Raw genomic sequence first — 43,815 nt, 5'->3', positions numbered from 1 at the left:
AAAAAACTTTAACCTTTTTATATCTATAGGTAATAACTAAAAATGGAAAATATGGTCCAGAATTATTAAGAGCTAAACTATCATTTGAAGGGTTATTCTTTCAAATATAATTGCGCGATGATTCCTTTCCGTTATCTGTTGAACATGTAAATAAGAGGGACTTTATCACCACTCTTTTACTTACAAAATTTAGTTCTTAAGAAATTCACTATCATTATTATGTGTACCAAAAGAATCAAATTTCCAAATTTTACAATTTTTACCTAAACTTCCAATTCATTTTCGATTATTATTTTATTAGAGTCCCTAAACACTTATTATACATATCTGAAAATCAAGGGATTACAAGATTATTAGGGGGAAGTGTGATGAGGAAAATTTCAAGGCTGGTCGTTCCGACGGCAATGGCTCTAACTATGGCAGTGTCTTCTACAGCCCTTGCAGCGCCGCAATCAAACCCAAACGGACCTTATGTAGAAAACGAGCAAAATATCTCGCTCTCAAGCTACATGTCCAATGAAGAGTTAGCCAAAAAGCTTCAAAAACTGGAAGCCTCCTCAAAAGGCAAGATGAAGCTGGAGATTGCCGGATATTCAAATTTGGCTCCTGATGGCTACCAAACTGAAGAAGAAAAGGGCGATCCATTGTATGTTGTAAAGTTTGGAGAGGCTGATCCAAACAAGAAACGGATTCTCATTACCACTCAAATTCACGGAAATGAGCAAATCGGCACTGAAGCAGCCATTGATATTATCCAAAAACTATCAAGCGGCGGCAAGGAAGTAGATGAAATACTAGATAAGGTGTCAATCTGGATTATGCCGCGCATCAATCCAGAAGGCGCCGATAACCAATATGAAGGAACTTGGTATCCGACCAGGTATACACACCAAACATGGCTTCCAGGAAATATCGGATTACCAGGTGATACTACGGCACCTTGGTACTACAACGCCGACGGCAGTGAACGCGCACAAAACAATAACGGCCGAGTCGTATACGGCATTCCTGGATATGACCAAAATCGTGACTACAATCCGAACTTAGACTTCAGAATTGAAAATCAAGACAAATCTCAGGTAGCAGCATTTTTAAATAGCAGGACAACAAATAACAGCAATTACGGAGGATTTTTTGTAACGGCTGAGGCTCGTACTGTTTCCTCTGTCTTCAAAGAATTTAGACCAGACGTATACGTAGATGTTCATCACCGAGGCTTCAATACCGTTTCAGATGAAGATAACCGCTCCGTTCCAGTTCAATTTGCGGCAGTGGTTGCCGACCCTTACACAGATCCTTTCACCGGAAAACAATATGAAGTAGATGCAGATGTTCTGAAGCTGGGCAAACAAGTAAATGCCCTGTCCAATCTGGCATTACAGCGAGGCTTCTCACATTATGGAGCCATTCAAAAATATCGGGATGTGAACCTGCCTGGTACGGCTCTCGGTGCATTTGCGTTAAATGACGCTGCGATTATGCTGATCGAAATAAAAGGACAGAGCCAAACACTTGGCCAAAAACAGGCTGGTATGCTAAAGGAAACTGTTAAAGTTCCATTGTATGAGGTATTTAAAGGTCTGGCTGACGGTTCCATTTACAATGTTGATCCTCAAGTTTACGATGACATTCCGGAATCCTCGAACAGTATCAGTGATCCAACAACACGAGACGCTGACACAGGTTTTTAAACATGGGAAAAAGCAAAGAGCAGTGATTGATAGAATCACTGCTCTTTGCTTATAAAGCTATAATTGTTTAGATTTTTAGAACAGAGGATAATTATATATAAAGGTTATTAGTATTAATTTGATCAAATTTTATTTTAAAGCAACAAATGTATCTGCAATATTAAATAAAATCACAAAATTCAAGCATAAATTCCCTAAAAAATAAAGCAAAAAACCACCAACATATGTATTGGTGGAGACGGTGGGAGTCGAACCCACGTCCAGACATAACGGCACTTAAGCTTCTACGAGTGTAGTCGACATATTCATGTTTCGCTTACTCATTTGCCTGTCGACAGGCGTCTGAGCAGCTAGTCTGATTGTTCTCTTCCTTCATCCTCAGACGGTGGAATCCGGCGTAGCCCACTTAGAGTGAGTCCCTGACCCTACCACATGGGCAATGGAGGGAGGAACAGCTATCGACTGTTATTAAGCAGCGAAAGCTAAGTTGTTGTTTTGTTTGCCAGTTATAGGCTTTGACGTTTTAACGAGGCCGATCCCCTCGACTCGCAACCTAAGCTCGAACTATCCCTGTCGAATCCGTAACGTCCCCAGTATAAGAATGGAGCGTACGAGAATGAATAGCAAGCATTGTTTGCTGTGTTATTCAGTTGTCATCGTTACAAGAATAATTATAGCATGTTTCTTCAAAAAATCAATTGTAAGTTATTGTAAAAATACTACATCTTTTGACGTTCACGGAAAGCTCGTTCAATATCACGTTTTGCTTCTTTTTTCTTCAAGTCATCACGCTTATCGTATTGCTTCTTCCCTTTACCAAGCCCAATTAATACTTTTGCAAAACCGTTTTTTAAATATAATTTTAACGGAACAATCGTATAACCTGTTTCCTTTGTTTCACCTATTAGTTTATTAATTTCCTTGCGATGAAGCAATAGCTTTCTCGTTCTCAATGGATCATGATTATAACGATTTCCTTGCTCATACGGACTGACATGCATGTTGTGCAAATATAGTTCCCCGCGTTCAATTTTCGCAAAGGAATCCTTTAGATTCGCTTTGCCTGCTCGAATCGATTTAATTTCTGTTCCTTGAAGCACTATACCAGCTTCAAACGTATCTTCAATAAAATAATCATGGTACGCTTTTTTATTTTGTGCTAATTGCTTGCCTACTCCTTTTGGCATCTTGCTCTCCCCTTCTTTAGAGAGGATGATGACTCATCCTCTCTCATACATTATCTCTTTTTTGGTTTTTTCTTACGCTTAGCAGACGGCGCATTTTCATAAAACTTTTTCTTTTTTTTCGGTTTTCGTTCAGACGAGGAACGTTCAGAGTTTCGACCTCCACGTCCTTCATCACGACCATTTCGTCCGCCGCGGCCGCGCTTTTTCTCTCCTGCATTTGCTTTAAATACACGTTTCTCACCAGAAGATGGACGTGGACGACTCACTTTCATACCGATAATTTCAAAATCAACTGCACGCTCTTCTTTATTTACATTGCTAACCCGAATCGAAATTTCATCCCCAATTCGGAACACTTTTCCTGTTCGTTCTCCTACCATCGCTAGTTGACGTTCATCAAAGCGATAATAATCATCAGTCATATAGCTTACATGAACAAGCCCTTCAATTGTGTTTGGCAACTCCACAAACATACCAAAATTCGTAACAGAACTAATAATTCCATCATACTCTTCGCCAATTTTATCAAGCATATATTCTGCTTTTTTCAGCTCATCTGTTTCACGCTCAGCATCTACAGCGCGACGCTCCCGCTTAGATGTATGATCTGCAATATCAGGCAGCAAGGAATCCCATTTTTCTTGTGTAGCAGGGTCCAATTTGCCTTCAATTAAATACGTGCGAATAAGGCGGTGTACAATTAAATCTGGATAACGGCGAATCGGCGATGTGAAATGTGTATAGAATTCCGTAGAAAGACCAAAGTGACCTAAGCTTTCCGGGTCATATTTCGCTTGCTGCATCGAACGAAGCATGACCGTAGAAATGACCATTTCTTCCGGCTTGCCTTCTACCGCTTCAATAATTTCTTGTAAAGCCCGTGGATGCACTTCATTCGCTGATCCACGAACAAGATAACCAAAGTTTGTAATGAATTCGAAGAAGCGTTGTAACTTCTCTGGCTTTGGATCTTCATGAATTCGATAAATAAACGGAACATCTAACCAGTGGAAATGTTCTGCTACTGTCTCATTCGCTGCCAACATAAACTCTTCAATTAATCGTTCTGCCACAGAGCGTTCGCGTAGAACAACGTCCGATGGATGCCCTTCTTCATCAACGAGCACTTTTGCTTCTTTAAAATCAAAGTCAATGGCTCCGCGATTCATCCGTTTACGACGCAGAATCTCAGCAAGCTTCTCCATTTCTTGGAACATCGGAATAATCGGCTCATAACGCGCAAGCAATTCTTCATCTTGATCCAATAAAATTTTATTCACATCGCTGTACGTCATTCGTTCTGTCGTTTTAATCACACTTTCAAAAATTTCGTGCTGTACGACTTCCCCTTCAGGCGTAATTTCCATTTCACATGATAAAGTAAAACGATCGACTTGTGGATTCAAAGAACAAATACCATTTGATAAACGATGCGGAATCATCGGAATCACTCGGTCTACTAAGTAAACACTTGTCCCTCTTTCTAACGCTTCTCGATCAATAGGTGAACCTTCTGTTACATAATGACTAACATCGGCAATATGAACGCCCAGCTTGTAATTGCCATTATCGAGCTTCGTAACCGTAACGGCATCATCCAAATCTTTCGCATCAGCACCATCAATCGTTACAATCACATCATTTCGTAAATCACGGCGATTGCCGATTTCACTTTCCGCAATAGTATCTGGCACAGCATTCGCTTGGTCCATCACTTCCTGAGGAAACTCTAATGGCAAACCATGCTTATGAATCACAGATAAAATGTCCACACCTGGGTCATTTTTATGGCCAAGAATTTGAATGACTTCTCCTTCTGCACTTGTACGCCCTTCAGGATAAGAAGTTAGTTTTACAACTACTTTATGTCCCTCAATAGCGCCGCCATTTACTTGTTTTGGAATAAAGATATCGCTTGCAATCTTTTTATCATCTGGGATGACAAATCCAAAATGTTTACTTTCAGAATACGTACCGACAATCTCCGTTACGCCCCGTTCAAGAATTCGAATCACGGTTCCTTCTCGTCTTGAACCGCTTGTTTCCGTAGAAACTCGAACCATAACAGTATCGCCGTGCATCGCGCTCTTTGTTTCATTTGGTGGAATGAAAATATCATCTGCACCTGGTTCATCTTCAGGTGTAACAAAAGCAAATCCCTTCGCGTGCCCAGACAACTTCCCACGAATTAAATTCATTTTTTGCGGCAGGCCATAGCGATTGCTTCTCGTCCGAATGACAAGACCCTTTTCTTCCATTTTGACAAGCGCCTTCACAAAGTTCTTAAAATCTGCTGAATCTTCAATTCCTAGAGCTTCTTCTAACTCTTGAACAGTTAACGGCTTATATGCCTCTTCTTTCATATAAGATAGAAGCCGCTCGATATGTTGATCGATTTGTTCTTCCATATTCAAAACCCTCCTTACATTAGGGTATATTTTTACTCATTCCAATCTAAACTTTCTAAAAATGAAAAGACATCTTCATGCAATTGTGCACGTTCCTTATCTAGCGTAATGACATGGCCTGATTCCTCATACCACTTTAGTTCTTTCATTGAAGATTGTACAGAATCATAGATAATATTGGCACTATCTATATTAATCATCGCATCATGCCGCCCTTGAACAACGAAAGTTGGCGCATAAATATGATCCACATGATTCCGTACATCCGTAATTAATTGCTGCAACGCTTGTAACGTATTCATCGGTGTTTCTACAAACTTCTTCATTTCTAATTCGATTTGCTCAGGTTCTTTTCCCTCATGTTTTTTAAAATTACGAGCGTATTGCAAAACACCCTCATACATGATTTCTTCGCTTTTTATATACATTGGTGCACACATTGTTACAATACCCTTAATAGGGACAGTATATCCTAATTTAAGAGAAAATACGCCTCCAAGAGACAGTCCTGCTACGGCAATTTCCTCATGACCTTTCTGTTTCAAAAAATCATAGCCCGTTATTACATCTTTCCACCAATCCACAGGACCTGTTGTGACTAACTCTTCTGGTGGGACACCGTGACCTTTATAGTGCGGTGCGTGACAAGTATAACCTCGTTGTTCTAAAAAACGGCCAAGCATTCGAACATCAGATGAATTCCCAGTGAATCCATGCAGCAATAATACAGCACGTTTCCCGCCTTCAAATGTAAAGGGCTGCGGCAATCTAATCTTCATTCCAAAAACTCCTTTTACACGAAACGTTTATATCTCTTCATAAATAGGGAAAAATATTCTTACCATACTAATTTTTTCATTTACTACTTCTCAACTATACCTGCTAAAGTCATAAAAGCGCAAGGCGAGTGTTTCTTAGCTCAAACTAGACACCAAAGAGGAACGAAACTTTATACGTTTAGCTATAACAAAGCTTATACTTAAAAAAAGAACATAGAAAAAAGCCTAGCTCATTAGCTAGACCTCTTTAATATCCGTTTATTCAAAATAAGCGATCAGCAACGTTAAAGCAAAGAAAATAACAGATAATACAACTGTCGCTCTATGTAGAACTAAATCTAAGCCACGCGCTTTTTGTTTACCGAATAATTGTTCTGCACCACCGGAAATGGCGCCAGATAGACCTGCGCTTTTTCCTGACTGCAGTAATACACAAGCAATCAATGCGATACAAACGATTACTAAAAGTGTCACTAATAAAGCATGCATGCATGAACACCTCCAAGACATTACTTTTACTTTACCATATTCAAAAGAAAAGCGAAAGCACCTCGGGCAGCTCGCGAAGAAAATAGGAAGAGGCCCGGAAAGGCGTTCTTTGCCTTTCGGTGACTCTTATCTTTTTCACAGCGAGCTAGGTGCTGGCGCTGGACAACACGAAAAGCGAAAGCACCTTGGGCAGCTCACGAAGAAAATAGGAAGAGGCCCAAAAAGGCGCTCTTTGCCTTTTGGTGACTCTTATCTTTTTCACCGTGAGCTAGGTGCCGGCGCTAGACAATCAGAAAAGCGAAAGTACCTTGGAACGTTCATAAATAAACTAGGAAAAATTCTACAATCTGGTGTCCTTAAGTAAAAAAATTGAATCTTCATTTCTTTTCTACCTAAACTTTGAGATAATTTCTATAGGCTCTAGAAAGAGGTGTCGTTGATGCTACAAAATATATTGCGATTTCTCGATTTTCTAGCTATCATTTTATCTGGTATAGCTAGCTATGCTTTATGGACAAGCGGCAGCAATATCGTCAGCATGTTACTAATCGTCCTTTCCCCTATTTTGCTTTTGCTTGCAAAATATCAAGGAAATCGATTATTGCTATTTGCAGCCTATGTTACAACAACTATTTATTTTACAGCTATTATTTACAACGGTTTATCCAATAGCCCTATTGACTTTTTCCAAGCTGATTTTCGTATATTACTTTTTGGACTCATTGCCGTCGCATTAAGTTTAATTGCCGCTGTTATTGGATTTGGAACAAATACGTTAACGATTCTTTGGCTCTCACTTCAAGGCATCGTCCTATATGAAACATTTAGTCAATTTCCTGCTAACCGTTTTTTAGAACATTTTTGGTCGGCACCTATTATCGATGCTGTTGTTCGTGATGATTATCCCATTTTATTAATGGTTATTTGGATTGGATTATTCCTTGATAAATATCAGAAAGAACTACAGCGCGAATATTGGTTTCGATAAGTACAAATGAAGGAGTCTTACTCATGTTAAAACAAGCAATTACAGCAACCGCCCTATCTTCCTTGTTATTCATTTCAGGTTGTTCATTTACGCAGCAAGATAATCAACATATTTCTCAAGAAAAAGAACAAAAAGAGCCAGCTGCACAACAGCAGGAAGAGCTCGAAGAAATACGTGAAGTGGCAGTTGACCAATCCGCCAAACCAGCTCAAGCAGGGCTGTACACGTTAGCCGAACCTGAAAATATTGCTGTTCTTGTGAATAAAGAATATAGCCTTCCGGAAGATTATAAACCTGCTGATCTCATTTATCCGAAAGTAGACTTTATTTTTAAAGAAAAAATTGAAAAAAGAATGATGCGAGCGGAAGCAGCAAAAGCTTTAGAAAAAATGTTCAGAGCCGCTAAAAAACAAAACTTACATTTAGCCGGTGTTTCCGCCTATCGTTCTCACGAAACCCAAGTATCACTTTTTAACAACTATGTAAAACGCGACGGCCTAGAGAATGCTAAAACATACAGTGCCCTTCCAGGAACAAGCGAGCATGAAACAGGATTGGCTATCGATGTCACAACAGCTGATGGGGCCTGTGCTGCGCAAGATTGTTTTGGGGATACGGCAGAGGCAGAATGGCTGGCGAAACATGGACATGAATACGGTTTTATTATCCGTTACCCAGAGGGAAAAGAACATATTACGGGCTATAAATATGAACCTTGGCACTTACGTTATCTGGGGATAGAAGCAGCAACAGAAATTTTTGAAAACGGTATTACATTAGAGGAATATTATAATGCTGTACCTGTTGATACAGAAGCAACAAAAAAATAATATGCAAAAAAAGTGCCTAATCCGTTTATTAGGCACTTTTTATGTTATTATCGAGTAGCTTAACATAGGCTAAAAATATTGGAGGAATTTCATTAGAGAAATAACGGGGAATATCCAGTTATTCTTAACTGTTTTATCTACTTTTTTGAGAGGGGAATACCATGCAAGCACAAACGCAAGAAAAGACTCAACAAGAGGAGAGGCAGTATAGAACCTTTCCGATTTTACTATCGTTTTTAATTGCTGGATTTATCGGTTTATTTAGTGAAACTGCGCTAAATATCGCACTGAACGACTTAATTCAAATTTTCGCCATTCAACCTTCAACCGTTCAATGGTTAACAACAGGCTATTTATTAACACTCGGCATATTAGTTCCTGTATCAGGACTCCTACTTCAATGGTTTACAACGAGACAGCTCTTTATTACATCACTCATTTTCTCCATTATCGGAACGCTTATTGCCGCTCTTGCGCCAAGCTTCGAGATTTTATTAGCAGCTCGTGTTATTCAAGCCATTGGTACAGCACTGCTTTTACCTTTAATGTTTAATACGATTTTACTGATTTTCCCGATTCATAAAAGAGGGTCTATTATGGGGCTTATCGGTCTCGTCATTATGTTTGCACCTGCCATCGGTCCAACGATTTCAGGATTGGTTATTGCAAACCTTAGCTGGCATTGGATTTTCTGGATGGCTCTTCCATTTTTTGCCCTTTCCCTTATATGCGGAATTATGTTTATGGAAAATGTATCAACGATCACAAAACCAAAAATTGATATAGTATCGATTATCTTATCCACATTTGGCTTTGGCGGAGTCGTTTATGGATTTAGTGTCTCAGGAGAAGGAGAAGGCTGGGGCAGTTCAAAAGTAATCATCGCTTTACTTGTCGGAATCATTGCGCTTATTTTGTTTACTATTCGACAATTATCGATGCAGCAACCGATGATGAATTTACGCGCCTTTAAATTTCCAATGTTTACATTAGGTGTCATCCTCCTTTTTATTGGAATGATGACGATTCTGTCCTCCATGATTATGCTGCCGCTCTATTTACAAAGCGGGTTGGCGCTATCCGCCTTTGCTGCCGGACTTGTTTTATTACCAGGCGGTATTCTCAACGGGTTCATGTCACCTGTTATGGGACGTTTGTTTGATAAATATGGTCCGAGATGGTTGGTTATTCCTGGGATGGTCATTGTAACTATTGTTCTTTGGTTGTTCAGCAGCGTTTCCATGGATACAGCCATTACTCTTGTTGTTGCTCTACATATTTTCTTAATGATTGGTGTTTCCATGATCATGATGCCTGCTCAAACAAATGGTTTAAATCAACTGCCGCCACAGTTTTATCCGGATGGTACAGCCATTATGAATACGCTCCAACAAGTAGCAGGAGCAATTGGTACAGCTGTTGCCATAACCATTATGTCAGCTGGTCAGAAAAGCTATATGAGTAACGTGACAAACCCTAATGATCCATTAAATGCTGTTAACTCTTTAAATGCAGGTATTCAAGATGCCTTTGTATTCGCTCTAATCGTCTCCGTGATTGGGCTCATATGTGCCTTGTTTATTAAACGTGTAAACGTTGAACAAAAAAACTAGCTCCCTTCCGAGTTAGTTTTTTTGTTTGGTTATCCAGATAACTATATTGTTTCATTTAACCGCTCGATAAAATCATGTAATTTATCTAATGTAATGAGGTTATAATTACATTTCTGACTATCTTCACAAATATAATTCCCTCTTTTAATAAATGTGCCTTGTTCTCCCCCTCTTCCTTTTGCTTCAGACATAAACATTCCTACTTTCTCATGGGCATTACATAATGTGCAAATGCCTTTTTTATTTAAACTCGTAAAGGTTCCTTGTAGACCTTTCAGCTTATGATTATGTCGAGCTATTATATACTTTCTATTGGATCCTTTATCATACCAACTTACATATGAAGTTTCCTTTAAATTCACATTTTCTAATCCAGGGACCTTTAGCTTCTTTGCTTTCGGAAACAATTTCTTTATCGTTTGCTCCGTTATCGTTTGAAAAGGAATCACATACGGTTCCACTTGTAAAAGAAAGGCCTCGGCTCCTTCATTATCTTTCACATCCATAATTGGAGTGAGCAACTGTTCTTGTTCCTCACTTATCTCTTCGAACAAACTGAATACTTTTTCTTTTGCAAGTGTCTTTAATGTAGTCAAAACATGTATATCATTAGCAGTTGCATGACCATTTATTAAAATCTGCGTTTGCCTGCGGATAAAGTTATATTGGTCACTTCTTATAAACGGCTCCATCTTTATCACTCCTACTTATAAAAAAAATAATCTTATCTAGCTTTTACTTTAAAAGATTCACTTTTTTTATTCAATGTAGAAAATGAGTAAGAAACAAATTCGGCATATTAAAAAACACAACTTATCGCCCATAATGGCGAAAGTCGATGTTTTTTCTTATACTATCATCCGCTTGATATTATAAATTCTGACGATAATACAAAAAGCACTGGTGACCTCTATACAAGATCCTCAGTGCTGACCACTCTTATTTAGAATATACAATCTTCTTAATTGTTTCTACGGAGAGACAATATTCCTCAGCTAATTGATCCATCTTTGACCCGTTTTGAAAGGCCTTTCTAATATGAATGTTTCGATCATCAATCCACTTTCTGCTTCCAGAACGCGTCCCCCATTTCTGATGAGCTGCTTCTGGTTTTGGAATATAAATCGTTGCTCCTTGAACATATTTTTGAATTTCATTAATAAGCGCTTTCGGTAAAACAGCCGTCGCTTTTACATATTTCATTTCTGCCAGCTCCTTATTTTTTAAAAATGAAAATAAGGTGCAAAGCCGTATATCAGAAATGAATCTATGCTTACTTGGGCGATATTCGTTTAATTAAAAGTCCGCCCCATGCAAAGAATCGCCTTCCCAATACTAGGCTTTGCATGAGTCGCTGCAGATTCTGGCAAGCTTATCCTGTTTGCCATTTTCTCCACCTCCCTATAATTGATATTATTATAAAGTAAATGACAGTTTCTTGCATCTTGTTTACTTTTTATCGAAAAAAACCTCCTATTAATGCGGATTACTCACACATAAATAGGAGGTTTCAAGCCATAAACGTTGTATGACACAATTCAGCCAACTTTTACTATGTCAAAATTAGCGTTTGATGTTGTAGAAAGATTTAAGACCATCATATACCGCTAAATCGCCAAGCTCGTCTTCGATGCGAAGAAGTTGGTTGTATTTTGCGATACGGTCTGTACGTGACATAGAACCTGTTTTAATTTGACCGGCATTTGTTGCAACAGCGATATCAGCAATTGTTGTATCTTCTGATTCACCAGAACGGTGAGAAACAACCGCTGTGTAACCAGCGCGTTTCGCCATTTCGATTGCTTCAAATGTTTCTGTTAATGTACCGATTTGATTTACTTTGATTAGGATTGCGTTTCCTACACCTTGCTCAATACCTTGAGCTAGTTTTTTCGTATTTGTTACGAATAAGTCATCGCCTACTAATTGAACGCGGTCACCAATGCGCTCTGTTAATGATTTGTGACCTTCCCAGTCATTTTCATCTAAACCGTCTTCGATAGAGATGATTGGGAATTCATTTACCAATTCTTCGTAGAAAGCAATCATTTCTTCAGATGTTAAACCTGTACGTCCTTCACCAACAAGATCATATTTACCTGTTTCCTTGTTGTAGAACTCAGAAGAAGCAACATCTAGTCCTAAGTAAACATCTTCGCCTGCTTTATAGCCAGCTTTTTCGATTGCTTCAATAATTACTTCAAGCGCTTCACGGTTAGAACCAAGGTTTGGAGCGAATCCACCTTCATCACCAACTGCTGTGTTTAAACCTTTAGAAGCAAGAACTGATTTTAATGCATGGAATACTTCCGCACCTGTACGGATTGCTTCTTTAAATGTAGGAGCTCCTGTTGGAAGAATCATAAATTCTTGGAAGTCTACGTTATTATCTGCATGTGATCCACCGTTGATGATATTCATCATTGGAGTTGGTAATTGCTTCGCATTGAATCCGCCAAGGTAACGGTATAATGGCAGCTCAGCAAATTGAGCAGCTGCATGAGCAGCCGCCATAGATACACCAAGGATTGCATTTGCTCCTAATTTCCCTTTGTTTTCTGTACCGTCTAAAGCAATCATCGCACGGTCAATGCCTACTTGATCTGTTACATCGAAGCCCATAATAGCTTCAGCGATAATTTCATTTACGTTATCAACTGCTTTTTGAACACCTTTTCCAAGGTAACGAGATTTATCTCCGTCACGAAGTTCTACTGCTTCATATTCACCAGTTGAAGCACCTGATGGCACGATTGCACGTCCGAAAAATCCGGATTCTGTTCCTACTTCTACTTCTACTGTTGGGTTTCCACGAGAATCTAATACTTCACGTGCATAGACATGTTGGATATATGGCATAATAAATCTCTCCTTTTTTGTTCGTAATTATATAGTGATTAGGGATTTCCCTGTCATCTCAACAGGTTTTTCAACACCAAGCAAATGTAACATTGTTGGAGCTAAATCACCTAAAATACCATCATTTCTTAATGTTACCTCATTTTTGGTCACAATAATAGGCACTGGATTTGTCGTATGAGCGGTCATTGGATTACCTTCTAATGTTATCACTTCGTCAGCATTTCCATGGTCAGCTGTAATAATCGCTGTCCCGCCTTTAGATACAATTAAATCAACAACGCGACCTAGACATTCATCAACTGTTTCAATAGCTTTTACAGTTGGCTCAAGCATACCAGAATGTCCGACCATATCAGGGTTAGCAAAGTTTAAAATAATCGCATCAAAACGATCATTTTCAATTTGCTCCACTAATGCATCGGTCACTTCATAAGCACTCATTTCTGGTTTCAAATCATATGTAGCAACCTTTGGTGAAGCAATCAAAATTCTTTCTTCACCTGGGAATTCATCTTCACGTCCACCGCTCATAAAGAACGTAACATGTGGATATTTTTCCGTTTCGGCAATACGCAGCTGCGTTAAGCCGTTTTGCGAAAGAACTTCCCCTAATGTATTATCAAGATTTGTTGGCTTAAAAGCAACATATCCATCTACTGTTTCTGAAAAGTGTGTTAAGCAAACGAAATGAAGGTGCTTCGGATGCTTGTCCCCGCGATCAAATGAACGGAAATCTTCATTTGTAAACGTGTTTGAAATTTGGATGGCACGGTCTGGACGGAAATTATAGAAAATAACCGAATCATCATCTTGAATCGTAGCAACCGGCTTGCCTTCTGCATCCGTCACAACGGATGGCAGAACGAACTCATCATAAATTCCATTCGCATAAGAGTCGTTTACACACTCAAGTGCTGATATATAAGCCGGACCTTCACCATACACCATAGAGCGGTAAGATTTCTCTACGCGCTCCCAACGCTTATCGCGGTCCATAGAATAATAACGTCCAGAAATCGTCGCGAATTGACCTACACCAATTTCCTTCATTGTTGCTTCTGCTGCTTCAATATAGCCTTTTGCTGTTTGTGGACCAACATCGCGACCATCTAAAAAACCATGAACGTATACATTCTTCAAGCCTTCTTTAGCAGCAAGCTTTAACAACGCATACATATGATCAATATGGCTATGAACACCACCATCTGAAAGTAATCCCATTAGGTGAAGGCTTGTACCTTTTTCCTTAGCATGATTGATTGCATCAAGGAATGTTTGGTTCTGAGCAAACTCCCCATCCCGAATCGCAATATTCACTCGTGTTAAACTTTGGTACACAATTCGACCTGCACCGATATTTAAATGACCAACTTCCGAATTCCCCATTTGCCCTTCAGGTAGGCCGACCGCTTCCCCGCTTGCTGTTAAATGGGAATGAGGATATTGACCCCAATAACGATCAAAATTCGGTTTTTTTGCATGAAAAACTGCGTTTCCCTTTTGTTCAGAACGGCATCCAAAGCCGTCCAAAATAATTAACGCAACTGGTGCCTTACTCATAACGTCCCGCCTCCAATAATTGTAAGAAAGAAGCCGTTTTCAAACTGGCTCCACCAACTAACGCACCATCAATATCAGGTTGCGCCATATATTCTTTAATATTCTCTGGCTTCACACTTCCGCCGTATTGAATACGGACTTCTTCCGCTGTTGATTGCGTCATTTGCTTCGCTACAACCGCACGAATATGAGCACATACTTCATTCGCATCTTCCGATGATGAAGATTTACCCGTTCCAATCGCCCAAATTGGCTCATACGCAATCACAGTTTGCTTCACTTGCTCTTCTGTTAATCCTTCAAGAGCTTTTTCAATTTGGCCGCCAACAAAATCAAACGTTTGTCCCGCTTCACGCTGCTCAAGTGTTTCACCGCAGCAAACAATCGGGGTTAGTCCATGCTTAAAAGCCGCATGTACCTTTTTATTTACTGCTTCATCTGTTTCATTAAACAGCTCACGACGCTCTGAATGGCCTAAAATAACATAATCCACATCAAGATCAGCTAATGCCGCAGGGCTAATTTCCCCCGTAAAGGCACCGCTTTCTTCAAAGTGCATATTTTGAGCACCGATTTTAACATCTGTTTTTTCGGATGCTTGAACAAGCTGACCAAGAAAAAGAGCTGGAGCACAAACAACCGTGTCTACTTCATTAGATGTTGGTACTTGCTGACCAATTTCTTTTACAAAAGATGTTGCTTCTGAAAGCGTTTTATGCATTTTCCAATTTCCTGCAATAATCGGTTTACGCATTTCATCCATCCCTTCATTCTATTATACGAGCTTTTATTTATCGTTTAACGCAACAACACCCGGCAGTTGTTTCCCTTCCATAAATTCAAGAGATGCGCCGCCGCCTGTTGAAATATGTGACATTTTTTCAGCCAAGCCAAACTTTTCAGCTGCAGCTGCCGAATCACCACCGCCAACTACACTATATGTATCAGTTGAGTCTGCTAAAGCTTGAGCGACTGTTTTTGTCCCATTTGCAAATTTATCAAATTCAAATACACCCATTGGGCCGTTCCAAATAACAAGCTTCGATTCTTTAATAATATTCGCATATAGCTCGCTCGTTTTTGGACCAATATCAAGTGCCATTTGATCTGCTGGGATGCTATCAATGTTCACAGCTGTCGCTTCTGCATCTGCAGCGAATTTTGGTGCTACAACAGCATCAACCGGCGTATGCATCTTTACACCCTTCGCTTCTGCAGCCGCAATAAAAGCTTTGGCCAGTTCTATCTTATCTTCTTCAAGAAGAGATGTACCAATTTCATATCCTTGTGCTTTAACGAAAGTAAAAGCTAATCCACCGCCAATGATTAAGTGATCTACTTTTTCAAGCAGGTTTTCAATTACATCAATTTTATCTTTTACTTTTGCGCCACCAATAATCGCTGTGAATGGACGCTCAGGATTCGCTAAGGCATTACCTAATACATCTAATTCTTTTTGCATTAACAAGCCGGAAACAGCTGGCAGGTAATGGGCAATTCCTTCTGTTGATGCATGGGCACGGTGAGCTGCTCCAAACGCATCGTTAACATAGACATCTGCTAACTCGGCAAATGCTTTTGCTAACTCCGGATCATTCTTTTCTTCACCAGGATAAAAACGAACATTTTCTAATAATAAAAGACCGCCTTCTTCTAGCTTATTGACTTCAGCTAATACGGCCTCCCCATATGCTTCGTCCACTTTATGTACTTCTTTATCTAGTAATTCACTTAATCGCTTGGCAACTGGTGTTAAACGTAGTTCTTCCACTACTTGACCTTTTGGACGACCAAGATGGCTAGCTAGAATCACTTTTGCCCCTTGTTCGACTAAATAAGAAATCGTTGGCAACGCTGCTTTAATTCTTGTATCATCTGAAACTTGTCCATCTTGCATCGGAACGTTAAAATCCACCCGACAAAATACACGTTTTCCTTTCAGCTCTACATCTTTAATCGACTTTTTATTCATAGTGTAAAGAACCTCCTTAAAATTGGTCCGTCTTTTTATTTATCTGTCAAAAAGGGAGATGCCGATGAAGCCTGACTCTCCCTGTTCTCTTTTTCAGTATAATCTGTTTGCTTTGTTTTATCCAAAAACAGGTTATCACGGATATAACTGCACAACCCTATCTATGATATCATTTTCCGTATTATTTTTTTAGTGGAGTTTTAAAAAAATCTCACAAAAGTGAGATTTTTTTAAAAACTCTTTTCTTACAACACAATAAACGGGCAATCCCTCTCCTCAAGATTATGAGGAGGGGGATTGCCCGTAAATGCAACTAATCATTAATTAAGAGAGTGTGAAGCTTCACTTTATAATCCTTTAGACGCTATATAGTCAATTAAATCAAGAATTCGATGAGAATAGCCTGTTTCATTATCATACCAAGATAGTACTTTAACTAAATTACCTTCCAATGCCATTGTTGATAAAGCATCAATTGTAGAAGAAGCAGGACTTCCATTATAGTCACCAGATACTAATGGCAATTCGCTATAATTAAGAATTCCTTTTAACTCCCCTTCAGATGCTGCTTTCAATGCTGCATTTACTTCTTCAGCTGTTACATCTTTTTCAAGTTCCACAACAAGGTCTACAATCGACACATTCGGTGTAGGTACACGTACAGCCATCCCATTTAACTTTCCTTTTAATTCAGGTAAAACTAAAGCAACAGCTTTTGCAGCTCCTGTCGAAGTAGGAATCATATTCTCTGCTGCAGCACGCGCTCTTCGATAATCTTTATGAGGAAGGTCGAGCACTTGTTGATCGTTTGTATATGAATGAATAGTTGTCATCATACCGCGCTTAATTCCGAACTGATTTTGTAACACTTTCGCAAATGGTGCCAAGCAGTTTGTAGTACAAGATGCGTTAGAAAGAACGTGATGACTCGCTGCATCATATTGTTCTTCATTGACTCCCATAACGATTGTAATATCCTCATCTGTTCCAGGTGCTGAAATAATAACCTTTCTCGCTCCAGCTTCTAAATGTTTCGCTGCATCTTCTCGTTTTGTAAAGCGGCCTGTTGATTCGATAACAACATCAACACCCAATTCCCTCCAAGGTAATGACGCTGGATCACGTTCTGCTAATACCTTTGTCTTATGACTACCGACAATTAGATACTCGCCATCGACTGATACTTGTTCGTCAAGTGTTCCATGAACAGAGTCATATTTCAACAGATGAGCCAACATATTGGCATCTGTTAAATCGTTAATCGCTACAATTTCAATATTTTGGTTTGCTAATGCTGCACGAAATGCGACACGCCCAATACGTCCAAATCCATTGATTCCAACTTTTATTGTCATTATAAATTCCTCCTTAAAGTTCATCCTAGCTTTTCTTTTCAACCAGAGATTAATTCTCGGGCTGCAGCTTCATCTGTAATAAGAACAGTTGTAGCATGTGTCCCCCTTATATAACTCCGAATGGCTTTCGCTTTCTTTTTACCCCCTGCAACTGCAATCACTTTCTTTTCAGGAGTAAGATCCTCTAGCTGTAGACCGACCGTTAACACTTTGTGAACAACTTCTCCATCTTCACTAAAGTAATATCCAAATGCCTCACCAACTGCCTTTTGTTCCACTAATCGTGTTAGAACACTTGGCTCAGACTTTCTTCTTTCCGCCATTACCAACGCTTCTCCAATTCCATGAATGACCATCTCTGATGACTTTATCGTCGAAATCACTTCTTTCATGGACGGCTCCTTCATCAAGGAAGCATAAACTTCATCACTTAATTGATCTGGAACATAGAGAACTTTGTATGAAGCGTGAACTTTTTGTGCCATTTTTTCAACAATCGTATTAGCTTGATTTTGAGACATCTCACCGACTCCACCGCGTGCGGGGACAAAGGTAACTCCTTTGCTATATTCATCCGAAACAAGAGAATCTGCCACAGCAGCCATTGTCGAGCCTCCCGTAATAGCAATGGTCCTTCGATTTTTCCATTCATGCTTCATGTGAGCCGCACAGGCTTTTGCTAATTCTTTTTTCACCCACTGTGACTCATCACAATTGCCGGACACAATAATGACTTCATCAATTTGAAGCATCTCCCGTAACCTTTGTTCCAATATATTTATCCCCATTACTTCTCGCATAATCCCCTCTAATTGTTCAAGAAGCTCCTGCCCTTCTTGAGAAAGATTCATTCCTGAACTATGCACTTCAAGAAGATTCTGGTTTTTTAAAAAGTCAACTTCACTTCGAAGCGTTCGCTCTGTCAATTGCAGATGATTAGCCAGACTTCGACGTCCTACAGGCTCCATAGCCTTCACATACCGAAGAATGTTGTATCGTTTTTGCATCGTTTCTAAGAGATCAGGTAATAATTTTCTCTGTATGTCTAATAATATTTGCATTCGTATAAACTCCTATCCAGACCAAAGGGACACTATACGTCCCGCATATGACTTTATTGTCCCACGAACACCAAAAAAATATCCCTGCTATAATGTTATTCTAGCAGGATTATAATCGTTCTTCAAATATTAATTAAAAAATTATCTCTTTATTCTCTGTAGCAATTCCTCTTTCCATACATGACCATACTGAACTATTTCCCCTTGCCATTGCACAACAGGAATCATTATTCCATACCGCTCGGTTAATTCATCACTACAGTCAATATCAATTTCTTCATATAAAATTCCCATCTCCGTCTTTATTTCTTCAAGTACGAGCTTTGCTTGATCACATAAAGAACATTTTTTTCGACTGTATAATTGAAATGCATTCACTGCCAATTACCATCATCCTTTTTAATCAAAGCGTTTCCGTTTCGACGACGACGGGATTCCTAATTGTTCACGATATTTTCCCACCGTTCGGCGCGCTAATACAAGACCGTGTTCTTTTTGTAATAGCTCAACAAGATCTTGATCCGAAAGCGGCTTTTTCTTATTCTCTGTCTTAATTGCAGCGGCTAATAAATTCTTAGCCTGTAGTCCCGAAATATCTTTCCCATAATCGGTCGATGAAAGAGAAGTAGAGAAAAACGTGCGCATGTCAATCGTGCCAAATGGAGTCTGTACGTATTTTCCTTTTACTGCACGACTAACCGTCGATTCGTGAATGTCTAACTCATCGGCTACATCCTTCATCGTCATTGGTTGTACGTATTCTAGTCCATGATAAAAGCATTTTGGTTGTTTTTCCACAATGCAGCGCATGACTCGTAAAATGGTTTCCTTTCGCTGTTGAATTCCGCGTGAAATCCATTGATACTCCTGCCATTTCTCTTGAACAAATTGCTTAACCTGTTTATCTTGATGCTGTTTCATTCTATGAAAATATTGTTTATCAACACTTAACTTTGGTGTATTGCCATCTAGATCGCCGATAAATAATTGGCCGTCACGAACTTCAACAATGACGTCCGGCACAATATATGTCGATTTTTCTTGATGAAAGTATGAAGCTGGTCGTGGATTAAATGTCTGAATATAATCAAACACTCTTTGAATGTCTTGTAAAGATACACCTAATTGCTTACTAAGCTCTTTCCATCGTTTATTAGCAAATTCAAGAAAGTAGTCTTGTAAAATCATTTCGGCTAATGGCTCTCTAGCATCTGCATAGGCTTGAATCCATAAACATTCTTGAAGGTTTCTTGCCCCCACACCATGCGGTTCAAGCTGTTGGAGTAACTCCAGACTGTTTTGTAACGCATCAAAGGTAATAGAAGGGGTACATAAGTCCTCTAGTTGAACACGTAAATAACCATTTTCATCTAAATTTTGAATAAGAAGATTGAAGGCTCTCTGCTCTTCTTTCGCTAATTTTTGAAGATTTACTTGTGATAGAAGATGGGCTTCAAGCGAAGGATGGTCTTCACTTGCTTGCTCAATCCAGTAATCCGAATCATAATCTTTCTTCGTCCGTTTTCGTTTTTTTCGATCCATTCCTAGATGAAAAATTGTAGATGAAGGCTCATCAACGGATAATAAAGGATTCTCCATCATTTTATTTTCTAAAAAGGCAGAAAGCTCCTGCGTCGAATATTGTAAAAGGGCTATCGATTGAGTTAACTCTTGAGTCATTGCCATTTTTAACGTTTGCTGTTGAAACAATCCGGCTTTCATATTCACTTGCAAATCCCTCCCCAACTCTATTTTACAATATTAGAAAAAAATAACATACACCTTTTCTTGAAAACGCTTACCTTTTTATTTGTTTTTATTCACTATATGTTGCAATCATACATTTACGACAAAGATTGACGAATGCATGCTAAAAAATTTATCCCGCACTTAGCAGGCAGTAAGAACCCACCCTAAAACTCATGAGGAAACAAAGAAGATAGGCGAGAAATAACTGCCCGTAAAGGTCCGATTGGTAAACCTTCACCAATCAGGTGCGTACGGTCACTTGATTGAAGCGAAGCGGAAATCTCAGTAACCGCAGGACGTGGCTAACCATCAGTGAAGGGTGAAAGTTTCACTTTATGAATCTTTCAAATTAAGAGGTAGAGTAAAGGAATGGCTACGTGAATAAATAGTAGGTAATCACTCTGCAAAATAAAAAAAAGCCCCCTCCTTCACTTTATGAAGGAGAAAGCTTTTGGACGCCCTCGGCAGGAATCGAACCCACATCTCAAGAACCGGAATCTTACGTGCTATCCGTTGCACCACGAGGGCAAAATCATTTTTTTAATACAGTTCATTATAGGCTAGATAAGATATGTTTGCAAGTGAATTTATGGTTTAAATTTGCCACGTTTGGATATGATGGATAAAGAACTTTCACGGTTAATTAAAAATTGCAACAAAGAAGAGGCGAAATCCAAATCTTTGGAAGGAGTCACTAGAAAAATGTCGAACAAATATATACATAAATAAGGTTGTTTTGTTTGACCTAAATTGACCAAAAAGTGTATCATACATACATAAACAAATTTAACCACTTTCTTAATCAAAGGAGGAACTAAACATGAACTTAATTCCTACAGTTATCGAACAAACAAACCGTGGGGAACGTGCCTACGATATTTATTCTCGCTTATTAAAAGACCGGATTATTATGCTAGGAAGCGCAATTGATGATAATGTATCCAACTCTATTGTTGCTCAACTATTATTCCTAGAAGCAGAAAATCCAGAGAAAGATATTACTCTATACATTAATAGCCCTGGTGGAAGTATTACATCTGGTATGGCAATTTACGATACAATGCAATACATTAAACCAAATGTATCAACTGTATGTATCGGAATGGCTGCTTCCATGGGTGCATTCTTACTTGCAGCGGGTGAAAAAGGAAAACGTTTTGCTCTTCCAAACAGTGAAGTTATGATTCACCAACCACTTGGCGGTGCGCAAGGTCAAGCAACAGAAATCGAAATTGCTGCTCGTCGCATTCTTTTCTTAAAAGAAAAATTAAACCAAATTTTAGCCGATCGCACTGGTCAATCGTTAGAAACTCTTCAACGAGACACAGAGCGCGATAACTTCATGACAGCTGACCGAGCACTTGAATACGGCTTAATTGATAAAGTTATTACTCGTAATGTACTAGATGAGAAAAAAGAATCTTAAGTAAGAAAAATGTAAAGTGTCTGAAGCTAGACACTAAAGCATATCATATTACATTTTCTTTTATCTTATAGAAAAAAGCGTCCTGCTATAGGACGCTTTTTTCCATGTATTACCCTTCTTGTTGAATAAACTGGACGAGCGATTCTAACGCTTCTTGCTCATCTCGCCCATCAGCAATAACCTTTACCGATACACCGGAGCTAATAGCAAGACTCATTAAGCCCATAATGCTTTTTGCATTCACTTTCCTACCGTCTTTCTCCAAATAGACGTCTGAATTAAAACGGTTTGCTTCCTGAACAAAAAGAGCGGCTGGACGAGCTTGCAATCCGGTTTTCAATTGTACTTCTATTTGTTTCTCCACCATCCCATCTTCCTCCTATCCCCTTTATTTCTTCGCCGACAATGCTTCTCCTCCACGAAGTTTATCTGCAATTTCGTCAATCTTTCTTAACCGATGATTAATACCTGACTTACTAATATTCCCGCCTGATACCATCTCACCTAATTCCTTTAATGTCACATCTTGATAAGCGACTCTTAACTCTGCAATTTCTCTAAGTTTATCTGGTAACACACTTAAGCCAACCGTCTCTTCAATATAGCGAATGTTTTCCACTTGTCGTAAAGAAGCTCCAATCGTTTTATTTAAATTGGCGGTTTCACAGTTAACAAGCCGGTTCACCGAATTACGCATGTCTCTTACAATACGAACATCTTCAAATCGTAATAAAGCAGAATGCGCACCGACTACGCTCAAAAATTCTGCAATCTTCTCGGCTTCTTTTAAATACGTAATATAACCTTTTTTACGTTCTAACGTTTTGGCCTTTAATCCAAATATATTCATAAGCTCACATAGTGCATCATTATGCTCTTTATAAAGTGAAAAAATCTCTAGATGATACGACGATGTTTCTGGATTATTAACCGACCCTCCAGCTAAAAAAGCACCTCTTAAATAAGATCTCTTACAACATTTCTTACCTATGATGTTATCGGATAAATGGTGAAGAATTTCAAAACCTTCACCTAAAATCTCTAAATCCGTTAAAACTTCTTGTCCGCCAGCTGATATTCTTACAATATATACATTGTTCTTCTTTAGCTTCATTTTTTTTCGAACTAGCAATTCTACTTGCACTTCATAGCTCTTTTTAAGCAGCGTATAAATTCTTCTAGCAATTGCTGCATTTTCTGTTTGAATATCGATAATTAACTTTCGATTAGAAAATGAAAGAGATCCATTCATGCGTATAAGCGCACAGAGTTCTGCTTTGCTGCAGCAGCCCTTGCTTTCTAAAGTGGTCAATTCTTTTTTTGTTTCTGAAGCAAAAGACACCCTGTTCACCTCCAATCGATTACAAGAAGAAACGCGCAGGCGGCTCGAACAGCTCGTGAAAAAAATAGGAAGAGTCCCCACAAATGCTGTTTGCCTTTTGGCGGCTCTTATGTTTTTCACAGCAAGCTAGCCGCTGGAGCTAGACAATTTACAGCTTACCATTCCTCGCTGCTTCTTACTTTTTTTCAATCATACGATAAAGTAACTCCGCTACTTTTTTCGTATCATGGCGTACCACATGTCCTTCATAACTAAAAATCCGATCTTGAATAATTTCAAGCCCCATATCCTTTAAGCTATCCACATCATAAACAACAGGCTTAGCGAATTCCTCTTCATAACGTTGTTGAATTTCGCGAGGAACCTCCTCATTATTCACTAAAATGCTATCAATACAAGAACAGCCAACATGGTTATACAGCGCTTTCACATGGTCACTTGCTGTATAGTCAAGTGTCTCGCCAGCTTGTGTCATTAAGTTACAAATATATACTTTCTTCGCAGAGGCTTCTACAATCGCCTTCCCAATTCCCGGAACAAGCAAGTTAGGTAAAATACTTGTATACAAGCTGCCCGGTCCAATAACAATCAAGTCTGCCCGCTTAATTTCTGTTAACGTTTCACTTAGTGGTTTAATATGTTCCGGTGTAAGAAATACTCTCTTAATTCGCTTACCTGAGAAAGGGATTTTCGATTCACCGCTTACAATCGAACCATCCTCCATCTCTGCATGTAACACAACACTTTGATTCGCAGCCGGTAAAACTTTTCCATGCACATTCAAAAACTTACTCATTTCTTGAATCGCATGAACAAAGTCACCTGTTAGGGAAGTCATAGCTGCCAAAATGAGATTCCCAAGAGAATGGCCAGACAATTCATTTTTCTCAGTAAAACGATGTTGAAACATTTTTTCAATAAAGGGCTCCACATCTGACATCGCAGCCAATACATTCCGAATATCTCCAGGAGCCGGAATATCCATTTCCTCACGAAGTCGGCCGGAGCTTCCCCCATCATCGGCAACTGTCACAATGGCTGTAATATCGACAGGATGTTTTTTGAGCCCTCGTAATAATACCGGCAGCCCTGTTCCGCCGCCGATAATTACTACTTTAGGTTGCTTCTGTTTTTTTGGCATCCTGTTTCCCCTTACGCTTCTCGATATCACGATGAGCAATCTGCGTTGTGTAATCTTTTTTGAAATAGTTAGCAAGATATTCTGTTAACGCAACAGAACGATGTTGACCACCGGTACAGCCGATTGCAATAATCAGCTGGGACTTCCCTTCACGTTTATAATATGGCAGCATAAACGTAAGCAAATCAGTTACTTTTTCTAAAAACTTCTTTGTCTCACTCCATTTGAGCACATAATTCGATACCTCTTCTTCCAACCCTGTTTGTGGTCGCATATGTTCAATATAATGAGGATTTGGTAAAAAGCGAACGTCAAATACAAGATCAGCATCGATTGGGATACCGTGCTTAAAGCCGAAAGACATCACATTGACTGTAAATACAGGTTGTTTACTAGTGGAAAATTCCATCGTGATTTTTTCTCTTAACTCACGCGGCTTTAATTGTGATGTATTGTAAATCAGCTGCGCTCTTCCCTTTAATTCATCTAAGAGATGACGTTCAAGCTTAATTCCTTCTAAAGGACGATCAAGTGGAGCAAGTGGGTGCGACCTTCTTGACTCCTTATATCTTCGCACTAACGATGCATCGTCAGCATCAAGAAAAAGAATTTGTGGAACGACCCATGGTGTTTGTGACAAATCATCTAAAGCAACGAATAAGGAATCAAAAAACTCACGTCCACGCAAGTCCATCACAATCGCTACTTTATTCATCTTATTCCTAGAGTCCTTCATTAACTCTAAAAATTTTGGCAATAACGCAGGTGGTAAATTATCGATACAAAAAAAGCCTAAATCCTCAAAGCTTTGAATCGCTACAGTTTTTCCCGCTCCAGACATTCCTGTAATAATGACTAATTGTGTTTCATTCTTCAGTTCGTTCAAATTCTTCACCCCCGCCTATAATCATTCTTTATAATCAACCTGGATCCAATCGATAAGAAAGTAATTTAAAGTCTGGTGTATACGTAAATGTCCCATAAATAATGCCCTTACCGTGAATCATATATTCTAAAATATGATGATCTCCTTCTGCCATCGCGAGTTCTTTCGTCTCATCTATCGGATGCCAATGAAGTTCTCCTTCTTCACACACATCATTATTAATTCCATCTGATTCTGTCGCATAGAATGTGAACATCATCCATTCTGTCAGGACTTTGTCTCCATCCTTCATAATAAAAGTAAAGATGCCTTTAATCGATGGGTTTTTCAGATACACACCTGTTTCTTCTCGGTATTCGCGAATACAGGCATCTCTAATGGATTCTCCAGGCTCCATCTTGCCTCCCGGAGCAACCCACCAACCTCGTCTAGGTTTTTTCAAAAGCAAAATCTGATTATCTTTTACTAATACACAATTTGTCACACGTTGCATATTTATCACCTCGATTGCCCTCTACTAACTTAAACAGGCTGAATTTGTATAGTAATAAGAAAAGCGTAAGTGCCTTGATTAGCTCCAACAGCTGCTTGCGAGTCGAAATGTGAAGCGGCTCTTTTTACTTTCTATCGGCTAAATCGAAGTACCTCGAAGGGCTCGGAGCCTCTAAGATGGAGCTAGACAACAAAGCGTTTCGAAAATCTTATACTTTCTGATTCTTAGAAGTCTGTTTTCGCTAAAACTCATGTATGTTATATCTTTTTATTATACTCTTTTTACTATAAGCTCTCAATGAACAACGCCCGTCATTTTAAGATGCGAAGCGCTACAGCCATATAACATAAAGAACCGACAGATACATCCTCTATTCTCCGGGGTGGTGAACTAGACGATGCCTTAAAGGAAATCAAAAAATTCCAGATGTTCTTCTTACACACAAAAAAAGACACAGACCAAAATGATCTGTGCAACAACGTGTTTACTTATAAAAGGGGGTCAATTACTTACCCTTACTATACCTAAACTTTATTTCAGCTGTGTTACAGCTTAGTTAAAACAGAATGACGATATGATTAAATGTTTCCATGGAAACATTTATGCTTTTATTTGTAACTTTTCTTTTAGCTCTTCTACATAATGTTGAACAGATTGGGCAGCAATGCTTCCGTCTCCTGTAGCTGTTACGATTTGACGCAATGTTTTTTCACGAACATCTCCAGCAGCAAAGATTCCAGCTACTTTTGTCTCCATTCGTTCATTCGTTTCGATATAACCTGTTTCATTTGTAATACCTAGGTTTTCAAATGGCTTCGTTAATGGCAGCATACCAATGTAAACGAAGACACCATCTGCTGGATGCTCTGTCTCTGTACCATCAACAGTAGATACAAGCGTTACACTACCTACTTTTCCATCTTTTTCATTAATTTGTTTCAATGTCATATTCCAAATGAAATCGACTTTTTCATTCGCAAAAGCACGATCTTGCAGAATTTTTTGAGCACGAAGCTCATCGCGACGGTGAACAATCGTTACTTTTGAAGCAAAGCGAGTTAAATACACACCTTCTTCAACAGCTGAATCTCCGCCGCCAATTACAAATAATTCTTTTCCCTTAAAGAATGCGCCATCACATACAGCACAATAAGATACGCCTCGTCCGCCTAATTCTTTCTCACCAGGAACACCGATTTTTTTGTACTCAGCACCTGACGAAATAATGATGGAACGCGCTTTGTATTCTTTTGAACCAGCGATAATCGTTTTATATTCTTCGCCATCGATGATTTCTTTTACATCACCATAAGCGTATTCAGCACCAAACTTCTTAGCATGTTCAAACATTTTGGTAGAAAGCTCTGGTCCAAGAATTGTTTCAAATCCCGGATAGTTTTCCACTTCCTCTGTGTTTGCCATTTGTCCGCCCGGCATTCCACGCTCTAGCATTAATGTGGAAAGATTCGCACGAGATGTATAAACAGCAGCGGTCATCCCAGCTGGACCAGCTCCAATAATTACTACATCATAAATTTTTTCTTCTGTCACATTGTTCACTCCTTCTGACTTTCCAACCAATTAATTAACGATAGTATTTCCTATCTATTATCCTATATAACAAATAACCATCAGTCCAAATATTTGCTCAGTTTAAGAAAGATTGAACAAGCTTAATGTACTTCGAAATGGTAGAAACGGAAATAAAGTGCTTCTCGGCAATGGCTGCCTGGCTTTTTTTCTCATCACGAATCTGATACCACACATACTCAAGAGCAGCCGCCCAGCCAGCAGGATTATTAAATTTATGCTGTACTTTCACCGCTTCCACAAATACGGAAAACCATAGTAAGTAAATTCCCGCTTCAGTCAATTTAATCGGCTTAAAATGCTGATACAGTAAATCCGCTGTTCGATCCGCAAAATCAATAACTGTCAGCTCTCGCTCTTTATTGGCATCCTTTACACAATCAGCATAGCTCTTTTCTAACGGTGTAAAAGCTGTATTTTTCACAAATAGCTTATTTTTCACTAAGCTTTGTTTATGCTTTGAATGCTTTACAAGAAAAATCGCAAACAATCTTTCTTCAATATGTTCACTTTCTAAACGTTTTAAAATAGATGGCAAATGATGTTCAAAGCCAGCAATAGCTACATTGGATTCGCTCCAAGGCTCCATTCCTTCTTTATCAGGATTTATTTCCACGACTTTTTTCCAAGCCTTATGAGCAGTCTGTTCATGCCCTAAATGGTACGCAGACGTAGCTAACCAAAAATAAAAAGAGGCGTCGCCTTCAAATCCTTTCTTTTGCAGCTGCTTTAACCATTTGTACGCTAATGAATACTTTCCAATTAACGCAAAAGTTGCACCTAATTTAAAACGATGCTCGATTAAAATTGGACGAACCTTTGCCAATGTATTGACTAACTCTCCCAGCTTCGCTTCATCCTGCTGGTAATGATGGAACACAGCCAAATTACAAAGGGCATGCAAATTTCCTGGACTCTTTTCTAACACTTCTTCTAAAGTGGCATACGCCTCATCGATTTGCCCTAAATAAAAATAGGCCAGCGCTAGATTATTATAAGCAGACCAGTAATCTTCATACTCTTCAATCATGTTCTTTAGTACTTCAATCGCTTTCGGAAAATTTCCCGCTTCTAAATATTCACGTGCTTTTTCTTGCTTCATAATGAGTCCATCTTGACTAAATAAGCTTTCTTCCGTTTCATCTGTTTCGAACGTAATGAGTTCAAGAAGATCCTCAGCCTCTTCACTAAATTCACCGTGTTCTTCTTTATCAAGATACGCATTAGCATGACGATACGCCTCTTCAAACATACCAAGATGCGCATAGTTATTGGCTAAAAAGTAATGACATTCAGTCATATAAGGATCCAGCACGTTTAGAATATTTTCAAGAAGATTATTCGAGTAATTGTATTCGCCAATTTCCGTACATGTAATAGCCAACTGACACGCAATCATTGGCTCTCCTGGTTCAAGCTCAAGCGCTCTCTCCAAATATTTTTTTGCTTTATATAATTCACGTTTGTGATATGCTTTTAATCCCTTGGTGAAGTAATATTCCCCAGTCGGGTAAAAGGACAATACTTTCGCCGGCTGTCCTAGTTTAGCGTCTTTACTCATGTAATCCTCCATCCACAAGTTGTTAACTACAGTAGTATATCATAATGCTGATTATTTGCCGAACCAGTAAATAAATAACAGGAACTAGAAAATTCACAGATACATCTATTGTAGCAGGTTTGTGCATGATTGCATGAATAATCACATGTCTTTTTTATGAAATTTCTATAGGGTGTAAAGCAGTTAAACCCTTGTGCTTATTAGGTTTTTTCATTTAATCAAACGTTTGATTAAATTTAAATATACGGAAGGGCTGCCCGAAAAGCCATTTTTCATGACTTTTTGGACAGCCCCCGGCCTATTACTTTTCTTCTTTCGATGCATGTCGTTCTTTTAATACAGTTAACACTTCTTGCAATGGAAGCTCTTGTTCTTGAAGTAAAACTAGTAAGTGATATAGTAAATCTGCACTTTCCCATTTCAGTTCTTCTGCATCACGGTTCTTCGCTGCGATAATAACTTCCGCTGCTTCTTCACCGACTTTTTTCAAAATTTTATCTACGCCTTCTGTAAATAAATACGTTGTGTACGAACCCTCAGGCATTTGTTCTTTTCGTTTTCCAATTAATTCTTCTAGTTCAAATAAAAATGCGGCATCTTGATTAGCCATGTCTTTCGCCCCTTTGTTTTGGTAGAATGTTTTCGTAAAGCAGCTTGTTGTACCAGTATGGCACGCGGGGCCATTTGGAATAACACGTACAACTAATGCATCTTGATCACAATCAAATGTTATATCCACAATCTTTTGTGTGTTGCCACTTGTCGCCCCTTTATGCCAAAGCTCTTGGCGGGAACGGCTAAAGAACACCGTTTCCCCTTTTTCAATCGATAATACAAGAGACTCTTTGTTCATGTAAGCAAGTGTCAACACTTCTTTTGTATTGGCATCTTGAACAATGGCTGGTACAAGCCCTTTTTCATCGAATTTAATGCTTTCGATTTTCATCGTACAACGACTCCTTGTTCCTTCAAAAACGACTTCACTTCTTTAACGGATGTTTCTTTGTAATGGAAAATAGAAGCGGCTAAAGCAGCATCTGCTTTTCCTTCTTCAAACGCTTCTTGGAAATGCTCCGCGTTCCCTGCTCCACCTGAAGCAATAACAGGAACAGAAACCGCCTCACTCACCGCTTTTGTTAACGCAATATTAAAGCCTTGCTTCTCGCCGTCACAATCCATGCTCGTTAATAAAATTTCGCCAGCCCCGCGGCTTACCGCCTCCTTCGCCCAAGCAACGACTTCCCAATCGGTCGCCGTTCTACCGCCATGAGTATAGACGCGCCATGAACCAAGCTCTTCATCATAGCGAGCATCAATCGCCACAACGATACATTGCGCCCCAAAATAATCAGAGCCTTCGTTAATTATGTCAGGACGAACAATAGCCGCTGTATTCAATGACACTTTATCTGCACCAGCACGTAAAATTTTCTTCATATCAGCCAACGAGTTAATCCCGCCGCCAACGGTAAAAGGAATGGCTAAGCTTCCTGCTACTGAACGAACGACATCGACCATCGTTTCACGTCCTTCATGTGAAGCAGAAATATCAAGAAAAACAAGCTCATCGGCTCCTTCTTGATCATAAAAAGCAGCCAATTCAACCGGATCCCCAGCATCGCGTAACGACACGAATTGAACTCCTTTTACAACGCGTCCATCTTTCACATCCAAACATGGAATAATACGTTTTGTGAGCATGTTAACCACGCACCTTTTCTAGTGCTTCTTTTACTGTAAAGCGATTCGTATAAATTGCTTTTCCGATAATGGCACCGATAATACCGCTCTTTTCATAGTTCTGAAGAGCCACCAAGTCATCCAATGAACTAATCCCGCCAGAAGCAATAACCCCTTTTCCTGTCGCTTCTGCCATCGCCACAACACCTTGTACATTTGGCCCAGACAACATGCCATCTGTTGCAATATCCGTTACAATAAATGTTTCCGCACCGGCATCCGCTAATGCTTTTCCAAGTTCAATCGCTAATGTTTCAGATGTTTGAAGCCAGCCATGCGTTGCCACACGACCATCTTTTGCGTCAATTCCAATAGCAATATGCTTACCGTACTTACGAATCATATCTTTTGTAAAAGCAGGGTCCGAAACCGCTGTACTTCCTAAAATAACACGCTCGACTCCGTTATCAAGATATGTAGCAATATCCGCTTCCGTCCGAATACCGCCGCCAATTTGAATTTTTGCTCCTAATTCTTTCGCTGCTTGAATTACATACGCATCATTAATACGACTGCCTTCTTTTGCACCGTCAAGGTCCACCATATGTATCCATTCTGCTCCTTGGTCTGCAAAATTCTTCGCCATATCAAAAGGAGAATCGCCATAAACCGTTTCCTGATTATAATCTCCTTGAATTAAACGTACACATTTGCCACCGCGCATATCAATGGCTGGATAAATCTTGAACTCGCTCATGCCTGATCCTTCCCTTCCACTAACGCCAAGTAATTTCTTAATAACGACATCCCCATTTGTCCGCTCTTTTCTGGGTGAAACTGCATCCCGAACACATTGCCGCTGCCCACAATCGCAGGAACTGCCACATGATAATCGGCTGAAGCTGTAACAAAGCTTGCATCCGTCTGTGCATAATAAGAATGAACAAAGTACACATAGTCTTCTTCTAACCCTTTTAATAATGGTGAAGATTGATTAAAAGAAAGGCGGTTCCAACCCATGTGAGGCACTTTATACTTCTCACCATTGTCCTCTCCAGTAAAACGAACAACTTTCCCTGGAATCAACGATAGGCCTTCTGCCGGACCATTTTCTTCGCTCTCATCAAACAATAGCTGCATGCCAAGGCAAATCCCTAATAAATAACCGCCATTTGCTACATATTGTTTAACAAACGTATCTAGCCCTGTTTCTTTTAACAAGTTCATTGCGTCACGAAATGAACCTACACCTGGAAGAATCAATCCGCTTGCTTTCGCTAACTCTTCCGGATTATTTGAAATAAAGGACTGTGCTTCAAGACGTTCCAATCCTTTCGTAACGGAAAATAAATTTCCCATTCCATAATCAATAATACCAATCATTTATAACATTCCTTTCGTTGAAGGAATTCCTTTGACACGCGGATCAATCATTGTTGCTTCATCTAAAGCTCTTCCTAACGCTTTAAAAATCGCCTCAATAATGTGGTGTGTATTGTGGCCATAGTGCACGATGACATGTAAATTCATTCTTGCTTCAAGGGCGAATTTCCATAAAAATTCATGAATTAATTCCGTATCAAATGTCCCTACTTTTTGTGAAGGAAAATCCGCACGAATTTCGAAAGCAGGACGATTACTTAAATCAATGACAACTTGTGCAAGAGCCTCATCCATTGGAACAAACGCATTTCCATAACGCTTAATCCCGCGTTTATCACCAAGAGCTTGTGAAAGAGCTTGCCCTAGACAAATTCCAATATCTTCTGTTGTGTGATGATCATCGATTTCTGTATCCCCTTTTGCATCGATTGTCATATCAAATTTTCCGTGTTTCGTAAACAGATCTAACATATGTGTCATAAATGGAACCGCTGTTTCAATCGAAGCTTTTCCTTCTCCATCAACTGAAAAGTCCAACTTAATATTCGTCTCATTCGTTTTTCGTTCAATACTTGCAGAACGCTCCATTATAAACCCTCCTTCTGTCCAATCGTATCTATATTTATAAGGTAAGAAAGTATATTTTTAATATTTAGTATCTAGTTCAAGGCCAGCGCTGACCTTGCACTTCTCTTATTTTTTACGAGCTTCAATGGCACGAGCGTGTGCTTCAAGACCTTCCATTCGTGCAAAAGCAGCGATTTTTTCAGCATTTTGTCGAAAAGCTGTTTCACTGTACATAATGATGCTTGATTTTTTTTGAAAATCATCAACATTCAATGGACTAGAAAAACGTGCTGTTCCGTTTGTCGGTAATACATGGTTCGGACCAGCAAAATAATCTCCGACAGGTTCCGAGCTAAAACGACCGATAAAAATCGCTCCAGCATGTCGAATTTGCGCCATGACTTCCATCGCATCACGCGTTATAATTTCTAAATGTTCCGGTGCTAATTCATTTACAGCATCAATGGCTTCAGCTAAGCTGTCACATACAACAATTCGACCGTAATCAGCAATAGAAGCTGCGGCAATATCACGACGAGGCAGCAAAGCAAGCTGCTTTTCCACTTCACTTGCTACTTCTTCGGCTAATTCAGGCGAAGTCGTAATAAGTACACTGCACGCACGAGCATCATGCTCTGCTTGTGATAAAAGGTCAGCTGCAACTTCTGCAGCAACCGCTGTTTCATCTGCTAAAACCGCAATTTCACTAGGTCCTGCAATCATATCAATCGCTACATCACCAAACACTTCTCGTTTAGCAAGCGCTACATAAATATTCCCTGGTCCGACAATTTTATCGACTTTAGCAATCGTTTCGGTTCCATAAGCAAGTGCCGCAATCGCTTGAGCGCCACCAACTTTATAAATTTCTGTTACACCAGCAATTTTGGCTGCCGCTAATACAGGCGCGGATAATGAACCATCTTTCCCTGGAGGAGAAACCATGACAATTCGTTTTACACCCGCTACTTTAGCCGGCATAATATTCATTAATACAGACGATGGATAAGCAGCTGTACCACCAGGAACGTAGACACCAACCGCATCAAGGGGCGTCATTTTTTGTCCAAGCATGGTTCCTGTTTCATCTGTCGTCATCCACGAATTACGCGTTTGTTTCTCGTGGAACTTTCGAATATTATCTGCCGCTTCTTGTATAATCGCCAGCTGTTGATCTGGTAAAGTTGCGACAGCAGCCTCTAATTCTGCTTCGGAAACAAGCAATTCCTTAACTTGTACACCGTCAAATTTTTCTGTGTATTGAAATACAGCCGCATCTCCATTTTTTCTTACATCATTAATAATATCTTGAACGGCTTTTCTTTGATCCTCGGTCCCCGAGTCAACCGAGCGCTTCAAGGAAAGGTCTTTTGTTAATTGTTCAATTTGCATACGCTCACCTCATTTAAAAAATCCGATCACTTATTCGATAATTTCTGCTAACCGGTCGACAATTTCCGTAATCCGCTCTTCTTTAATTCGATAGCTTACAGGGTTCGCTACTAATCGTGATGTAACATCCGCAATTCGTGCGTATTCAACAAGCCCATTTTCCTTTAAAGTTTGCCCCGTTGACACAATATCAACAATTCGCTCTGCCAAGCCGATTAATGGTGCCAATTCAATTGAACCATTTAACTTAATAATTTCGACTTGCTCACCTTGTTCACGGAAATAGCTTGAAGCAACATTCGGATATTTACTCGCAATCTTTGGCGCAATATCGCTAATTTTTGTATTTGGAAGCCCTGCCACCGCTAAGTAACAGGCACTAATTTTTAAATCAAGAAGCTCATACACATCGCGTTCTTCTTCAAGCATTACATCTTTCCCGGCAATCCCAAGATCCGCTACTCCATGCTCAACATATGTCACAACATCCATTGGCTTGGCTAATATAAAACGTAAATTTTCCTCTTCGACTTCAATAATTAATTTACGTGAATCATCGAATTCAGGAGGAAGACGAAAGCCTGCTTTACGCAACATCTCTGCAGCCTCTTCAAAAATTCTTCCTTTTGGCATCGCAATCGTTAAAAAGCTACTCATTGCTTACTCTCCCCCCATTCCCTACAAATAAATGTACATCCGAAAACGTTCTTGTATAAGCATCTACATTTTCTACTGCATTAATATCTTGAATTGTTACCATAATGCCTTCCGCACGCTTATGTTTAGCAAAGTCTAACGCTTCTTTACGACGCTCTGGGCTAAATAAAATACATTCTGGTACATCCGCTTCCTGTATTTCACCAATCGCTTCCACCAAACGATCCATGCGAATGCCGAATCCTGTTGCTGATGCATCCCATCCGAATTTATCAAGAAGGTTATCGTAGCGGCCCCCGTTTCCAATTGGTGAACCAACCCCGCCTGCATATACTTCAAATAACGTTCCTGTATAGTAGCTCATATGACTGACAAGTGTTAAATCCAAGCTTACATATTGATCAACACCAAATTCTTTTAATTGAACTGCCAATTCTTGCAACTCAGAAAGCTGTTCGCGACCATGCTCTCCTTCTAATAGATCAAGTGCTTTTGTTAACGTGTTTTCCCCGCCTCGAAGGGAAATAAATTCAATTAATCGTTGCTTATCAATAGAAGAAAGCGTTAAAGATTTCACATGCTCACGATAGCCTACATAATTTTTTTCATATAAAAATTTACGTAGTACGGCTGCTCTTTCTTCATTTCCTAAAATGCTTAAGAACAATTCTTGAACAAATCCGATATGCCCAATCGTAATCTTAAATTTTTCTAATCCTGCCGCTTTTAACACATCAGCCATTAAAGCAATCATTTCTGCATCGGCACTAGTCGACTTGTTACCAATGCATTCAATGCCCATTTGTTCAAACTCAGCGGGACGTCCACCTTCGCGCTGCTGTGCTCGATACACATTTGCAGAATACGCTAAGCGCAATGGAATTCTTTGATTTAATAACTTAGAGGCCGCAACACGCGCAATCGGTGTCGTCATATCTGGGCGAAGAACAAGTGTATGCCCTTGCTGATCCAGTAACTTAAACAATTGTTGATCTAAAATCGCTGATGCCTCACCAATCGTTTCATAATATTCTAAAGCGGGAGTTTCAATAAATTGATAGCCCCATTTCTTAATTTCATCACTCATTTTATTTCGGACCGCTGCTTTTGTTTCATAAAGCTCCGGCAGCGTATCTCTCATGCCTAACGGTTTTTCAAACATAAATGGCTTTGTCACGACTGCACATCCTTTTAATATAATGAATATTTTCTTACCATATCTTTCTTTAATTTATAAATAGTATCAAAAAAGTGGACAGAATCCTATAAATTATCACAATTATTATAATAAAAAAGCAAAATCCTTTAGTTCGCTAATATGGTAACAAAGTGAAGTTATATGTAGTGTACTCCTGCCCCTATGAACAGTCAAGTGCAAACTCCTTTTTCCTTTTCTTAATTAAGGACTTTTTATATCTGAACTAACAGACTCACCCTCATCAGGACTATTCTCCCATTTCATATTTGAAACATTTACCACTTACAACTAAAACTGCTAGGAACTATAATTGGAATTTGATAGCTAATTAGGTAATATAACTTAGGAGGAAGAACATGCAGAAATTTTTATCCATTATTCTAGCAGCAGTACTGTTTTTTACATTAACAAGCAGTCCTGGATACGCTGCTGCCTCTTTTAGTCCAGAAGACTTAGAGGAATATTTAACTGAAGTAGATATGACACAAACAGAATTGGAAGAGTACTTAGATTATTACGGTGTCGAATTAGAGGAATTTTCTTCTATTGAGGAGCTTCGTGATATGTTAGGGCCTGCTTTAACTCCAGCTGGCCTAGAAGATTTACTACATGAATATGATATGACAGAAGAAGAGTTAACGGCTTTACTCATTGAATACGGAGAAATGGAAGAAGGAGAAACGATTCTTGATTCGTTTTATTTCGTCTCTGATATCGAAATGCTCATTCTTTTCGACCAAGACATGGGTGATATCGACTGGACGGAGTTAATGGACGGCCTTTCTACTGAATTTGATATGAACGAAGAAGAATTAGAACGCTTATTTACGCATTTAGAACCCATTTTTGAACAACCTGAATTTGAAGATCAATTAATGACCTTAGCTGATCGTATGCTACAGTTTGAAGAATTTGAAACACTAGATGAGCTGACGGCAGAACAGGTAGCAGAATTATTCTCTATCTATGATGATTTACAAAACCTACTTCAGGTTCAATTCAAATTTGCCTTAATCAAAGACGGTGTGACAACCCCAATTTCCATAAAGGAACTGTATAGCATTGAAGAATTAGAAAATGCTAGTTTAGTAATTGCTATACATGATTTAAGCGGAAACTTGCTGCTAGATTTCATTTTAACAGGAGAGATGTTTAGCAGTGATTTAGTTAAAGAGGCCGGACAAGACTTGAAAGAGGCACCTAAAGTTATTGAAGAAGTAAAGTCAGAAGCAAGTAAAACTGTCCCAAAAACGGTTAAAGGCGGCTTACTGCCTCAAACAGCAGGTAATTATTTACTACATTCAATCGCAGGGCTTTTAATGATTGGCTTGGCATTTGTTTTATTTAAAAGAGCGAGAATGAACTAAATCTATGAACAGCAATCGACACTCTAGGCGAAATAAAGGCATGATTCTGACCTTAGCAATCATCCTTTTATTCATAGGGATATATTTCACCACTACCAATGCGTACACCTTGCTAAAGGGTTATGCACTTTATAAATGGGATAAGAAGGAGACTGATGTGACTACTTCTCAAGAAAAGCGAGAAGTAGCAGCGCAACAAGAATTATATCCTACTCGGCCTGAAAAAGGAGACATGATAGGAGATCTTTACATTCCTAAATTAGACAGCACTTTGCCCATTTACCATGGAACCAATGAAGATGAATTGGAGAAAGGTGTTGGGCATTATGCAGGTTCGGTGCTGCCTGGTGAAACAGACAATTCCGTACTATCAGGACACCGCGATACTGTATTTCGAAAGCTAGGCGAAGTAGGAAAAGGCGATTTACTTATTACAAACACAGAAGCAGGTACATTCACATTTAAAGTACGAAAAGTGCGAATTGTGGATGCAGATGATCGTACCGTCATTGTTCCTAAACCGAAGGCAACCTTAACGGTCACCACCTGCTATCCTTTTTCATATATTGGTAATGCGCCTGAACGATACGTGTTAATTGCAGATTTAATAAAAACTGAAGTATCGAAATAGAGAAATAGGCTGCGAGAAATCGCAGCCTATTTTCACAATATAAAGGGGACCAAACTGTAAGGTAACTTTCAAAAGCTAAGATTCAGGGGGCTCAATCAATCATGGATAAACAACAGCAAGAACATTTCTTTCGTCTATTAAGACAAACCTATGAATCTGCAACGGCAGATGAAGATGTCTCTATTGAAAAGATATTAGCCCAAATTAAAAGCGGCCTATCTGATATCTTTAAAAAACTACACTAAAAAGAACTTACCCTCCTAATGGAGAATAAGTTCTATTACAATCATTTAGTTTCGCGCTCTCTCTTCCATTTCTTCCTTCGTATAAATGACGCGCATTGGATTTCCACCGACTAAAGCACCCGCTGGCACATCTTTATGAACAAGGGACCCTGCAGAAACAATCGCACCATCTCCAATAATGACACCTGGAAGAATTGTGGAGTTTGCTCCAATCATCACCTCATCACCAATGACAACATCCCCTAAACGATATTCGTGAATTAAATACTCATGGGCAAGAATGGTCGTATTATATCCAATAATGGAATTATTCCCGACCGATATTTTTTCAGGAAACATCGTATCAGGCATGACCATCAGTGCAAAGGACGTTTGCTTGCCGATTTTCATATGCAGGAATGTTCGATACATCCAATTCTTCACAGACATAAAGGGTGTAATACGAGCAATTTGAATGATGATAAAGCACTTAACAACTTTCCAAAAGGACACGGTCTTATACACTTGCCAAAGCGAATTAGATCCTTCGACTGGATAGCGGACCGTTCTTCTCATACCGTCTTCCCTTGTAAAATATCGATTAAATCTGACATATGATTTAGTATATAATCTGGATGATACGTTTTTAAAAACTCAGTTCCCTTCAACGACCACGCTACACCAGCCGTCTTCGTCCCTGCATTTTTTCCACCGAGAATATCGTGATAATTATCTCCAATCATCATCGCCTCAGCTGGATCTGAACCAAGAGCATTCAACGCCTTTAAAAGCGGCTCCGGATCTGGTTTAGGCTTTTCGATATCATCCATCGTCACGACTACATCGAAGAACTGATCTAATCTGCTTAACTTGAGTCCTCTTTCAACGATATCTCGCTTTTTTGTCGTAACGATGGCCAGCTTATACTTGCTTTGAGACAAGCTTTCTATCGTCTCGTATACGCCATCAAACTGCGTCACAAGCAAGTCATGGTGCTCCCAATTATGCTTGCGGTAAAAAGCTATCATTTCCTCCGCAAGCTCCGGGTTAATGGATGAAAAAGTCTCTATTAAAGACGGACCAATAAATGGGAGAATATCTTCCCGTTTATACTGTCCTGGATAGTAATGATTGAGTGTTTCCGTAAAAGAAGCAATAATTAATTCATTTGTATTAATTAAAGTTCCATCTAAATCGAATAATAAAGTAGAAATATTACTGCTCATACACAGCTCCCTTTCTTTGCACACTTTCATAGCGATTCCATATATATCCTACGGCGATTGTCAGGACAATTGCCGTCACTAACCGAATGATTAATAGAGGCAGAACAGGAATCCCTAATGGAATAAAGATTAACGTGTCTTCTACTACGGCATGGCATGCTACTAAAAAGATAAAAGCTAATGTCATATCTTTTTTCGACACACCTTCTTCTTTAGCAGCTTGAATCATGACCCCTGCCCCGTAAGCAAGCCCGATTGTTAAACCGGTTGCAAATGGCAGCGCTGCATTCTCCTTCATGCCTAATACCTTCATAACTGGCCGAAGCATTCGTGAAAAAGCTTCCAGCCATTTTTTATCTTTCATAATTTGAATAATGATCATCAATGGAATGACAATCAGCGCAAGTTGGACAATCCCCAGCAGCGCCTTCACGATACCATGAGAGACAATGGCCCATACCCCTGTAATTTCAGCAGTTTGTTGACTGACAAGCCCATACTGCGCCATTTCTGATCCCCCGTCCCATAAGAGGTTAATCATCACCGCAGCTAGTAGAGCTAATCCAAGTCGCACCGTCAAAATCACCCACAGCTTCACGCCTACTTTCATCGCAACACCCGTCTCAATCAGCAAGTTATGCGAAAAAGAAAGCATAACGGCAATAATAAATACTTCTTTTACCGTCAAATCGAGCGTCAAAATTCCCGCAATCCCGGCATATAAATTAAGAAAATTCCCAAGAACGAGCGGAATGGCCGCATCTCCAGATAAACCGAGCAGCGCCATGAATGGACTAATTAAATCAATCACCCACGGCAAAATCGGAGTATATTGAAGAATGGTTACAATCAACGTAACTGGAAAAATAACTTTTCCTAAGGTCCATGTTGTCTTTAATCCAACCATGAATCCCTTCTTCACTGACTCCCCGTACATAACCCTCTCTCCTTTTCTTTCATCCTAAGCATCTAAATATCGCTGCTTTGCCATCCCGCTAAATCGACGATAGACGAATAAAGCAACCGCCACAATAATAAGAGTTAATGAAAGAATCTGTGCCATTCGAAGCGATTCTGTTAACATTAAACTATCTGTACGCAATCCTTCGATAAAGAAGCGACCGACTGAGTACCAGAATAAATAAGCTAAGAAAATTTCACCGCGGCGTAAATTTACTTTTCTTAGTAATAAAAGAATTACTACACCAAGTAAATTCCACAATGACTCATATAAGAAGGTTGGATGATAATAAGCACCATTAATATACATTTGATTAATAATAAATTGTGGCAAATGCAGATTTTCTAAAAAGGCTCTTGTGACCTCTCCGCCATGTGCTTCTTGGTTAATGAAATTTCCCCACCGACCAATTGCCTGACCAAGCAATAAACTCGGTGCTGCAATATCAGCAATTTTCCAAAAAGAAACTTTTTTAACCTTCGCAAAAACAACCGCTGTTAACACCGCACCAATTAACGCACCATGAATCGCAATACCGCCATTCCATATTTTAATAATCTCACCTGGATACTGCGAATAGTAATCCCATTGAAAAATGACATAGTAAATGCGTGCACAAATGATGGCAATAGGCACCGCGAATAAAATTAAATCAACAAATAACTCTTTATGTAATCCTCTTCGCTCTGCTTCTCGAATAGCAAGCACAAGGCCCAGTAACACACCAATTCCGATAATAAGGCCATACCAATTAATTTGGAGCACACCTAAATCAAGCGCCACACGGCCAATCGGTTGAATATCTTGTTCCATTTATGTCCCTCTTTTCTACTTAAAAATCATCATGATCTGCTTCTGCAATTGCATGATTCAAACGATCAGAAAACTGCTCAGCAGCATTTACTCCCATTCGTTTTAAGCGATAATTCATCGCTGCCACTTCAATAATGACCGATAAATTTCGACCAGGTCGGACAGGTACTGTTAATTTTGTAATTTCTGTATCAATAATTTTCATGGTTTCTTCATCTAACCCAACTCGGTCATATTGCTTGTTTTTCTCCCAGAGCTCTAGGTGAATAACAATCGAGATTTTTTTATTACTGCGAACAGCTCCTGCTCCAAACAGTGTCATCACATTAATGATGCCTAATCCGCGGATTTCAAGCAAATGCTCAATGAGTTCTGGTGCATTTCCAACAAGCGTATCTTGATCTTCTTGCCGAATCTCTACACAGTCATCCGCCACTAGACGATGTCCCCTCTTCACTAATTCAAGTGCTGTCTCACTTTTTCCAACACCACTTTTGCCTGTAATAAGAACACCCACGCCATAAATGTCTACTAACACACCATGCACAGCTGTTGTTGGGGCTAACCTGCTTTCCAAGAAGTTTGTTAAGCGACTGTACAACCGTGTTGTTTTCATATTTGACAGCATAACCGGTACCGATTCTCGTTCAGAAGCCTCGATTAATTCTTCCGGCACAATCTGACCACGCGTAATAATAATCCCTGGTGTCGAGTCACGACAAAGCTCTTCCATACGATGTTTACGCTCCGCTTCATTAAGTCGTGTAAAAAAAGACACTTCTGTCCGCCCTAATAATTGAAGACGCTCAGCTGGATAATAATCAAAAAAACCCGCAATCTCAAGTCCCGGACGAGATAAGTCGCTTGTCAAAATCGGTCGGTTAACTCCTTCTTCACCACTAACAAGCTCAAGGTTAAACGCATCGATTACATCTTTTATACGAACTTTAGCCATCTAGGCTGCCCTCCTTTTTGGAGTAAATTTTTTTGACTCAATGCTCATTCCATTTTAGCATTTTTCCCGCAATATCCAAACAATGCGTTTTTATGAGCAAATACTTTCTGAATCGGTGTGATTTTTTTATATGGCTTTGTTATAATACGCTGTGGATTTTTAGCTCATTTAATCAACCATATTATTTAACACAACCTTTCATAATAAGGAGGCTTGCCGAATTCGACAAGCCTCCTTATTATCATTATGAAACTGAGATTGCACCAGTCTTCGTATCTGCAAAAATATGCAAAACCGGCGTTTGGTCATACACGGTCTGAAACTTTAACACTTTTTGAATTACATCGCTCTTTTCTTCTACGATTTTGATTCCTTCTAGATTGACATTAAAACCACCTAAATTCGATTTTAACTCTCCTGATACAGCGGCTCCAGACGCTACAGATAGCTGAATCTTCCCTGTAATTGACTTAGCGTATAAAGAATCACTTTCTTCATTGTCATTCCGACAAATAATTTGCCCGTTAAAGGTCTGTACATCCACCTTTTTAAAGTGTCCTCCAGCTTCAATCGCCCCATTCAACGTTTCAGCTTCAACTTTATCAAAGTGAGACGCTTGAATCGTAATCGTACCATTTCCTGTTTCTAATTCACAATTCTCTCCTCTGACGCTATCCATTGAAATCGATCCATTCGCTGATTTTACTTTTACTTCTTCTGCAGCTAAGGATTCTGCGGCTACTCCCCCATTAAACATCCTAATCCGAAGCTTCTTATATTCTTTTTGCGGGACATAAATGAGTACATCTGCTTTAATGCCCTTTTCTTGTAAGTAAAATTTCAACGTTCCACCTTCAATGGCAAATATCACTTCGTTTAAGAAGGTTTCACGCGCTTGATCTTGGTCATCGACGCGGTACACCTTTGCTTCACACTCTACACGCACATCATGGTGATCCCAGGCAATCATTTTTATTTTTCCATTTGCGATATCCACATCTAAGTCTTGAATGACTTTTTCATCATGCTGAAAGATATGAGAAACAGTGAATGATTTCCCAAAATTAAAATCTAAATCTGTATCTTTAATTTTTTGAAAAGCACTTTCAACAAATTCAAAGATTTTCTCTTTCGACGATTGAATATTTTTCTTAAATGTATCATGAGCGTCATCATGATATTGCTTCTTCGCCTCAATTACTTCTGTTGACAACTCATTTTTCAAAATTTGCTCTTTCTGTTCACTTTCTTTCCCTGCTTTGTCTAATGCCTCTAAAATAGTTAACGCTTCTTCCGCGGTGATTTTACCATCTTGAACGAGTTGAAGAATTCTTTTCTTTTCTTCCTGCATCGCTACTCCCCACTTTCTGCTTTATACTCTATACATACGCCCAGATAGTTAAAAGGTTTCATGTTTCTTCCATTCGACGATTTCCTCGGAAATAATCGATATTGAATAAAAATTCCACAAAAAAAGCAAGCCAAAACGGCCTGCCTTTTTACATATTTTGCAAAAACAAAGCCCATTACGGTGCGCTGGCACCCCCTTTAGGGATGGAATGAATGTTTGCTCAAATGCGGTGTACAGATAAAATACCGAAAATACGTTCTGTACACCAAGTGTTCCTAATGGTATAATTTGGTAAAAGGGATGTTCTTTGAAAACTGAACATAAGTGGTTGTGACAGGAAAAACGTCTGTCACGTAAAATGTTCAACGTTCTGCCGACCAACACTCTTCATAGAAAGAGTGCGGTATCGTAATCCTAGACAAGTATC

At 39.3% G+C, this 43,815-nt stretch carries 43 protein-coding genes, 1 tRNA gene and 1 other RNA gene; 8 read left to right on the top strand and 37 right to left on the bottom strand.

The features are described 5' to 3' along the window. Positions 1-368 precede the first annotated feature (368 nt). The gene (locus V7068_RS09115; RefSeq protein WP_499712429.1) at positions 369-1,691 is read left to right on the top strand and encodes a M14 family zinc carboxypeptidase; all 1,323 of its coding nucleotides are present in this window, start codon (positions 369-371) and stop codon (positions 1,689-1,691) included. 230 nt (positions 1,692-1,921) lie between these two features. Here the strand turns inward: V7068_RS09115 and ssrA are convergent. The 5 genes from ssrA to secG form a co-directional block, all read right to left on the bottom strand. After that, positions 1,922-2,283, bottom strand: a transfer-messenger RNA (tmRNA) gene (gene ssrA, locus V7068_RS09110). A gap of 127 nt (positions 2,284-2,410) precedes the next feature. Beyond that, the gene (gene smpB / locus V7068_RS09105; RefSeq protein WP_252287308.1) at positions 2,411-2,878 is read right to left on the bottom strand and encodes an SsrA-binding protein SmpB; all 468 of its coding nucleotides are present in this window, start codon (positions 2,876-2,878) and stop codon (positions 2,411-2,413) included. A 50-nt stretch (positions 2,879-2,928) separates the two neighbouring features. Next, the gene (gene rnr / locus V7068_RS09100) at positions 2,929-5,286 is read right to left on the bottom strand and encodes a ribonuclease R (RefSeq protein ID WP_499712427.1); all 2,358 of its coding nucleotides are present in this window, start codon (positions 5,284-5,286) and stop codon (positions 2,929-2,931) included. A 32-nt stretch (positions 5,287-5,318) separates the two neighbouring features. Then, positions 5,319-6,065 carry an alpha/beta hydrolase gene (locus tag V7068_RS09095; protein WP_499712425.1) on the bottom strand — a complete coding sequence of 249 codons (747 nt, stop codon included), beginning with the start codon at positions 6,063-6,065 and terminating at the stop codon, positions 5,319-5,321. Between the two features lie 258 nt (positions 6,066-6,323). Next, on the bottom strand, positions 6,324-6,554 hold the full coding sequence (gene secG / locus V7068_RS09090) for a preprotein translocase subunit SecG (protein ID WP_127761997.1): 231 nt from the start codon (positions 6,552-6,554) through the stop codon (positions 6,324-6,326). A 439-nt stretch (positions 6,555-6,993) separates the two neighbouring features. On the opposite strand from secG, the gene V7068_RS09085 reads away from it, so the two are divergent. From V7068_RS09085 to V7068_RS09075, 3 genes are all read left to right on the top strand, one after another. Then, on the top strand, positions 6,994-7,542 hold the full coding sequence (locus V7068_RS09085) for a hypothetical protein (RefSeq protein WP_252287311.1): 549 nt from the start codon (positions 6,994-6,996) through the stop codon (positions 7,540-7,542). Positions 7,543-7,565: 23 nt separating this feature from the next. After that, on the top strand, positions 7,566-8,372 hold the full coding sequence (locus V7068_RS09080; protein WP_499712423.1) for a M15 family metallopeptidase: 807 nt from the start codon (positions 7,566-7,568) through the stop codon (positions 8,370-8,372). Between the two features lie 161 nt (positions 8,373-8,533). After that, a complete protein-coding gene (locus tag V7068_RS09075; RefSeq protein WP_499712421.1) occupies positions 8,534-9,985 on the top strand; it encodes a DHA2 family efflux MFS transporter permease subunit in 1,452 nt (483 codons plus the stop codon). 41 nt (positions 9,986-10,026) lie between these two features. On the opposite strand, the gene V7068_RS09070 is transcribed toward V7068_RS09075, so the two are convergent. The 11 genes from V7068_RS09070 to V7068_RS09020 form a co-directional block, all read right to left on the bottom strand. Then, positions 10,027-10,677 carry a FusB/FusC family EF-G-binding protein gene (locus V7068_RS09070; RefSeq protein ID WP_499712419.1) on the bottom strand — a complete coding sequence of 217 codons (651 nt, stop codon included), beginning with the start codon at positions 10,675-10,677 and terminating at the stop codon, positions 10,027-10,029. Between the two features lie 247 nt (positions 10,678-10,924). After that, entirely contained in the window at positions 10,925-11,188 is a 264-nt protein-coding gene (locus V7068_RS09065; RefSeq protein WP_499712417.1) for a CD3324 family protein, read from the bottom strand. 360 nt (positions 11,189-11,548) lie between these two features. Further along, complete coding sequence (gene eno / locus V7068_RS09060) at positions 11,549-12,844, bottom strand: phosphopyruvate hydratase (RefSeq protein WP_375349568.1); 1,296 nt, start codon at positions 12,842-12,844, stop codon at positions 11,549-11,551. Positions 12,845-12,871: 27 nt separating this feature from the next. Then, entirely contained in the window at positions 12,872-14,407 is a 1,536-nt protein-coding gene (gpmI, locus tag V7068_RS09055) for a 2,3-bisphosphoglycerate-independent phosphoglycerate mutase (protein ID WP_499712415.1), read from the bottom strand. Then, positions 14,400-15,161, bottom strand: coding sequence for a triose-phosphate isomerase (gene tpiA / locus V7068_RS09050; protein WP_499712413.1), 762 nt, complete (start codon positions 15,159-15,161; stop codon positions 14,400-14,402). Before tpiA ends, gpmI begins: the two co-directional genes overlap by 8 nt. Positions 15,162-15,194: 33 nt before the next feature. Next, positions 15,195-16,379, bottom strand: a complete 1,185-nt coding sequence (locus tag V7068_RS09045) for a phosphoglycerate kinase (protein ID WP_499712411.1) — start codon at positions 16,377-16,379, stop codon at positions 15,195-15,197. Positions 16,380-16,726: 347 nt separating this feature from the next. Then, positions 16,727-17,734, bottom strand: a complete 1,008-nt coding sequence (gene gap / locus V7068_RS09040; RefSeq protein ID WP_499712409.1) for a type I glyceraldehyde-3-phosphate dehydrogenase — start codon at positions 17,732-17,734, stop codon at positions 16,727-16,729. Between the two features lie 38 nt (positions 17,735-17,772). Next, positions 17,773-18,795 carry a sugar-binding transcriptional regulator gene (locus V7068_RS09035; protein ID WP_499712407.1) on the bottom strand — a complete coding sequence of 341 codons (1,023 nt, stop codon included), beginning with the start codon at positions 18,793-18,795 and terminating at the stop codon, positions 17,773-17,775. A 141-nt stretch (positions 18,796-18,936) separates the two neighbouring features. After that, a complete protein-coding gene (locus tag V7068_RS09030; protein ID WP_499712476.1) occupies positions 18,937-19,173 on the bottom strand; it encodes a glutaredoxin family protein in 237 nt (78 codons plus the stop codon). Positions 19,174-19,194: 21 nt separating this feature from the next. Next, complete coding sequence (gene rpoN, locus V7068_RS09025) at positions 19,195-20,517, bottom strand: RNA polymerase factor sigma-54 (protein ID WP_499712475.1); 1,323 nt, start codon at positions 20,515-20,517, stop codon at positions 19,195-19,197. 483 nt (positions 20,518-21,000) lie between these two features. Continuing rightward, positions 21,001-21,072 (bottom strand) — tRNA-Arg (locus V7068_RS09020). Positions 21,073-21,364: 292 nt separating this feature from the next. On the opposite strand from V7068_RS09020, the gene clpP reads away from it, so the two are divergent. After that, positions 21,365-21,970, top strand: a complete 606-nt coding sequence (gene clpP, locus V7068_RS09015) for an ATP-dependent Clp endopeptidase proteolytic subunit ClpP (protein WP_499712405.1) — start codon at positions 21,365-21,367, stop codon at positions 21,968-21,970. A 109-nt stretch (positions 21,971-22,079) separates the two neighbouring features. On the opposite strand, the gene V7068_RS09010 is transcribed toward clpP, so the two are convergent. From V7068_RS09010 to V7068_RS08940, 15 genes are all read right to left on the bottom strand, one after another. Then, a complete protein-coding gene (locus V7068_RS09010) occupies positions 22,080-22,337 on the bottom strand; it encodes an HPr family phosphocarrier protein (protein ID WP_252287324.1) in 258 nt (85 codons plus the stop codon). A gap of 21 nt (positions 22,338-22,358) precedes the next feature. Next, the gene (gene whiA, locus V7068_RS09005) at positions 22,359-23,312 is read right to left on the bottom strand and encodes a DNA-binding protein WhiA (protein WP_499712403.1); all 954 of its coding nucleotides are present in this window, start codon (positions 23,310-23,312) and stop codon (positions 22,359-22,361) included. 175 nt (positions 23,313-23,487) lie between these two features. Further along, a complete protein-coding gene (gene mgfK / locus V7068_RS09000; RefSeq protein ID WP_499712401.1) occupies positions 23,488-24,453 on the bottom strand; it encodes a gluconeogenesis morphogenetic factor MgfK in 966 nt (321 codons plus the stop codon). Beyond that, positions 24,428-25,339, bottom strand: a complete 912-nt coding sequence (gene rapZ, locus V7068_RS08995) for an RNase adapter RapZ (protein WP_499712399.1) — start codon at positions 25,337-25,339, stop codon at positions 24,428-24,430. The genes mgfK and rapZ overlap by 26 nt, the downstream gene beginning before the upstream one ends. Positions 25,340-25,373: 34 nt before the next feature. Next, complete coding sequence (locus V7068_RS08990) at positions 25,374-25,832, bottom strand: NUDIX hydrolase (protein WP_499712397.1); 459 nt, start codon at positions 25,830-25,832, stop codon at positions 25,374-25,376. Positions 25,833-26,432: 600 nt separating this feature from the next. Further along, positions 26,433-27,383 (bottom strand): thioredoxin-disulfide reductase, encoded by a 951-nt coding sequence (gene trxB / locus V7068_RS08985; protein ID WP_499712395.1) that lies wholly within the window; start codon positions 27,381-27,383, stop codon positions 26,433-26,435. A gap of 97 nt (positions 27,384-27,480) precedes the next feature. Then, a complete protein-coding gene (locus V7068_RS08980; protein WP_499712394.1) occupies positions 27,481-28,983 on the bottom strand; it encodes a tetratricopeptide repeat protein in 1,503 nt (500 codons plus the stop codon). Positions 28,984-29,284: 301 nt separating this feature from the next. Continuing rightward, positions 29,285-29,929 (bottom strand): bifunctional phosphoribosyl-AMP cyclohydrolase/phosphoribosyl-ATP diphosphatase HisIE, encoded by a 645-nt coding sequence (gene hisIE, locus V7068_RS08975; protein ID WP_499712392.1) that lies wholly within the window; start codon positions 29,927-29,929, stop codon positions 29,285-29,287. After that, entirely contained in the window at positions 29,926-30,684 is a 759-nt protein-coding gene (gene hisF, locus V7068_RS08970; RefSeq protein ID WP_499712390.1) for an imidazole glycerol phosphate synthase subunit HisF, read from the bottom strand. The genes hisIE and hisF overlap by 4 nt, the downstream gene beginning before the upstream one ends. 1 nt (position 30,685) lies before the next feature. Further along, complete coding sequence (hisA, locus tag V7068_RS08965; protein WP_499712388.1) at positions 30,686-31,420, bottom strand: 1-(5-phosphoribosyl)-5-[(5-phosphoribosylamino)methylideneamino]imidazole-4-carboxamide isomerase; 735 nt, start codon at positions 31,418-31,420, stop codon at positions 30,686-30,688. Then, positions 31,417-32,046 (bottom strand): imidazole glycerol phosphate synthase subunit HisH, encoded by a 630-nt coding sequence (gene hisH, locus V7068_RS08960; protein WP_127762043.1) that lies wholly within the window; start codon positions 32,044-32,046, stop codon positions 31,417-31,419. Before hisH ends, hisA begins: the two co-directional genes overlap by 4 nt. Next, positions 32,047-32,634 (bottom strand): imidazoleglycerol-phosphate dehydratase HisB, encoded by a 588-nt coding sequence (gene hisB / locus V7068_RS08955; protein ID WP_119117681.1) that lies wholly within the window; start codon positions 32,632-32,634, stop codon positions 32,047-32,049. A 105-nt stretch (positions 32,635-32,739) separates the two neighbouring features. Continuing rightward, positions 32,740-34,005, bottom strand: coding sequence for a histidinol dehydrogenase (gene hisD, locus V7068_RS08950; RefSeq protein ID WP_499712385.1), 1,266 nt, complete (start codon positions 34,003-34,005; stop codon positions 32,740-32,742). A 30-nt stretch (positions 34,006-34,035) separates the two neighbouring features. Beyond that, the gene (gene hisG, locus V7068_RS08945) at positions 34,036-34,662 is read right to left on the bottom strand and encodes an ATP phosphoribosyltransferase (RefSeq protein ID WP_119117679.1); all 627 of its coding nucleotides are present in this window, start codon (positions 34,660-34,662) and stop codon (positions 34,036-34,038) included. Then, the gene (locus V7068_RS08940; protein WP_127762045.1) at positions 34,655-35,839 is read right to left on the bottom strand and encodes an ATP phosphoribosyltransferase regulatory subunit; all 1,185 of its coding nucleotides are present in this window, start codon (positions 35,837-35,839) and stop codon (positions 34,655-34,657) included. The genes hisG and V7068_RS08940 overlap by 8 nt, the downstream gene beginning before the upstream one ends. Positions 35,840-36,216: 377 nt before the next feature. On the opposite strand from V7068_RS08940, the gene V7068_RS08935 reads away from it, so the two are divergent. The 3 genes from V7068_RS08935 to V7068_RS08925 all read left to right on the top strand — a co-directional run bounded on the left by V7068_RS08935 (position 36,217) and on the right by V7068_RS08925 (position 38,103). Further along, complete coding sequence (locus V7068_RS08935; protein ID WP_499712382.1) at positions 36,217-37,227, top strand: processed acidic surface protein; 1,011 nt, start codon at positions 36,217-36,219, stop codon at positions 37,225-37,227. Between the two features lie 4 nt (positions 37,228-37,231). Then, positions 37,232-37,858: a class D sortase, LPxTATN-specific gene (gene srtD / locus V7068_RS08930; protein WP_499712380.1), complete on the top strand. Its 627-nt coding sequence runs from the start codon at positions 37,232-37,234 to the stop codon at positions 37,856-37,858. A gap of 101 nt (positions 37,859-37,959) precedes the next feature. Then, positions 37,960-38,103: a hypothetical protein gene (locus V7068_RS08925; protein ID WP_164853306.1), complete on the top strand. Its 144-nt coding sequence runs from the start codon at positions 37,960-37,962 to the stop codon at positions 38,101-38,103. A 45-nt stretch (positions 38,104-38,148) separates the two neighbouring features. Here the strand turns inward: V7068_RS08925 and V7068_RS08920 are convergent, their stop codons facing one another. The 6 genes from V7068_RS08920 to V7068_RS08895 all read right to left on the bottom strand — a co-directional run bounded on the left by V7068_RS08920 (position 38,149) and on the right by V7068_RS08895 (position 43,388). Beyond that, positions 38,149-38,658 carry an acyltransferase gene (locus V7068_RS08920; RefSeq protein WP_127762048.1) on the bottom strand — a complete coding sequence of 170 codons (510 nt, stop codon included), beginning with the start codon at positions 38,656-38,658 and terminating at the stop codon, positions 38,149-38,151. After that, positions 38,655-39,308, bottom strand: coding sequence for a pyrophosphatase PpaX (gene ppaX, locus V7068_RS08915; RefSeq protein ID WP_499712377.1), 654 nt, complete (start codon positions 39,306-39,308; stop codon positions 38,655-38,657). The genes V7068_RS08920 and ppaX overlap by 4 nt, the downstream gene beginning before the upstream one ends. Continuing rightward, positions 39,298-40,245 carry a nucleoside recognition domain-containing protein gene (locus tag V7068_RS08910; RefSeq protein WP_499712375.1) on the bottom strand — a complete coding sequence of 316 codons (948 nt, stop codon included), beginning with the start codon at positions 40,243-40,245 and terminating at the stop codon, positions 39,298-39,300. Before V7068_RS08910 ends, ppaX begins: the two co-directional genes overlap by 11 nt. A gap of 24 nt (positions 40,246-40,269) precedes the next feature. Then, entirely contained in the window at positions 40,270-41,082 is an 813-nt protein-coding gene (gene lgt / locus V7068_RS08905) for a prolipoprotein diacylglyceryl transferase (protein WP_499712373.1), read from the bottom strand. Between the two features lie 19 nt (positions 41,083-41,101). Beyond that, on the bottom strand, positions 41,102-42,037 hold the full coding sequence (gene hprK, locus V7068_RS08900; RefSeq protein ID WP_252287337.1) for an HPr(Ser) kinase/phosphatase: 936 nt from the start codon (positions 42,035-42,037) through the stop codon (positions 41,102-41,104). A gap of 244 nt (positions 42,038-42,281) precedes the next feature. Beyond that, on the bottom strand, positions 42,282-43,388 hold the full coding sequence (locus V7068_RS08895; RefSeq protein WP_499712371.1) for a DUF4097 family beta strand repeat-containing protein: 1,107 nt from the start codon (positions 43,386-43,388) through the stop codon (positions 42,282-42,284). Between the last annotated feature and the right edge of the window lie 427 nt (positions 43,389-43,815).

This window comes from Bacillus sp. JJ634, from assembly GCF_036962285.1.
Classification (GTDB): domain Bacteria; phylum Bacillota; class Bacilli; order Bacillales; family DSM-1321; genus Peribacillus; species Peribacillus asahii_A.
The sequence above is the reverse complement of the archived record's forward strand: the minus strand, read 5'-3'. Positions and strand labels throughout refer to the sequence as shown.

Excerpts from the sequence above, each read along its gene's own strand:
- V7068_RS09115 (WP_499712429.1), top strand. The coding sequence starts at position 369 with ATGAGGAAAATTTCAAGGCTGGTCGTTCCGACGGCAATGGCTCTAACT.
- smpB (WP_252287308.1), bottom strand. The coding sequence starts at position 2,878 with ATGCCAAAAGGAGTAGGCAAGCAATTAGCACAAAATAAAAAAGCGTAC.
- rnr (WP_499712427.1), bottom strand. The coding sequence starts at position 5,286 with ATGGAAGAACAAATCGATCAACATATCGAGCGGCTTCTATCTTATATG.
- V7068_RS09095 (WP_499712425.1), bottom strand. The coding sequence starts at position 6,065 with ATGAAGATTAGATTGCCGCAGCCCTTTACATTTGAAGGCGGGAAACGT.
- secG (WP_127761997.1), bottom strand. The coding sequence starts at position 6,554 with ATGCATGCTTTATTAGTGACACTTTTAGTAATCGTTTGTATCGCATTG.
- V7068_RS09085 (WP_252287311.1), top strand. The coding sequence starts at position 6,994 with ATGCTACAAAATATATTGCGATTTCTCGATTTTCTAGCTATCATTTTA.
- V7068_RS09080 (WP_499712423.1), top strand. The coding sequence starts at position 7,566 with ATGTTAAAACAAGCAATTACAGCAACCGCCCTATCTTCCTTGTTATTC.
- V7068_RS09075 (WP_499712421.1), top strand. The coding sequence starts at position 8,534 with ATGCAAGCACAAACGCAAGAAAAGACTCAACAAGAGGAGAGGCAGTAT.
- V7068_RS09070 (WP_499712419.1), bottom strand. The coding sequence starts at position 10,677 with ATGGAGCCGTTTATAAGAAGTGACCAATATAACTTTATCCGCAGGCAA.
- V7068_RS09065 (WP_499712417.1), bottom strand. The coding sequence starts at position 11,188 with ATGAAATATGTAAAAGCGACGGCTGTTTTACCGAAAGCGCTTATTAAT.
- eno (WP_375349568.1), bottom strand. The coding sequence starts at position 12,844 with ATGCCATATATCCAACATGTCTATGCACGTGAAGTATTAGATTCTCGT.
- gpmI (WP_499712415.1), bottom strand. The coding sequence starts at position 14,407 with ATGAGTAAGGCACCAGTTGCGTTAATTATTTTGGACGGCTTTGGATGC.
- tpiA (WP_499712413.1), bottom strand. The coding sequence starts at position 15,161 with ATGCGTAAACCGATTATTGCAGGAAATTGGAAAATGCATAAAACGCTT.
- V7068_RS09045 (WP_499712411.1), bottom strand. The coding sequence starts at position 16,379 with ATGAATAAAAAGTCGATTAAAGATGTAGAGCTGAAAGGAAAACGTGTA.
- gap (WP_499712409.1), bottom strand. The coding sequence starts at position 17,734 with ATGACAATAAAAGTTGGAATCAATGGATTTGGACGTATTGGGCGTGTC.
- V7068_RS09035 (WP_499712407.1), bottom strand. The coding sequence starts at position 18,795 with ATGCAAATATTATTAGACATACAGAGAAAATTATTACCTGATCTCTTA.
- rpoN (WP_499712475.1), bottom strand. The coding sequence starts at position 20,517 with ATGAAAGCCGGATTGTTTCAACAGCAAACGTTAAAAATGGCAATGACT.
- clpP (WP_499712405.1), top strand. The coding sequence starts at position 21,365 with ATGAACTTAATTCCTACAGTTATCGAACAAACAAACCGTGGGGAACGT.
- V7068_RS09010 (WP_252287324.1), bottom strand. The coding sequence starts at position 22,337 with ATGGTGGAGAAACAAATAGAAGTACAATTGAAAACCGGATTGCAAGCT.
- mgfK (WP_499712401.1), bottom strand. The coding sequence starts at position 24,453 with ATGCCAAAAAAACAGAAGCAACCTAAAGTAGTAATTATCGGCGGCGGA.
- V7068_RS08990 (WP_499712397.1), bottom strand. The coding sequence starts at position 25,832 with ATGCAACGTGTGACAAATTGTGTATTAGTAAAAGATAATCAGATTTTG.
- V7068_RS08980 (WP_499712394.1), bottom strand. The coding sequence starts at position 28,983 with ATGAGTAAAGACGCTAAACTAGGACAGCCGGCGAAAGTATTGTCCTTT.
- hisIE (WP_499712392.1), bottom strand. The coding sequence starts at position 29,929 with ATGAAAATCGAAAGCATTAAATTCGATGAAAAAGGGCTTGTACCAGCC.
- hisF (WP_499712390.1), bottom strand. The coding sequence starts at position 30,684 with ATGCTCACAAAACGTATTATTCCATGTTTGGATGTGAAAGATGGACGC.
- hisA (WP_499712388.1), bottom strand. The coding sequence starts at position 31,420 with ATGAGCGAGTTCAAGATTTATCCAGCCATTGATATGCGCGGTGGCAAA.
- hisH (WP_127762043.1), bottom strand. The coding sequence starts at position 32,046 with ATGATTGGTATTATTGATTATGGAATGGGAAATTTATTTTCCGTTACG.
- hisB (WP_119117681.1), bottom strand. The coding sequence starts at position 32,634 with ATGGAGCGTTCTGCAAGTATTGAACGAAAAACGAATGAGACGAATATT.
- hisD (WP_499712385.1), bottom strand. The coding sequence starts at position 34,005 with ATGCAAATTGAACAATTAACAAAAGACCTTTCCTTGAAGCGCTCGGTT.
- hisG (WP_119117679.1), bottom strand. The coding sequence starts at position 34,662 with ATGAGTAGCTTTTTAACGATTGCGATGCCAAAAGGAAGAATTTTTGAA.
- V7068_RS08935 (WP_499712382.1), top strand. The coding sequence starts at position 36,217 with ATGCAGAAATTTTTATCCATTATTCTAGCAGCAGTACTGTTTTTTACA.
- srtD (WP_499712380.1), top strand. The coding sequence starts at position 37,232 with ATGAACAGCAATCGACACTCTAGGCGAAATAAAGGCATGATTCTGACC.
- V7068_RS08925 (WP_164853306.1), top strand. The coding sequence starts at position 37,960 with ATGGATAAACAACAGCAAGAACATTTCTTTCGTCTATTAAGACAAACC.
- V7068_RS08920 (WP_127762048.1), bottom strand. The coding sequence starts at position 38,658 with ATGAGAAGAACGGTCCGCTATCCAGTCGAAGGATCTAATTCGCTTTGG.
- ppaX (WP_499712377.1), bottom strand. The coding sequence starts at position 39,308 with ATGAGCAGTAATATTTCTACTTTATTATTCGATTTAGATGGAACTTTA.
- V7068_RS08910 (WP_499712375.1), bottom strand. The coding sequence starts at position 40,245 with ATGTACGGGGAGTCAGTGAAGAAGGGATTCATGGTTGGATTAAAGACA.
- lgt (WP_499712373.1), bottom strand. The coding sequence starts at position 41,082 with ATGGAACAAGATATTCAACCGATTGGCCGTGTGGCGCTTGATTTAGGT.
- hprK (WP_252287337.1), bottom strand. The coding sequence starts at position 42,037 with ATGGCTAAAGTTCGTATAAAAGATGTAATCGATGCGTTTAACCTTGAG.
- V7068_RS08895 (WP_499712371.1), bottom strand. The coding sequence starts at position 43,388 with ATGCAGGAAGAAAAGAAAAGAATTCTTCAACTCGTTCAAGATGGTAAA.